This is a genomic window from Enteractinococcus coprophilus, assembly GCF_006716305.1.
Lineage (GTDB): Bacteria > Actinomycetota > Actinomycetes > Actinomycetales > Micrococcaceae > Yaniella > Yaniella coprophila.
This window is the reverse complement of sequence record NZ_VFOU01000001.1, coordinates 692060-749730: the sequence shown is the minus strand read 5'-3', so window position 1 is coordinate 749730 and position 57671 is coordinate 692060. Positions and strand designations below refer to the sequence as shown.

The following is a 57671-nucleotide window of genomic DNA, read 5'->3' as shown; positions in this document are numbered from 1 at the left end:
GGTTTTCTGAATCCGAAGGGAAGACACTGCAATAGTGATTGAGGTTAGCAGGAGATAGGTGCCTGATAAATTGACAAACTTCATCACGTCCTCAGAGAAGATGGTGATGAGGATACCAACCAAGGTCAGACTCACCATGGCAATATAAGGGGTTCCCGCTTTATTGAGCTTCGATAACGCCTGCGGCAGGATTCGGCTCCGGCTCAAACCAAACAGTTGTCGTCCAAGGGCTGCCATAACAGCGTTCAGAGTAGTCCAGCAAGCAGCAACTGCACCAAGCGCAACTACCCCACCAAACCAGTCTGGGAACACCATCGACGCAGCATAAACGATAGGTGCCTCAACGCCCAGCTCAGACGGTTGCACTAGCGCCACCGCTGCCACCGCTGCCACCGCCACACCTAGGTATAACACGGTGATCGTCACGAGTCCGACCATGATCATTCGTATGGCATTTCTACCGGGGTTCTTCATCTCCCCACTGAGTTCGATAACTACGTTCATACCAGCGAATGCGTAATACGTTGACACCGCTGCAGCAATGACCGGCCCCACACCTATCGGAAACATCGGGGTAAAGTGCGACCAATCGGCGTTAGCTAGCCCGCCCGTAGCAAACACGGCAATGATCAGGATCAGCACAGCAACCAGTATGTTCTGAATGCTCATTGCCGCCCTAAGGCCCAGGATATTTACCAGACCGGTGATAACAACGAGGCCAACGGCCACCGGCATGCTATTGAGCGATGGGTGGAAGACACCGAGATATTCGGCAGCAGTCAGTGCCATAATTGGGACCAGAAATATGTTGGCAATCCCAAAAACCCAAATATATAGGAACCCCCAGGTACCGTTCACAGTAGAAGCCGTTAACCGATAGTTCGCTGCGGTCACAGGCATAACCGATCCAATCTGGGCGAACATAACGGCAGCAAACAAGATTAAGATTGCGCCAATCAGGTAAGTGAGCCATACAGCTGGCCCGGCCGATGCCGCAAGAGCTCCAGGAACGATGAATACCGAAGCCCCGATAACTGTTCCGATCAACATTGCGGTGGCAGTGACAAACCCCATGGTCCTCTTAGGGACTGTATGAGTCGACATTGTGCTCTCCCTTGAAATCAATTAGTGCCATACATCACAGGTTATTGTACGGTGTACAATAACTATAGTCCAGTGGTTTCACGATGTTGCACACCAACCATCACGAGTTATTCAAGGAGCAAGATGCAAACAGAGATCGTGGCAGAGTACTGCGCGAAGCATCCTGAGTCGGCGAAATATTTTGAGCGCGCAAACAAGGTCATGCCTGGCGGCCAAACACGATCAGTCACTCACTTTGAACCATTCCCCGTCATATTGACTCATGGTAAGAATGGCCACGTTTTCGACGTTGACGGTCATGAATATATCGACGTCGTCAATAACTACACCTCATTGATTCATGGCCACACTTTTGCTCCTGTAGTTTCAGCCGTGAACGCACTATTGGAACATGGTGGGGTAGCTTTTCCTGCAGTACATCCCCATCAGATGCGATTAGCTGAGCAACTCGTTGCACGAATCCACAGCGCTGAGTTAGTTCGTTTTACAAACTCTGGCAGTGAGGCTTCTTCACTAGCTGCCAGGATCGCACGGCACGTCACTGGTCGGTTAGAAATTGTGATGGCACACGAGGGATACCACGGAGCCGTTCCTCCGTTCTCTGAAACCACGGAACCTAACGTTATGCGGGTACCATTCAATGATCCTATAGCTCTCGAAGCCGCGGTTTCAGAGCGAACTGCGGCCATCATACTGGAACCCTTTCAGGGTGCTGCAGGCGTTATCCCAGCAAGCCCAGGCTATTTGCAGCATGCTCAGCAACTTGCTGAACGCTATGGGGCGCTCTTCATCCTGGACGAAGTCCAATCCCTACGCAATAGCTACTACGGTGTTCAGCAAGATCTGGGAATCACGCCAGATCTAACCATCCTTGGCAAGATCATTGGTGGCGGTTACCCCATAGGGGCTGTTGTTGGAAAAGCTGAGCACCTACTTCAAACTTCACCTTATACCGCAGGTCATCTCGTCCACTCTGGAACGTTCAACGGCCACCTGACCTCATGTGTTGCGGGAGCCGCCACGCTAGAATACCTGGATGCTCAAACCATTCAATGTCTAAATGATCGTACCGGAAAACTGCGTGCTGAAATCCTCGAAGCTGCAGCAGATCATGGCATTCACATTCGCGTATCTATCGCGGGATCCATCATGAATGTGCATCCCGCGGAGAAGACTGCGCATGATGCCCTCTATGAAAATTTACATTTGTCACTGATTCTTGAAGGCGTTTATGCCGCACCACGAGGCATGTTGAATCTGTCAACAGCACTGGATCAAAGCCATCTAAATGCGATCGCTCAAGCGTATCGTTGCGCTTTCGAGCGAATTGCTACAGCCGACTAATTGAAACGCCGCAGACACAACCACATACTCCCGCTTCAGCAGCAAAGCACTAAGGAGCTATTCATGACCAGCCACGCCAATTCATTGCAAGATACAAGGTTCGCCTCCGACAGCACCACCCTCGCTAAAAATGCCATCACTTGGACGCCGTCAGATCCGAATAACACGAGCGTGGCTCAGTTCATTGCATCCGTAAATGCTCGCCACGGGTTGGGGTTGTCCTCCTACCAAGCGCTTCATCATTGGTCGATTTCTGAGATTTCGGCGTTCTGGGAAGAGATTGTGAATTTTTTCAACGTAGCTGGTGAAGGACTACATGCGCCTGCCATCGAAGACTTAAACATGCCGTATGCCCACTGGTATCCCCATGCTCGACTGAATTTCGCAGAGAATGTGCTGCGCATCGCGGAAGATCCGTCGATGAAAGAACGTATTGCCATCCAGCACGTGTACGAAGATAACACGGTAGAAAACATCACCTGGACAGAACTCAGAAGCCAAGTTCAGGCGTTAGCCGCAAGCCTGCAAGAGCGAGGCGTCAAGCAACACCACGTTGTGGCCGCTGTGCTACCAAATATTCCAGAAGCCATCATCGGCCTACTTGCTGCCGCTTCTCTTGGTGCAATTTGGTCAATCAATTCACCTGACATGTCTGTCAGTGCAACCCTTGATCGCATCACTCAGCTACAGCCCAAAGCCATCATCGGAACGTCTGGCTACACTTTCAAGGGCGAACACATCGACCTATCCGACTACATGCGTCAGGTATCAGAAGCTCTACCAGAAACTGATCTACGCATCATAATCCACGACAACAACACAACCGCCCTAATCGACGGTTTTGAACCCTTCGACGCACTGGTCAATACCGATAAGCGGCTAGCCCCTATCCGGCTATCGTTTGACCATCCCTTGTGGGTACTGTTCTCCTCCGGCACTACCGGAGCGCCGAAGGGTATCGTACATTCTCACGGTGGTATCACCCTTGAGGGATATAAAGGTATCGGGTTACAACAAGATATGGGACGTGGGGATACCTACTATGTTGCAGCCAACACCTCTTGGATGGTCTGGAATACTCTTGCCATGACCCTACTCGTCGGTTGTTCAGTTGTGACATATGCGGGTTCGCCGCGCATCGGCGGTGATGATCGCCAGTTTGAAATCCTGGCACTGAGCGGGGCCACCATGTTTGCTACCGGGGCAGCCTATCTCGCATTAGTCGAAAAATCGGGGCTCATACCAAACGAGAAGTACGATCTCTCCAAACTACGGCGCATCATGTCAACAGGATCTCCCCTCGCACCATCAACCTGGCGTTGGGTCCATGATGCTATCAAAGCTGATGTCCACCTTGGCTCGGACTCTGGAGGAACAGATATCTGTTCCGGACTTATCGGGTCCAATCCCCTCGACGCCGTCTATATCGGAGAAATCCAAGGGGCCTGTTTAGGTGTCGCCGCTGAAGTTTGGGACGAATCAGGCAACCGAGTCTATGACCAATTAGGTGAACTCGTTGTTACCGCCCCCATGCCATCCATGCCCATTTACTTTTGGAATGACCCAGAGGGACAACGCATGCACGGCGCCTATTTCGATACCTACCCCGGGATTTGGCGTCACGGGGATTGGGTTACCGAAACTTCCCGTGGGACGTTCATCGTCCAAGGCCGATCTGATGCGACACTCAATCGCCAAGGCGTGCGACTAGGAACAGCCGATATTTACGCTGCCATCGAGGAAATTCCTGAAATTCAACAGTCGCTGGTGCTTGGCGTTGAGTTTTCCGATGGCCAGTACTATATGCCGCTATTCGTTCAGCTCTTCCCAGAGCACAAACTAACCCCGGAACTCAGTGATAAAATCAATAATCAGATCCGGCGTAAAGCTACTCCTCGGCATGTACCCGATGAAATCATCCACGTTCCCGAGATACCTGTTTCCCATACAAATAAGCGGCTTGAGGTTCCCATCAAGCGCCTGTATTTAGGCATGGATCTCAAGAAATCCCTAAACATTGGTAGCGTAAGCAATCCTGATGCGTTGCAATGGTTTGTCGATCATGCGCAAGAGATTCGTAGCCGATACACATAGATTTCGTCGTGAATCCTCCTCATAGGAGATGCCACCTCTACGCAACGGAACTACAGTGACCAACTTCCCGTCTGACTGACATGATTAGTCAAAGCTCAAGGTAACCCTTAGAGAACATCACTATCATAGAAAGATAACTTCGAAATAGCATAACTTCATGTAAGGGTGTCGCTGCCCATCGATCACTGTGCAGGATAAAAGCTCCCAGAAGCCCACGGCGTAGAGGAGGCCCTGCTGCGCGATGCCACTCGAACCGGGTGTTCCGACCACTAGCATTACCCTGGTCCAGGCTGATCTGAAACACTTCAGAGCCTACTGAAAACGACGGCACTCATAGATGCATAGACGAGCATCTTTAGAGTCACGTTCCCGACCTCCACCCGTGGAACTACATACAGTCCTAACACGTGCCGGGGTCATATTATGCCCGCACTTATATCTTTATCAGTGGCAACTATGCGGTTTTTCCTCACTGTCGTCGAACCCGAGTCAAAAGAACAGCACTACACTCACTGGCAGCAAGCCACAGCAATGAACTGGAGGGATACATGGCGGGTGGATCAACGCAGCGTGGGCGTAGCGTCACTTCAAAAGTCTTAGCGATACTATCGGCCTTCGAGCATTCGCGCGGTTCTATGAGCCTTACGGAAATTGCCGGACAGGCGGATCTCCCGCTTTCTACCGCTCACCGTCTGGTCGGTGAGCTCATCGATGAAGGCATGTTGGCGCGCGGGCCCCACGGGAAAATCCAGTTGGGTCTGAAACTTTGGAGTATTGCCCAAAATACTGGCCGCCAGCTCCGCGACACGGCGCGCCCTTTTGTGCAAGACATGTACTCCTTGACGGGTCATACCAGCCAGCTTGCCATCCGGGACGGCGCCTCGTGTCTGTACATTGATCGAGTCTACGGTCCGCGGCGTGTACCTCGTGCTTCGCGAGTTGGCGGCAAGTTACCGCTCCATGCCACTGCGGTAGGAAAGGTTATTCTTGCATTCTCTGAGCCGTGGGTTGCTGAAGCGTATCTCAGGCGCGACATGGAAGCATTCACTACCCGCACCAAGACTAATCCCCAACTCCTAGCGACCGAGCTGGAAACGATCCGTCAAAACGGGTACGCCACAACCTTCGACGAAGTGCGCGTAGGCGCAAGCTCTATCGCTGTGCCGGTGTATCACACGGGTCGCCTCGGATGTGCCATCGGCATCGTTGTCTCCAGCGACGTGGCGGGTGAACTGCCGCGCCATCTACCGGTCTTATACGGCACCTCGAAACGTATTGAAGAAGCCACGGCACATATCCCGCTCGAGACGCTCCTGGGAGCATTCATTCGCGACAGCCCCGACGAAATCTAGAAGTCACGACAACGCCATTCACCTGATTGAACCGGTCCCGATCCGAGTTCCGAGGCGGGCGACAGTCGGAAAACTGTCACCCACCTTCGTGGCTACTGCTGTGGTCTCAGGGTTGTGCACCGTCAGGTCGACCGCAGCAGCGCTCCGAAAGAACTCGGTTCAAAAGCTTCGCAGTGTTTCTATTTCTTCTGTTAGGCGTGGTTTGAGACGTTGAAGCTGGGTGATGTGTCGTGGTTCAAGTTCCTCGATGTTCGAGGCTCCCAGGAGAGCCATGGTCCGAGTAATTTCACTTTGCAATATCTCGATCACTCGGTCGACGCCTTCCCGGCCGCCAGCCATCAAACCATAGAGGTATGCCCGCCCAACCAGTGTGAATTTGGCGCCTAACGCTAACGATGCCACAATGTCGGCTCCATTCATGATGCCGGTGTCAACCATAATTGTGGCGTCCTGTCCGACTTCACGGACAACGTCGGGCAGCAGGTGGAAAGGTACCGGGGCACGGTCTAGTTGACGCCCGCCGTGATTCGACAGCACGATGCCGTCGACGCCATGATCGATTAGTTGGACCGCGTCGGAGACAGTCTGGACGCCTTTCACCACGAGTTTGCCGGGCCACAGTTCCCGTATGATGCGTAGGTCTTCGAATGAAATCGTGGGATCCATTGCTGAATTCAGCAATTCACCTACTGTGCCACCAGTCGAGGATAAGGATGCGAATTCCAGCTTCGGGGTGGTCAAGAAATCAAACCACCACCAGGGTCGGGGAATAGCATTAAGGATGGTGCCCACGCTCAACTGGGGAGGGATTGAAAAACCATTGCGGGTATCACGCAAACGATACCCTGCCACTGGAACATCCACCGTGAACATCAGCGTATCGAATCCTGCAGCTGCTGCACGTTTAACTAATTCGTATGAGATCTCGCGTTGGCGCATCACATACAGCTGGAACCAGTTCCGGCCCGTTGGGTTGGCCGCCTTGACGTCTTCTATCGAGGTGGTCCCCAGAGTTGAGAGCGTGAAGGGGATACCTGCATCCCCAGCAGCCGAAGCACCTGCGACTTCGCCTTCAGTTTGCATAAGGCGCGTAAAGCCAGTCGGAGCGATCCCGAAGGGCATCGCGGATGTCCCACCCAAAATTTGGGTGGTTGTATCCACAGATTCGGCCGGGCGTAGGATATCTGGATGAAACTCAATATCCTCAAACGCCTGGCGCGAGCGCTGCATGGAAATCTCCGCTTCCGCTGCTCCATCGGCGTAGTCAAAAGCGGACGCTGGCGTCCGACGTTTGGCAATCCGACGTAAATCGTAGGTAGTCAGTGCACCTGCTAATCGACGTTTCTTGCCGTTGGGTTCGAATTTCTTGAATTTCATGAGCTCTAAAAGCTCGATGGGGTTTGGGAGTTGCCGTTTGACCAACACATTGCCTTTCATCGGGCGACGCTAGCTAGCTGCGACGTCGGCGGTTTTCACTTCATGTTGAGGGGTGTCAATATGCGCTACCTGTTTGATGAACATCGATGCAATGATCGAGATTATGCAGCACAATGTGACGTATAGAGCGATAGGCCACCATTGGCCGCCGCTCATTTCAAACAGGGAAGCCGCAATAATTGGAGCAGTACCGCCAAAGATTGCGGCACCGAGCTGATATCCAAGGGTCGCACCGGTATAACGGATTTCAGGAGCAAAATTTTCTGCAATCAACGTACCTAAGATAGCGTTGACGCTGCCCCACAAAAAGCTGAACCCTAATATGGTTGCGACATAGATGGCCCATGTCTGTCCAGTATTTAGGATCAGATAGTAAGGCACGATCAATACAATAGTTGCCACTGAGGACCAGCGATACAGTTTTTCACGAGAAAAACTATCTGAAATTCGCCCGAAGATAGGCATCCAGATCGTCGCTATGAGTGCGGCTGCGGCTACGGCAAGCAGCACGGTGTTATTCCGAGCTCCAAGGAAATCTGTTGCATAGGCCACCACATAGGTCCCAAAGATGTAGAACGGGCCGGTCTCTGCAGCTTTTGCGCCGATAGATACCAGGACCGCTCCCCAGTGTTTTGTGACGACTTCTTTAATCGGCAGCTTGAGCTGAGTGCCTTGTTCACGGATTCGCTTGAATTCTGGGGTTTCATCTAGACCATTTCGGATAAACAACCCGATACCTATGAGCACGATACTGCCAACGAAGGGCACTCTCCATCCCCAAGCCAGGAACTGCTCTTCGGGGAGAGTGGTCAGCAATGCAATGACCGCAGCGGCCAAGAGCATGCCCAAGCTGATACCCATCTGTGGCACCGCGCCATAGAGTCCACGGCGATTTTTTGGAGCGTATTCGTAGGCAAGCAGTAGAGCTCCGCCCCATTCCCCGCCGATTGCAAGACCTTGCAGGATTCGACACAGGATCAGCAGTAACGGCGCGGCAATGCCAATGGTTTCATAAGTTGGCAGTAGGCCAATGGCTACTGTGCCACCTCCCATCAGCACGAGCGTAATAAACAGGGTCTTCTTACGCCCGATTCGATCACCAATATGGGAGAAGAGGATCCCGCCTAGGGGCCTAAAGAAGAATGTAAGTGAGAAGGAAACGTACGCCAGGATAGTGGATATAAACGCATCATCGTTGGGGAAATACAGTTTATTGAAGACTAGCGCGGCCACCGTACCGTAGACCAAAAAGTCAAACCATTCGATAACACTTCCACTCAGACTGCCAAGAAGTACACGATAGTTGAGACGTGGTGGAGCCGGCTTTGAGGCGGGAAGGCTCGTTGCCATAACGTTCTCCTTGCTTACATACTGAACAGCCTGAGACGGCTGCAATGACCTTGTGTGGCCTGACCATGTGGTCCGACCACAGTTCAGTGTAAGATAGAACACAACAATCCGTCAACGGAAATTTCGAACTTAAATTTCTTGAGCCTCGGACCGCGCCCCTGCAGTCTCGAGATAGTAGCCGCGAATGTGCGCTTGCAACCGCTCAACAGCCTCTTCGTTGTTACCCGCCCGCAGACTGTCATAAATACCGCGATGCTCTTGCCGCAATCGCGCTGCGGTCTTCGACCAGTCCGGAAGCGCTTCGGCCCGCTCAAGAGTGTGATCAGCGATCGATATCCGCATGGCATCCATCAGCGTGCTGATCAACGGGTTGCCAGCGGAACGAGAAAGCACCACATGAAACTCTGCATCCAAAGGCAAAAACTCTTCAACCGACAAGCTCGGGTCATCCATGAGTTCAAGCAGGCGCTGCGCATCCTGCCACTGCCCTGCTTCAGGATCAGAGTTTTCAGCAGCCCACCCCTCTAGCAAAAGTCGCATTTCATAGACATGATGATGCTCGACTTGCTTGGTGGCTAACTGCAAATTGAGTGCCAGCGTCATTGCCTGTTCAGGAACTGCGGTAATAATGGTCCCGGACCGAGGCCCCGATCCCGTAGAAGTGCGTATCGTCCCCAGTGCCTCAAGGACGCGCAGGGCCTCACGAATAGAACTGCGCGAGACTTCTAAAATCTCGGCAAGCCGTCGCTCACCCGGCAGATGATCACCGATATGCAATCTACCGCTCGCCAGTCCGTCAGTAACCCATGCCATAACAACTTCGTGTGCTTTCATTCCTCTCATTATCGCATCACGACTCCAACTCAAATCTAGGATCGACCTCGGTGACTTCCGAAACTTCCGACCGTTGGAAGTAGCGCCGAAATCTTGTGATTGCGCAAGCGGGTTGCCGCATTCATTTGCGACAACCCGGACGAAATCCAGGAGTCACGCTCAAGTCTTCAACAAATGACTTCCACTGGATGGAAGTCTCAGCGGGACTCTTCACGGTGAGGTGGCCCACACTAGATGGAAATCACCGTAATGCACATCACAACGATGGCTTGCGAGGATTTCTGTCAAAGGAGATTGGTCGATGTCTCGCACTCAGTCACTCAGCGGATGCCCCATCGCACATACCGCTTCGGCTCCAGCGGATCACCACGGCTACGAACCGTTCAATCAATACGATCCATTTCCGGCTTATGCGCAGTTGCGACAAGAGCAACCCGTGATGTTCGATGAGCGCACGAACCTCTACGTCGTCTCCGCCTACCACGACGTCTAAGCCGGACCTCCCACCAGGCCCGACAACGATAGCGTGCGATTCCGGGTCGAGGACTTCGACCCAGTCAAGTTCGGAGCTAACGAAAAGCTCATCTTCGGCCCGAGCCAGGAATGCTGCTGCCTCTTCGCGCCACGCCGGACTGCGAGCATGCAGCTCTGCTTCGTGAATGTGCCATGACAATATGTAACACATGTGAACACCCCTGCCGCAGGTGAAACCTATCCTTCCCGCAGAATGTCCCTGTGTCTACCAACACCGCATCATCCATCACGACGGAAGGGATAGTAGGGCCTCGCTCGAGCTCTTTCATCCTCTCGCCCGACCACGCCGAGCCGCAATAGTCGGCAGGAACACCCAATCTCAAAGCATTCCTTCTTGGGCACCCAGTGAAATGCCCCGCAGTTGGGCTGACAGCACCAGCTACGGGGCATTTTGATCTGACAGTCTTGGGGTATATGCCGATATACCTATCGTGGCTACAGCACCGGCATTACCTCAATACTGCCTTGCTCATGATTAGTGCAGCTTGGCCTCGGTGAAGTCCGCTTGCCATGCCGCATCATCCTCCAGAAGCTCCACTGATAACCCGGCAGGCGGCGTCGCATAAACTGCTGTCGGCTCGGTATCATTACTCTGCTGGGCGGCGGCCTGTGAACGTGCTTGTGCGGAACGCAGGCCAGCGGCGATGCGCTTGCGGAAGACCACGATGAGTACAACCGCAATAACCAGGACCACCACGAGGATGCCCAGCGTAATGAGACCAGTCAGCGTTGGCCCAGAAGCGACCACCAAATACTCGGTTTGTTCGGCATTCAAATCAGCATTGACGCCACTACTGGCGTCCTGATCTGCCGAATGCATGAAGGGTAACTGAAGGTTTTGCTCCGGTGTCACTCCGAGAGCTTCAACGCCAAAGGAGCTAGTGACCACTCGATAGTTTGGCCAGATCCCGTCAAAACCATCTAGGGTAACGGCTGAGCCGGGTAGGAACTCGTCCAGGGTGGCGTTGAGTTCCGCCGGCTCGGCCGCATCTAAGGTCGCGATAAAGACAGTGGCATCATCCTGTGCCTCGGTCTCTACACTGCCGGTCCCTTCCGGTGGGGTAAAGATGGACTGCAAGTCCTCGCCGAATGCCTCTACCTGGCTGTTACCGACGGTGAACCGGTAGGTTTGGCCAACGGTGCCGGAAAGACCGACTTCAGTGTCGATCTCGACCTGATCGATACGCACTGCGCGTTCGTAACTGATCGTAAAGGTCGTGCCATCGACTGTTTCATCCACCGGGATCAGGTCGTCACTGCCCCAGTCGAGCGAGATGTAGGGAATGTCGCTACACACTGCCGGACAGCTAAAGCCAGTACCGGTCAAGGTGGTTAGCAACGTGCCTTCCTCGGTGTTGGCTGATTCTTCGACCTGAATCTCTAAGTCATCCATCTCAAGCAGACCGGACAACTGCTCTTGCAGTGAGGCCGACTCGTCGAGGGCCACGATCCAAGACCCCTCGCTGCTCTCCTCGACCTGCCCGACACCGGTGTCTTCGAGGTATTGTTGTGCCAGCTCATCGGCCGCATCGTCTGCATCATAGGATGATGTCAGATCGACTGTTGCACCCGAATCGGTGATCGTGACGTTGACACTGCTGAAGCGGTTATCGGTGCCCTCACTGATCGAGAACGGTTCACTGGATTCATACTCTTCTTCGCCGATGACCACACGGCTTTCGGTACCGGTAGAGCTGATAATACTGGCGGCGTCTTCTTCAGCAACTACGCCTTCCTCCACCAATGCGTAACTGGTCCATTCCAGTAATTCGGCGCCCGTGAAGTTCTCTTCCAGGACGACCCCATCAAGTAGAGGGCCATCACTTTGTTCGAAAGCAACTTCTACAGTCTTGGAATCGAAGTCACCCAGAGTGTCATCACTCTCGGCGCCTTCTTGTTCAACCGCCAAATCTATAAGGGCTTGAGCTTTAGACCGATAATCTGCCAGATCGGAAAATTCCAGTTCAAAAGTGGCCAGGTAACTCTCAGAGGCTTCGCCGGCGTCTTCTTCTCCGGCATCCGTTGCCGGTGTGATGCCCTCGAAGCTGAGCTGTTCAGGTAGTTGAGCATTCAGCGCGGCTTCGGCGGCTTCGATCCCACCGTCCAGATACTCCAGGTCTTCTTCGACGACTGTCGCAACCAGCGTCCGGGTGCCCGACTCATCCTCAGAAATACTCAGCTCGGAACTGACTTCAGCCCCACACGCAGCCAGGACAAACAAAGCTGATAGGAGCAGGGCGGTCAGCCGGAACCGGCGGGCCGGACGAGGCGCAGTCACAGGGATGTCTCGGCGGCTCATAGCAGCCCACCCAGTGAATTCGTCGCGATGTCTCCCATGATCAGCGTAACCAGGACGTAGATAATGGCTACAGCGATCATCCAAATTGCAGTCGCTATCACGTGGGCGCGAAGCGGGGAATTTGCAAACCCAGTGGTGCGATTCAGGCCGATGTAGATGAGCAGCTCGGACAATAAGGTAAAGACCGTCCACAAGAAGGCGCCAATAACGCCCACAATCATGACCCACGAACGCCCGGGGATCAATACCAGCAATAGCATAAGCGCCATGATGGGTAAGTGCAGACTGTATGCGGTAGCCAGCACGCTCATCGATTCACGGAATGCTTGCGGTTTGCCGCCCAACTGGAACGTCAGGTGCAATGCCACAGCGCGTAGTGCCATCACGATAGCTACTACGACGATGCTTGCGAAGACGATGGTGAACCAGGCTCCGGCAGTCATACCGAAATATACCGATCCCCCACCAAATGCCGACGCGAATGAGCTCATCGCGGCACCTGACATGCGGGCCAGGGTGGTAGCTAGTAGTAAACCGATCAGCACGGCACCGATGCCCAGCGTCACGACCCATAGCAGCGGTGAACGTCGTGCCACTTGAAATGCTTCGAGTGTCTGGTTCTTTGCAAGACGAGAAATGATGCCGACCTGGTCATTAAGCCCCAGCACGAAGTTATTCGGCCCAGCCTTCTGCTGTGGCATATGGGACCCATACCCGGGATCGTCCTGCGGTGGTGGTGGCACAGTCTCGGTAGATTGATGGTGAGATGACACGTTGTGGTAATCAGGCGTTGGATTACTCATGATGCTCCTCAAACAAGGTGAGTGATGAAAGACCGGCTCGGAACACATAAAGCGCCGATCACATCCACCTATACCAGGTATCTTCGAGGAGGTTGAGGGGCCACGGGCCGATACTCAAAGGTTCAACCGACTTGTTACCAATAATCTTCATGCCCATCCTGGAGAAATAGCTTCATGCAACACAAGCACTCCGTGCGTGCGCCGACGGATAGTGCTCACACAATCCATCTCGAAATATGGATATGACCAGATCGAGATCCGCCACAACACCGAACGCGGCAAATTCAGCGTCCTCTACTACCGCGACGGCCAAATCATCGCCGCCGACTGCGCGAATGCACCCCTGGACTTCATGGCCGTCAGACAGGCCCTATCCAAGGGCAAGAACATCGACGCCGATGCTGCAGCCGACGTTCCCACCATGCTGAAAACACTGATCGCCTAACCACACCAGCAGCGACAGCACACCTGCAGAAGAAAGACTTCCACCATGACACTTCAAGAACTGACTGCGGCGTTCGCCGACGAATACGCCCAGCGGCCCATCCCCGCCGACGGGCCCATCGACACCAGCCCAATTGATACCACCCCCGACACCGACGAATACGATGCCATCTGGCAACAAGTCATCGCCGAAACCCGGGCCCGCGGCAACGACTTCCACCTGCCCCTATCTGTGGCTTACGCCCGCCGCCTGTGCGACGCCTACCCGCAGGCCGACCGGGAACTCGTGCTCGTAGCAACCCTGCTGCACGACACCGGCTGGGCCCACGTCGATGAAGACCGCATCATCTCCGAGGGCTTCCGCGGTGACTGGCGAAAATCCGACATCCGCTTCGAACACGAACTCCAAGGCTGCGAGGTCGCCAAACGCGTCCTGCCCGGCCTCGGCTACTCCGAGGAGTTCATCGCAAAAGTCACGGCCATCATCGACGGCCACGACACCCGCCAAGAAGCCCACAGCATCGAAGACGCCCTGATGCGCGACGCCGATCGCGCCTGGCGCTTCGACCGCGTCGGGATTGCCCTGGCCTCCGGATGGTTCGGCCAAACCCCCGACTACTACACCGACCGACTCGAACACGAAATCATCCCGGAGCTCATTACCGAAGCAGCCATCGCCATGGCCCATGCTGATCTGAAACGCTCCCGAGACCTACTGAAAACGGCGGTGCTCCGATGACCACGCAAACCACACCAAAGCTCACCCGCGACACCCTTGAGATCCCCTACCGACACGTCACCACGCACTTTATCGACGGTGCCTGGCGCGAAAGCCAAGGACAAGACACCATCGAGGTCACCGACCCGGCAACCAACACCGTCTGGGGTTCGGTACCCGTGGGAAATGAGGACGACGTCAACGCAGCGGTAGACGCCGCACACGCAGCCTTCACCACCGGACCGTGGTCGAAGACCACCCCAACCGAGCGCGCCGAAATCATGCTGCGCATCGCCGACGAAATCGAGACACGCGCCACAGGGCTCTCACTGACCAATACCTTAGAAAACGGCTCCCCGGTCGCCGAGACGTCCGGTGCCGCAGCTAATGCGGCCAGCATCTTCCGCTACTTCGCAACTCTTGTCCCAGAGCTCGAAGCCGACGACGTACGCCCCTTCCCCAACGGTCAAGGCGAGTCCCTGGTGCGCAAGGATCCCATCGGTGTCTGTGCTCTCATTGCACCGTGGAACTTCCCGATCAACCTGATGGTCACCAAACTAGCACCTGCCCTGCTGGCCGGGTGCACCGTCGTGATGAAACCCGCCTCTCCTACCCCGCTATCCTTCCGCATCATCGTCGACGCGGTCACCGCGGCCAGGGTTCCTGCTGGCGTGGTCAACTACGTCACCGGTCCAGGACGCATGGGCGATCTGATGGTTCGCCACCCGAAGGTCGCCAAGGTTGCCTTCACCGGTTCCACCCCGGTCGGACGTCACATTGCTGCTGCCTGCGGTGAACTCCTGCGCCCCGTCACCCTCGAACTGGGTGGCAAATCCAGCGCGATCGTGATGGAGGATGCTGACTTAGATGAGATGTCGGCCAAGCTCATCCGATCCTGCATGCGCAACACCGGACAGACCTGTTACATCTCTACTCGCATCCTCGCTCCAGCATCGCGCTACGACAAAGTCGTGGACATGGTCACCGAAACGATTGCAGCCGCACCACAGGGCGACCCCCTGGATCCGGCCACCGTCTTCGGGCCATCCGCCAACCTGTCACAGTACAAGTCTGTGCTGGAACACCTGGAATCTGCGAAGGCAGAAGGTGCCCGCGTCACCACAGGGGGCAAGCCAGCCCAGCTCCACGACAAACTGGCAGAGGGACTATTCATCCAACCGACCGTGCTTGCTGATGTCACACCCGAGATGCGTGTAGCGCGCGAGGAGATCTTCGGACCGGTCATCACTATTCTGAAATACACCGACCCCCACGACGCCATCAGCCTGGCGAACAACACCGAGTTCGGGCTTGGTGGCATCGTCTTCGGAAGCGATCAAGAACAGACCCTAGAAGTCGCCGAAGCGATGAACACCGGCAGCGTGGGAATGAACTTCTTCGCCTCAAACCATGCAGCGCCCTTCGGCGGCCGCAACGATTCCGGCCTCGGTGTCGAATACGGACCAGAAGGTCTTGCTGCCTACCTGTCCTACAAGTCCATCCACCGAGGATTAAAATGACCGTAGCGGCGGCATCGAGCTACCCTGCGCCAGGCGACAAGCCATGGCGGGCTACGAGGAAGCCGTGCCATAAGTAGTCAACGCAAGCGAATCACCAACGCAATCTGTATCTCAGTTATTGAGAAGGTCGCCCAGGCTATCATGAACCTCCGGAATGAAGAGGGCAGCACACCACTAATAAACCTCGCGTTGCGTATGTGCTTTACAACCGTCGTATTTTTCAGCATTCGACTGGTTGGAAGCCATAGCACGGTTCTAATGCGTGTACTTCGCACGCGCATGTGTCGATTGCTCATACAGCAACTGCTGAGAAAGACACTAAGTTGTGGTTCGAATCAGCTGGCAAGGCTTCGACCGCTTCGACTAGAAAGCATCGTCTAAGCCGAATTTCACTAAGTCGTCTAATCGTGTTGATGGTGAATGGCGTGCTACCCCCACTATTAGTTGACGGCAGGTTCAAGTCGATCACTAAACGTGCGTATCAGCATCTGTTGGTTTCTAAGTTGGGGATTACCGTGGCCGCATTGACGCCGTGTTTGGCTCGCTGACGACTAAAGCGGAGCAGCCTTGGTTACTACAAGGGCGTTCTTGACGGTCTCCGTGGTCCTGTGATGATCTAGGGGTTGCAGCGTTTCTTCAAGGCCAAGGGTTTCTATGTCGGTTGTATTGACTACCGGTAACTGCTGCTTCGGCAGGCGGCTGTGTCGATTATGCGATTGCGGATATTCTGGTGCATTTCTTCTTGGCGTTGGAGTCGATTAGTGGCCCGTTGGGAGTGATGATTGCGGTCGGGTTGGGGATCATTTTCGGTTACTGGTGCCACCGAAAGAGGACGAAGAGCCGGATGCTGTCAATGAGGCAGTTCTTCCCGTTGAGTAGCTAGGAAGAAAATACCCCCGCTGCCGTCGTGTGACAGTGGCGGGGGTAACTATTTTTGCTTTAAGGGTTCTTGTCTGCCACCTAAAGCAACTGCCATAAGGCACGCGGTGATGGAGAATCTTCGCTATATCACAAGATATGGTGAGTTAATTGGCAAGGATCTCTTCTCTGTCTTCCCACCCTGCAATGGAGTTTATGAGCAAAACAGTCAGTACCGTCCCGGTAATCATAAGTGCGGCTGAAACACTAGCGACAATTACCATCAGTTGAAAGTTCTCCATGCCACTAGTGAAGGCACAGGCCAGACATGAAAGAACTGTAAGTGAATATACAGTCAGAAACATCCAATGTGCCAGTCGTCCGTGTTTCTTTATAAGGGCTCTCACGCCAGGCGTGCTAGCGAGTAAGAAAGTAAAACCGGCTAACGACAAACCGGATATGATCCCGCCAATGGTTGCCACATTGGTAAGAACGGATTGCATTTGCTCGTGCTTTTCAGCATCTATAAATACCGTCAAAAGACATTTGAATGCCCACGCTAGTCCGAGTGTGATGACAGTAAAAACAACGACTATCCCAATCGGTCCACCAGATTTGGGGCCTTTGCTGCTCATCAGCCGCCCTCTCCAACGTGGGAAACTACCGGTGTTTCCTCAGTTCCTCGAAGTCTAATATATAAGACTCTATAATCTCACGACCAGCATTCACAGCTGAGATAGAAGTAAGAACGCCGTTCTTATGGCTCAGATCTACTCGTCGCTTTCGAGTAATTCTATGTTGAAAGAGATCGATTTCAGAGGTGGGTAAATCTGGCTGCTCATCGTCTTTAGTGTATTTAATCTTTGCTGAGGACAGATTAGTTAGCTTGTCATCACTGACGAAAGTGGATCCGAACCAGTCATACAACCTCTCTGTGTCTGCTTCCCATTGATCGCGGCTGCCCTTTTTTATTGGTTTGATCTTGATGGTGACATCAAATGATCCCTCAAGCTGCGGTCCGCCACCTAATAGTTCACGCCACACTGAAGAATCAGTACCGCGAACTGCTCCACCAATGCGAACAGAGCCAAGTTTGCTCGCAGATCTCAACGTGTTGCGAGTTTCTTCATCGAGTACGGCGGCAGCTTCGAATTGCAAGTTTGGTTGAGGAAGCTCGTCTTTATCCCTCATCAAACGATTCAGCCACGACGCCACGTATTTGGGGCGGATCGCAGTGTTGTCTTCCATAATCATGCCAAAAATATTCCCAAATGGAATAAACCATATGAATGTAACAGTGGCAGGATGACCATCTTCGTCATAGGCCATGGGGCTCAAGTCCCCATCTTTGCTGCGTTGGTTGGGCACAAAATCCTTATCTTTGCTAAGAGCAAGAATAAAAAGGGTTTCGTCATGCCATGTTTGTTGGAGATCGGAAACTTCAGAGGGTTCAAGAAATCGTTCCCAGTCACGCTTAATATCGAGAGTATACGCCCGACCATGGATCTGTGTTTCAAAAATCCTATATGTGTGAAGCTTCCTACCCATAGCCCTGAATACAGAATTCCAGTCAATATCTGGCTGGATCTTTGTATTGTTAGGCGTCTTCACAAGTTGATAGTAAGAAACTGTGCGGAACATTGGCTTCTTGTCAGCCATTATTCTTTATCCTCTTCATGTACCTTCTGATTTATTCTCCGGCGCATCAGAAACTCATCGGTCCTTCAACGCTAAAAGCATCAGTGTAACTGGGCTCGATAATACTGGTCCTGAGGACCGCCAGTTTTCATATAGCACCTTTGTGAGTGGCGCGAGTTTCAGATCTGTGTGCCAGGCTACATCAAAAACTCCAAAGCCCCGTTATTGTCTCATCCTTGTGTGCCTTGAGACTAAGTATCTAACTCTGCTTTTCCAGCCTATTGAGCGCCCTAGCTAATAGTGGCATCACTTGTCGCACTTCGTCTTGAGCAGCGTTTGTAACTTTAGAGTCACTATCCGGCCGATTCCATGCCGCCAGCACCGCTTCAACGGGCGATAAGTGATCAAGCTGCCCAATCCAGTCTGCTTGCTCGCGGCTTTCTTTTAGAATACGTGCCCTGAGGCTGTGTCTGCCTGGATTTTCAACGCCTAGCTTTTGCAAGACATCCCGAATCGTGGGCCCGCTGGTTCCAAGTTCTTGGGCTATATTGATCATGGGGGCGCCAGCTTGCCACATCTCTAGGGCGCGCTCGCCATAGCGCTCAACGGCTGGCCGTCGTTTTGGGAGTGCAATTTCCTCGAGGTTGCCGTCACGGCGACCTTTTTCATAGTGATACCCGCACAGTCCCCTAGTCTGTGCTTCCTCGCCGCACCCGTCTATGAGACACAAGTCCTTTGCCATGCGACAAGACTACTAGGGTTGTTAGTGTGACCGGCGTGTAGTATGAGGCCCATAAAATTGAAAAGGGCCACGCTTCACGTCCTGCATACCGGGGAGAACCAAACGTGAGGTCTATATTGGTCGAGAGCAGCACCGTGGATAGTAAAGCCACGCTTGGATTAGTAACTATGCGCACGTGGTGTGTCGGGGACGAAGGCAGAACGCATTGTCGCTGAGACGTAAGTTATCCATCTTGATGACGGGGCTGAGACTCTCTACAGCTTCACCTCGAACATCGAACCTGGGGACGAACCAAACGAAGGAGAAGAAGCAAATTGAACATCACGTTCAAACCCCTGCGGCAACTCCTCATTGAGCCTGACATGACCAAAGAATATCAACGCTTTGCTACCGAGCTATCGACTGCAACCATCGCGAAGGTGGGCAAAGAAGGCAACGTAACCACCGAGGTGCTCGCCCGCATCTGCGAAGCACTTGACTGCAGATTAGAACAGATTGCTCTAGCTCTAGCAACGGTTTCGAATAACGACGGAGACCGCAATGAACGACAGTCATGACGCTCAGCCTGCGCAGTTTGATTTTGGCCTCGCCAACGCAGCTCAACGTCAAGCGATTACAGCGACCAGGGGACCTGTGCTGATCACTGCTGGTCCGGGAACGGGTAAGACTTTCACGCTAGTGCAGAGGATCATTTACCTCATCGACCAGGAAGGTGTAGGGCCTGACGAAATCTTTGTTGCCACCTTCACGGAAAAGGCAGCGAAAGAGCTCGTCACGCGTATCTCTAATGAGTTGGCTGCTCGTAGCATGACTGTCAATGTCTCCGAGATGTATGTGGGCACCTTCCACTCGCTGTGCTTGCGTTTCTTGAAGGAGCACACTGAGCACACAAGGTTAAAGCAGGGTTTCCGCGTCCTTGACGGCTTCGACCAGATCTACACGATCTATCAGAACTACCACTTCTTCGATCAGATTGATGGAATCGACACAGTCTTACCCAATGCGGGCAAGTGGCGTAAAGCTGAAGAGATTGCGCGCATCGTCAATGCGCTGAACGAAGAGCTGGTCTCGCCTGAATCACTCGAATCTGACAACAGGGCAGAGTCCCAGGTCGTTGGCCGGGTATTCCGCACATATCTGCACACCTTGAGCGAGGAGAACCTGCTCGACTTTCCGTCGATCCAAGTTGAAGCACACCGCCTCCTGAACGATAGCCCCGAGGTTCTGGCCTCTTATACCTCTAAGATCCAGTACCTCATGGTCGATGAGTACCAAGACACCAACTACATTCAGGAACAGCTTGTCTTTCTCCTCGGTGGAGCCAGCCAGAATATTTGTGTCGTTGGAGACGACGACCAGGGCTTGTACCGATTCCGTGGCGCAACGATCCGAAACATCCTCGAATTCCCCAAAAAGTTCTCGGAGGACACATGTCAGGTCATCTCACTGGTAGAAAACTACCGTTCTCATCCTGACATCGTCGAGTTCTACAACACGTGGATGGACACCACGGCAGGAAAGAAGTTTAAGTTCTCCTGGGATTCCTACCGCTACGATAAACAAATCGTCGCCGCAGGTGGCCAAAGAACCCTCTCTCCCGCTGTAATCAAGGTCGCTGGCGACGACGATACTGAGCACTGGCACCAACAAGTGCTCACTTTTATCACAGAGCTGCGTGACAGCGGAAAATTGACCGACTACAACCAGTTGGCGTTCTTGTTTTCGTCTGTCAAACACCCCCGAGTCACAGCGCTGGCCAAGTTCTTAGAAGACAACGGCATCGCCGTCTACTCTCCGCGATCAGGGATGTTCTTCGACCGATTCGAAATCACACTGGCCCTGGGGTGCTTGTTTCTCATGTTCCCCAACCTCGTCGGCGACTTCGAAGAAGGTAAGTACTTCTGGCTCAAAGACGATTTCACCCAGTACTTCATCACCTGCATCGTCACCGCCAACGACTACCTCAACGACCCAGAAAACAGCGAGCTCCGTCACTTTGTCCAACGACACGGCCGCAGCCACCTCGGTCTACAGCACCCCACCGACTACACCTTCGCCGGGTTGCTCTACCAGATGTTCGCTCTGCCACCTTTCGCGCAGATCTTGAGCACCGATCTCGACAGCGGCGTGGTCGACCTGCGCCCAACACGGAACCTGGCACAGCTGACCCAGATCGTCGGCAAGTTCGAACACCTCCACGGTATTAACCTGCTCTCGCCAACGAAGAATCGCCGAGGACTGCGCTACATCGACTCGAACGCTGAAAAGCTCGTCATGACCTACCTGCGGCTGCTTTATGAAGGTGGCATCACGGAGTACGAAGACGACTCGGAATACGCTCCCTCCGGATGCGTGTCGTTCCTGACGATCCACCAGTCCAAAGGCATGGAGTTCCCGATTGTTCTCGTTGACTCGCTCAAGAACGTGCCTCGTAAACAAGCAGCGAACGTGCTCGACAACATTGCTGAACGTCACTATCACCGCCCCCCGTTCGAACCAGAAGACCGCATTAAGTTCTTTGACTTCTGGCGCTTGTACTATACAGCCTTCTCACGAGCCCAGAACCTCCTCGTGCTCACCTGCAACGAGGAGAGATCCACACCCTCGCGTTACTTCAAAGATGTCTATGACCCGGTGCCGGACTGGCGGGACGAATCAGTTGATTACAGTGAGTTCAATTTCGAAGAGGTTAAAGACGTCAACATCAAACGAGCGTTTTCATTCACCTCCCACATCACGGTGTACGAGACCTGTTCCTTGCAGTACAAGTTCTTCAAAGAGCTGGAGTTTCAGCCCGTGCGCGTCAGTGCACAGTTCTTCGGCCGCCTTGTCCATCAGACAATCGAGGACATACATAAGGCGGCCATCAAAGGTGCAGAAGACACCATCACAGTTGAGAACGTACAGACCTGGTTCGACGCGAACTACACCCACCTTGCACGCGCCGAGAAGATGCATCTCGCTGACCCAACGAAGAAAGCCGCGCTTGAGCAGGTTTTGCGGTACGTCAAACGGCAGGACGGCGAGTGGTCTGCGATCAAACAAGCAGAAGTCGATGTCTCACTCGTCAAGCCGGACTACATCCTGGACGGTACAATCGACCTTATCCGCGGTGAGGATGGGACCGTGGAAATCATCGACTTCAAAGCTACCCGAAAGCCAGACATGATTGCTGACTCAGAGGTATTGGAGCGCTACCGCAGACAGCTGCACGTCTACGCTCACTTGGTGGAGGAACGCACTGGAGAAAAGGTGTCGAAGATGCACCTATACTACACCGGTGAGACCGACGGGATCCCCACTATCACATGGCCCTACACCCAAACAGCGGTCGATGCGACCGTCCAGGTCTTTGACGATGTCGTTCACAAGATCCTCGACAAGAACTTCACCACTCGCGCACACTCCCTAAAGACCTGCGAAGAATGCGACTTCAAGAACTACTGCGACAGGACGCGGTAACCAAACTTAACTGACGAAAGGCACTACATGATCGAGCAGCAAGAATTCCAGTTCGATACCCGCCCGACCATCAAAGGATTCCCCGAACTGCGATGGACCGGCAAGCGTCCCTACCGTTCTACCGTCTACTACCCAGCACAACTGCGCGAGTCCTACGGAAGCCCGGCAGAAGGCGGTGAACACGACGGATGGATGAACAAGATCTACTGGGGCGACAACCTACAAGTCATGAGTCACCTTTTGCGCGACTACCGAGGACAAGTCGACCTCATATACATCGACCCACCCTTCGACTCCAAGGCCGACTACAAGAAGAAAATCAGCCTGCGTGGTCAGAACGTCACCAACGACTCCACCTCTTTCGAAGAAAAGCAATACAGCGACATCTGGACCAACGACGAGTACCTCCAGTTCATGTACGAACGACTCATCCTCTGTCGAGAGCTCCTCGCCGACACCGGATCTATATATCTCCACTGTGACTGGCGCAAGGGAGCTCACCTTAAGCTCCTAATGGACGAGGTATTTGGTCCGAGCAATTTTCAAAACGAAATAATCTGGCGATACTCAGGGTGGAATCGTCGCAACGGCACCTATTTCAACCGCCGACACGACACTATCTACTACTATTCAAAAACCTCGAGTCCCTTCTTCTCTCCGTACAAGCTCCCGTGGGAATCGCCAGAGCAGTATGCCCGAGAGAGAAGACAAGCACTCCATACTGATGAGGAAGGACGCCTTTATATTATGGACAATGCCGGTGGTGGCAACCGGATTAAAAGACTCGTGGAAGACGCCCTACCTGAAGGCCGGAACATTGACGATGTTTGGCTAATTGGCAAAGTGAATAATTCCGCTCATGAGGGGACTGGGTACCCCACCCAAAAGCCAGAAGATTTGGTCGGAAGGATTGTGGAATCTTCCTCTCCCCTGGGAGGCTTGGTATTCGATTGCTTTGCTGGTTCCGGAACGACGCAGTCTGTGGCGATGAAGCTGGGCCGCCGTTTCATCGGCGCTGACATTAACCTTGGAGCGATGCAGACGACGACCAAGCGGCTCATCAACGTCGGTGAGGAGTTGAGTAGGGAGCAGAGGCAACTTGACCTGCTGGAAGAGGTTTCGAGTGATCCGAAGTTCACGGGGTTCGAGGTGTACAACGTCAACAACTACGATTTCTTCAGAAACCCGGTGGAAGCGAAGCAACTTCTAATGCAGGCTTTGGAAGTCCAGCCGTTCCCACAGGCGGATGTGTTTGACGGCGAGTTGGACGGTCGGATGGTTAAGATCATGCCGGTCAATCGGATCGCGACGAAGGCGGACTTGGCTGAGTTGTTAGCAAACCTGCCATATAAGACGTATGAGAAGCGCAAGGAGGAGAACCCCGGAAAGGCTGTTGAGCGGATTACGTTGGTGTGTATGGGACACGAGCCTGACTTGCGGGCTTCCCTTGAACAAGAGCTTGACGAATACAATGTGGAGGTCGATGTAGTTGATATCCTGCGCGATCGTGCTGACCTTCAGCTCAAGCGTGAGGCTGAAGCCGAAGTGGTGTGCGAGGGTGGCAAGCTGGTGATTCGACAGTTCTATCCGTTAAATCTGATGCAGAAGCTCTCGCTGCAGAAGGACGTGATCACCGACTGGCGTGAGCTCGTTGACTCGATCACGATTGATTTCAACTTCGACGGAGTGGTCATGCAACCAGCGGTGACTGACGTCCCTGATAAGAAAGAGCTGGTCTCTGGCATCTATGACATCCCCGAGGACGCGGGCACGATCAAGGTGAAAATCACCGATGTGCTCGCGGAGATCCTCGAAGTAGAGGTGTCATAAGTCATGGTAGTCAAGTTCGAAGAGTCGTTCTCGTTCTACAACGAGCTATGGCTGTTCTATACCCAGAACCGAGGCAAAATCCGCTCTCGGTATAACGACCTGACGCGCAAGTTCCTCGCCTATAACGACCCCTCAGAGAACCCGAGAGCGTTCTTACGTCTTCCGCAGTTCGAGGCACTCGAAATTTACGTGTTCTTCAAAGAATTCTTGGACAACCGCCAGGTCGCTCAGGTGTTTGACGAGTGGCGTAACCGTGAAGGAGTGTTCTCGGAACGCTCCTATTACACGCGCCACAAGACTCAAGCCATGCTGATGGACGATTTCACCGAGAAACAGACCGATGCGTTATTCAAGAAAATGAAGAAGTTCCAGGAGGACTACCCGAACTATATCTACGCGCTGACCATGGGTTTGGGGAAGACCATACTCATGGCGACGTGCATTTTCTACGAGTTCCTGCTCGCTAACAAGTATCCCAAGGACAAGCGCTTCGTCCACAATGCGCTGGTCTTCGCGCCGGATAAGACCGTGCTGGAATCGTTGCGGGAGATCGTCACTTTCGACAAGACCAAAGTGGTTCCACCCGAGTACGCACGTGTGTTGGACGCCAACATCAAGTTCGCGTTCCTTGATGACCCAGGTGTAACCCTCAACGTGTTGGATGACTCCGCGTTCAACATCGTGATCTCCAATACCCAGAAGATCGTGGTGAAGAAGAAGCACACTCAAGACTCAGCTGCCGCAAAACTCTTTAACCTGTCTTCGAATTCCCTTCTTTCGGGACTCTATGGCACGGACGCCAACGACGGCGAAGAGGATGTCGTGGATGACGAGACGCTAATGGAAAACCAGAGGTTCCAAAAGCTCACCCGACTACGCCAGCTCGGGGTCTACGTTGATGAGGCCCACCATCTTTTCGGGGCAAGGTTGGAGAAGAACCTCCGCTCCAAAACCGCCACGAAAACGAGCCTGCGTCACACTATCAACTTGCTCGCGAGCAGAACCGACGTCGTGGCGTGCTTCAACTACACCGGCACTCCTTATGTGAACCGGCAGCCGCTACCTGAGGTCGTCTACGGATACGGCCTGGCAGAGTCCATCCGGAACGACTTCCTTAAAGATGCCAAGCCTCAGGGCTTCGAGAATGTAAAGAACGAAGAGTTCTTGCGTACTGCGATCACGCAGTTCTGGCAGAAATACCAGGGCCAGACTTTCGAAGACCTGAACCCCAAGCTCGCAATCTTCGCTGCCACTGTCGAAGAAGCAACCGAAGAAGTACGTCCGGTAGTGGAAAACGTACTCGCAGATCTTGGCGTGGATTCTTCAAAGATCCTCGTCAATGTGGGAGACGCGAAGGTTACCAAAGACGAAGATATCCGCAACTTCAACAATCTTGACGTTCCTGGCAGCGTCGGCAACGAGAAGCAATTCATTATCCTCGTCGGCAAAGGCCGCGAGGGCTGGAACTGTCGTTCGCTGTTCGGCGTCGCGATGTACCGATCGCCGAAGTCAAAGATTTTCGTACTTCAGGCCACCATGCGCTGCTTGCGGAAGATCACTGACGAACAACAAACCGCCTTGGTATTCTTGTCCAAGGAGAATTTCGACATCCTCGATGCCGAATTAGAGAAGAACTTCAATATGGACCTCGACGGCCTTACCAGGAAAGATCCTAAACCGAAGCGCACCTATCAGGTACGTGTCCTCCCACCGGAGCGGACCATCACACTGAAGCGCATCTGGCGCGAATACCAACTCATTGAGAAGGACTACCAGAAACCGCTGAACTTCGAGTTGACCGACGACGCAGCCTTAGAGGAGAAATACCAGGCGCTAGTCTACGAGAAGTCGCGCATCACCTCAGCTACCAAAGTCAAGGAACGCAACATCGACGACTTGCGAGAGATGGATACCTATTCGCTATACACCTTGACCGCAGAAGTCTCGCGCTACCTCAATCGATCACCACTACTAATACACCGAATCCTGAACGAGTCTGAGGACGGCGCCGAGCGCATCGTCGAGGTCGTCAACAGGTACAACGACGTCATCCATGACAAGATCATCCCCACGATCTTCCACGCCTTCTACGATCTCACCAGCGCTGTGCGTAGTGAAGACAAGGAACTGGTGCTCCTCCGCCAACCTGCCAACGCAGGGTACTACGAGTTCCGCGCCGATGAGAACCTCGTCGTCGAGTACAACGATGACAGACTCACCGACAATCAGCGAGCCAAGAGTTTCCATGCAGATACCTACTGCTTCGACTCGAATCCCGAGATGGAAATGTTTTGGCAGTACGTCGAGTCTGAGCAGGTCAAAGAGGTGTACTTCACCGGCATGTTCACTGCCCGCCAAGGCGACCTCGGCATCCAATACTACGACCCAGCATCCAAGCGAATACGTCTCTACTATCCAGATTTCGTGGCACAGATGGAAGACGACTCCTGGCAGCTTGTCGAGGTGAAGGGCGATCACCAGATCGATGATGAACTCGTGCTTGCAAAGGCACGAGCCGCCGAGGAGATGGCTGTCGAATCGGGGGTCGAGTATGTAATGTACACGGGCTCACGAATTATGAAGGCTAACGTCCTCAACAAACCGAGCACTGAGGACTGTGACGACGTACTGATCTAGTGAAAAGGAGTTCGGCCACGACAGCGCGATGCATCATCGTGGCCGAGCACCTCGAGCAAACCTGGCGACGGAGCCTCGATACCTTTTGACACTGTTACCCTTCGTGCAGGGACGGGTGCAAGCAGTGCTTATGTCTGCCCAGAGCTGGCTGTTCAGCGCTCGGGGATGATCCACTTTTAGGTGCGCAGTGCACAGCGACATGTGATCCCGCAGCCTCTACGCGGCCAGGGTGTACTACGCACACAACGTGGCCGCGTATCGACTACGGCAACTAACGTTTCGAGACAATCGCTTGGAAAGGCTCCTCATTCAGAGGATATGGTTCCGTGAGCGTGTCACCGCAGGTATGCTGAATTTGGAGAAATTAATATTGTGGAGGAGTATATGATGCGCTTCAAGTTGTAGGTCGACCGGTTCAGCTCCTGATCGTAGAAGCCGATACGGACATCTCATTATCTAGTATCTTCGCGAACTGCAGTACTAACGTTCCAGAACCACAGGCCGTGTCATACACCTCATTCACATTGGCGCGTCTTACCTACTACCGGCAGAAGCGCCAGGAGGAAACCTCCTGCGGGGTGAAATACTCACCACCAGATTTCCCAGCATCAGCAGCATAAAATCCCACGGGGTATTTACAAGCATCACCGAACATGTCGATATTACTGTCATCGAAGGAATGGTAACAACAACCATGGTGCTCGCTCGACCCACTTGCGCATAAACAAACTATTAACGCAAAAGTGAACGCCCCCTGCGCACGAGACCCAACTCTTCAAAATCTTTCCATAACCACTCAATAGCGATATGCGACGCAGGCCGCCGCTTATCCATCTCCTCCGCTACGCTGCTTGACCAAGATAAACCTGCAATAGGCTCCCTGTTCTCACTCATGAGCCGGGAACGTATCTGTTGCACCATTTGGGAATAATCTAGCCCCTCCGAGCTGTCATGACGTTCAACCATTACAGCTCGCCCTGACGGAGACCATAAAGAATCCGCACCCCCAGGCGCAAGATCAGCAAGTAACGATAGGGGGACTCTAGTTACTTCGATAAAAGGCCGGTTAGTAACCGCCCTTTCCGGCTCAAACACCACCTCTAGAACTACTCCAAACGGTACCAGCACCGAGCTAGACAAAGACCACCCTAAGGATTTAAAGGTGTGGTTAATGGCTTCTTCATAAGCGAGACAAGCACGTTCGAAAACTAGAACTTCAAATTCCATGAACTGCTTTTTAGATTCAAATTTAAAGAGGTACCCACCTAATGAGTCATGTCCTGCATAACCGGGAAGGCCCGACGTAACATATCCAGATGCCTGCTGATCTAACCATTCAATGAATTCTGAGATTTCGAACCGCGCATACGGTCTCGAACGATTAATAGCGATGGAGTCTGCTTGAGCATCTTCTAGTCTTTCTAACAACTTCTGCGCTTTAAGCTTGGCTTTGTCCGCACTCAGCCTTCGCCCAAACATCAATAGAGGCGGCTCATCTACTATTCGGTCTGCTAAATCGTATCGATGCTCTTCTATCCACACTCCATCATCAGATCCTAAGTAGGGACTATGCAATAGAAGATTTTCAACCTCCCTAGCCATCATCCGCCACAGCATTATCCAGGGCCAAGCATCTCCAGCTGCAAGACCGCCCCGAATCACTAGGAGGGGGCTGTCTACAGTGCGGCTAGGGTGAGTTCCGGATGCTATCTCATATACATGGTCACGTGCAGAACCAGATGGTCTAAATTCAAATCTGACTGAATGTTCGGAGAGAGCGACCCCTAAACTTACGGGCCGCTCCATCACGGGGAGTGCTAACCTGACAGACATATCTCCGAAACTGTTGCACCACGTGCGATAAACACGCAAGAAGCGTTCCCCTGTAGTTATCGGATCGAGCCGATCGTCCCCTTTCTTCCGCCAGTCGTGATTCGTTCCAAAAGCCGTTTTTAATATCCACGAAACTACACCAGGATTTTGGATGACCCAGGTAGATAACAACTCGTCGATTGCTTGAGACGAATGCGCACAACGGATGGCGAGAGGCATGACCCAACGCCAGCGCATAAATACACTGGAGTTTATGAGGATTTGTTTTACTAACTCTTCATCTAAAAGTAGCGATTGAGCAGCAAACCACTGCTCGAATATCGGCAAAGAAAAACGTATCTGTCCATCATGAGTTTCTGTAGTAAGGCGACTTAAATTAGCAATCTGTTGCTCGCTAAATGACAGCGTGGACTCGTCACTCATGGTAAGTGAAACTGAAAGTTTCCGCAGCACTGTAAAAATCTTGTCTGAGGTTACAGAATGTCTTTCAATACCTTGTTGTAGGCTTTCCTCCACAATACGTCGTATGAGCTCTATCTCATTCGGAACAGCAATGTCTTCCGCTAACACTTTTCCAGCTGAGAGAGCGAAAAATGGGCGCCGAACCGAAGCCTGTAAACTCGAGGACCAGGTCCTGATGCTCACACGGGCGCCGCCTAGTTCTTGCACCAAAGCTAATGCCGTCTCTAGAGATAAGAGGGGCATTAGTACTACTTCAGTTTCGATTGAACTCTCGGGAAAAAGACCGGCACGTGCCGTCATGAGCACCCGTAAGTGGGGATATGTTCTTACTAGTATTCGTGCCTCATCTAAGATTTGGTACGCCCGTGCAGGATCGGTCTCATCCAAACCATCTACCACCATAGACGCCCCGGATCCTTCGCGCCATACGGAACTATATTGCGCTTCTATCACTTCTTCAATGGCACGATCACGTAAATGAGATGCGTGTAACCAGATTGGAAGAGCACCTTCTTCATCAGAGTATGCTTTAATCTCCTGTCGATGCCAGATTTCTGCGCATTCTGACTTGCCCGAACCGAAATCTCCAACAAGGACCTTCACTGAGCTCACAGGTACATCCGGTACCTGGATGCTTTCAAAGAAAGAGCCTAAAGCATTTTCATCTACGTTAAACGCTTGCAACCGGACTGCTCGACGTGCTTTTGAGCGATAGTTCAGAATCCGGGCGTAATCACTTCGACTTAAGGACGGGCCTGGTCCTGCAATTTCAAGAAGCAACTGTCTTACATTCAAGCTTCGTTGCTGTGCCCAAGCTTCACTTAGCTCAGATCTTTCCCGATCGCGCAGTGCACCTGCAATTGCCGGAAAAGTCACCTCTACCAGGCGTAGGGCATGCGAAAGATGTTCATCATTCTCATCCCAACCCTTTCCGTGCCTGATTAGCATCTCGTTGAGCTGCTTCGCTAAGGAGCTACAAGCTTCTTCTACCGGGGTCTGAAGTGCTTCTAATGTTAAGGTCTTAAGCCATCGTCGATAGGCTTTACCAGAAAATTTAACCGGGATTCTTTTCCGCACCCTCAACCACACAGACCAACGGAAGGACCAGCTCTGAGTAAGCTTCTGTATAGCTGCTGCGGTTAAGATACCGAAAAGGCGCGATCCGGCAGCCACCACCGGAGCTTCGAACCCACTCATTCAATCCCTGCTTCAGTCGATCTCGTTACAGAACAATGCGGTATCGTCTACACAATCTTAACGAAAAAGTACGTCCCAGTCAGTGACTGGGACGTACTTTTTCGACGATGACCTTTAGAGTGGAGGCAAGGGTGTGTAGTGTCACAACATCGTAGACAAGATTTAGTCTGGGTGAACCCTTGTGGTCGTTGACCGGCGAGTCGGGACCTCCTTGACAGTTTGGCCTAGTAATCGACAGTTTGGCCTAGTAATCGTGGACCAGTGAGTGGCGACATCGTTGTCGGTGATGACTGCTCGTGCAGTGTACCCTCCGAGGCCCTGTCCATGCTCAAGCGTCCCAGGAGAGATGTCCACTGCCACTCAGAACGACCAGAATCTGCGCTTTGATTCTCCCACGGCCCACTGCTGCAGCAACGGTTACATTCGGTTCAGCAGCTGTACCGAGCAGGTTCATAAAGTCCACAAGCTCGCTTGCTTAGAATCGGGTGAGCCCATGAAAAACTCCAGCAACGACAAAAGCTCTGGAAAATGAATTCCAGAGCTTTTATCATCCATGTCGCGCCTTATCTTTCAACAATGTCGCGACCCAAGATATCGGTGGAGGCAAGGGGACTCGAACCCCTAACCCCCTGCTTGCAAAGCAGGTGCGCTACCAATTGCGCCATGCCCCCGAGGACTTATTCGATTATATCCGTTGCTGCTGCCCAAATATCTTGAGCTTCTTTACGATCAGCAACGATCTTATAAGTTACACCTGCAGCAGCGATCATGGCAAGTCCTAGAAGAACTTTTTTCATGCCTACTCCTTACTGGTGTAGTGGGCGTACCAAGACTTGAACTTGGGACCTCATCGTTATCAGCGATGCGCTCTAACCGCCTGAGCTATACGCCCTCATTTCGGAACAGGTCAGTGACCCGAACCGAAATATAACCTTACACCCGAATTTCAAAAAAGCAAAATCGGAAGGGTATGTTTCTTAGTCGTCTGTAAGGGTAAGACCAACTCCACCGACCAAAGAGGCACACACGTTGTATAACAGCGCTGCCAGTGAGGCTGCGATGGTGATTAAGACAACGTTGAGGACCGCGATGATCGTCGTCATCGACGCGACCTGACCCAGGGTGAAGAGCTCTTGGATCTGCGTACCGCCGCCCTCTGTGCCAAGGATGGTGCCGAGCAGAGCGTTGATGTCATCGAAGATGCCGGTGAGGTCCATGGTGGTCCACAGGAAAATCCCTGCGACCACGGTGACGATCCCGAGACCTACGGACAGTAGGAAGGAGATCTTAAAGACGGACCAGGCGTCAACTTTGGCGATGACGAGCTTGGCGCGGCGTGCTTTGGCTTTTGGTGCCGGACGAACGAGGCCTTTACCGGCGCCAGCTTTAGCTTTTGGCTTGCCTTTGCTCGCCGGCTTACTGCCACCCTTGGTGGTTTTGGCGGCTTGAGTCTTACTCAAACTATGCTCCTTCGTCGTTCCGGTCAGTATCCGAGGATACCTGATCTTGGACGGTGGATTCATCTGTTGTGGTGCCCTCGGTTTCATCGCCTTGATCGGCGTCGTCGTCGAGGTCATCGATTTCGTAGTTCAGGGTTGCACCAACGATGCGGTCGTTCTTGCCTGGTGAGGCGAAGATGACGCCCATAGTGTCGCGTCCACGGATTGGGACTTGTTCAACGGCTGAGCGTACGACGTTCCCGGATTCCATGATGACCAGCACTTCGGTATCGTCCTTGACGACTTCACCACCGACCAGTTCGCCACGTGCTTCTGGCAGATTGGCGACCTTAATGCCGTAGCCACCGCGGTTTTGGGTTCGGTACTCGTCGACGGACGTGCGCTTAGCGAAACCGCCATCGGTGATCGTAAAGACGTAGGCGTCGTCTTCGATGACCGCCATGGTCAGCAATTTGTCGTCTTCGCGGAATTTCATGCCGCGTACACCGGCGGTGGCGCGACCCATCGGGCGCAAAGCTTCGTCGGTGGCGGTGAAACGCAGCGATTGGCCCTTGCGGGAGATCAGGATCAGGTCATCGGTCTCGTCAATGAGTTTGGCGGCCACGACTTCATCGTCCTCGTTGAGGTTGATCGCGATCAGACCGGCTTGGCGTGGGCTGTCGTAGTCGGCCAGTCGGGATTTTTTGACCATACCCGACTTGGTGGCCAACACCAGGTACGGGGCGTCCTCGTATGTTTCCAGGGTCAGAACCTGCGCGATGTGTTCATCGGGCTGGAAGGCCAGCACGTTGGCGACGTGTTGGCCGCGGGCATCCCTGCCGGCCTCTTGGAGCTCATAGCCTTTGATCCGGTAGACGCGACCAAAGTTCGTGAAGAACAGCAACCAGTTATGCGTTGAGGTCGTGAAGAAGTGTTCGACGACGTCTTCGTCGCGCAGGGCCGCGCCGCGCACACCTTTGCCGCCGCGGTTCTGGGCGCGGTAGTTGTCGACCTTGGTGCGCTTGACGTACCCGGAGCGGGTGATCGTGACGACGACTTCTTCTTCTGGGATGAGGTCTTCGATCGACATGTCGCCGTCGTAGCCGTAGAGGATCTCGGTGCGACGCTCATCGCCGTGGCGCTCGACAATGCCGGCGAGTTCTTCGGAGATGACTTCGCGCTGACGAATCGGCGATTCCAGGATCGCGATGTATTCGGCGATCTTGGCTTGCAGCTCGTCGTATTCGTCCTGGATGTTCTGACGTTCCAGGGCGGCCAGCTGGCGCAGCTGCATCAGCAGGATCGCGCGGGCTTGTTCGTCGTCGATGGTCAGCAGGGTCTTGAGCTCTTCGCGGGCCACATCGGCCGAGGCCGATGCGCGAATGGTCGAGATGACCTCGTCGAGCATGTCGAGGGCTTTGAGCAGGCCCTGGAGGATGTGCGCGCGTTCTTCGGCCTTGCGTTTACGGTACGCGGTCCGGCGGACGATGACTTCGACCTGGTGTTTGACCCAGTAGTGCACGAAGCCGTCGAGGCTCAGGGTGCGTGGCACGCCGTCGACCAGGGCCAACATGTTGGCCGAGAAGTTTTCCTGCAGTGCGGTGTGCTTATACAGGTTATTCAGTACGACCTTCGGCACGGCGTCGCGCTTGAGAATAATAATGAGGCGCTGGCCGGTGCGGCCGGAGGTTTCGTCTCGGACATCGGCGATGCCGGACAGTTTGCCCTCGTTGATCAGCTCGGCGATGCGCCGGGCGAGGTTGTCCGGGTTGGCCATGTAGGGCAGTTCGGTGATAACCAGGCACGTGCGGTTCTGGATCTCTTCAACGTTGACCACAGCGCGCATGGTGATCGAGCCGCGACCGGTGCGATAGGCCTGTTCGATCCCGGCGTGGCCGAGGATGGTGGCGCCGGATGGGAAGTCTGGGCCCTTGATGCGCTTCAGTAGGGCTTCCAGGAGTTCTTCGCGGCTGGCCTCGGGGTTGTCCAGGTACCACTGGACGCCCTCGGCGACTTCGCGCAGGTTATGCGGTGGGATCTGGGTGGCCATACCGACGGCAATACCGGTGGACCCGTTGACTAAGAGGTTGGGGTAGCGGGCGGGCAGCACGGTGGGTTCTTGCTGTTTGCCGTCGTAGTTGTCCTGGAAGTCGACGGTGTCTTCGTCGATGTCGCGGACCATTTCCATGGCCAGCGGCGCCATTTTGGTTTCGGTGTAACGCTGGGCGGCTGCACCATCGTTACCGGGAGAACCAAAGTTTCCTTGACCTAGGGCCAGCGGGTAGCGCATGACCCAGTCTTGGACGAGGCGAACCAGGGTGTCATAGATAGCACTGTCACCGTGGGGGTGGTAGTTCCCCATGACTTCGCCGACCACGCGGGCGGATTTATTGAAGGAGCGCTCTGGGCGGTAGCCGCCGTCGTACATTGCGTAGATCACGCGGCGGTGGACGGGTTTCAGGCCGTCGCGTACGTCGGGTAGGGCGCGTCCCACGATTACGGCCATCGCGTAGTCGAGGTAGGACCGTTTCATTTCGGTCTGGAGATCAATCTGGTCGACGCCGGACCGCTGTTCTGGCTGGTCAGTCATTGGGGTTTGCTCGTCACTCACGGGCTAGTCATCTCTCCGGGTTGTTCGTCAAAAAAGTTGTGCGGCTGTGCGGGCGGCAGGTTAGATGTCCAAGAAGCGCACGTCTTTAGCGTTCTGCTGGATGAAGTTGCGTCGGGATTCGACGTCTTCGCCCATCAGCATCGAAAACACTTGGTCGGCGGCTGCGGCGTCGTCCATGGTCACCTGGAGCAGGGTGCGATGCTCTGGATCCATGGTGGTTTCCCACAGTTCTTGATAGTTCATTTCGCCCAGACCCTTATAGCGCTGGATCGCGTTGTCTTTGGGTAGGCGCCAGCCTTTTTCTTCACCGCGGGCCAGGGCCTCATCGCGCTGTTCGTCGGTGAACACGTGTTCGTCCTGGTGGTTGGACCATTTGATTTTGTACAGCGGTGGCTGGGCCAGGTAGACGTAGCCGTGCTCGATCAGTGGGCGCATGTAGCGGAACAACAGGGTCAGCAGCAGCGTGGTGATGTGCTGGCCGTCGACGTCGGCGTCGGCCATGAGCACGATCTTGTGGTAGCGGGCCTTGGTGATGTCGAATTCTTCGCCGATGCCGGTACCGAACGCGGTGATCATGGCTTGGACTTCAGCGTTCCCCAGGGCGCGGTCGAGGCGGGCGCGTTCGACGTTGAGGATCTTTCCGCGTAACGGCAGGATCGCTTGGGTGCGAGGGTCGCGACCCTGTTTGGCCGAGCCACCGGCCGAGTCACCTTCAACAATGTAAATTTCGGATTCTTCCGGGTCTTTCGACGAGCAGTCGCTCAATTTGCCGGGCATGCCGAAGGATTCCAGCGGCGATTTGCGCCGGGCGTTCTCGCGAGCCTTGCGTGCGGCCATACGGGCGTGTGCGGCCTGCTGGGCTTTGCGGATGATGTCGCGTGCCGGGCCGGGGTGGGCTTCGAGCCAGTCGCCAAGCTGTTCGGTCATGGCCGAGTACACATACCCGCGGGCTTCGGAGTTGCCGAGTTTGGTCTTGGTCTGGCCTTCGAATTGTGGTTCGGCCAGTTTGACCGAAATGACGGCGGTCAGGCCTTCGCGAATGTCGTCACCGGTGAGGTTTTCGTCTTTATCGCGCAGGATTTGTTTCTCGCGCGCGTACCGGTTGACCAGTGAGGTCAGCGAGCCGCGGAAGCCTTCTTCGTGCGTTCCACCCTCGTGGGTATTAATCGTGTTCGCATAGGTGTGCACCGACTCGGAGTAGGCCGTTGTCCACTGCATAGCGACCTCGATGGCCATGCCCATGTCGGTGTCTTCTTTTTCAAACGCAATAACGTCTTCGTGGATGAGCTCGGCGCGTTTGGTTTTATTCAGGTAGGTCACATAGTCCAGCAGACCGTGTTCATACATGTAATCAACTCGACGCACGGTTGATTCTGGTGGCGTATCCGGACCCTCGTGGCCTTCGGCCTGTAGGTCTTCTTCAGCCTCGGCCAGGGTTTCGGCATCGGATTCACCGGCAATTTCATCGGCGTATTCTACGGTTTCGACGGCGTTGTCACGCTCATCGGTCAGCGTGATGCGCAGACCCTTGTTCAGGAACGCCATCTGTTGGAAGCGAGCGCGCAGGGTTTCAAAATCGAACACCGTGGTCTCAAAGATTTCTGGGTCCGGGTAGAACGTGACGCTGGTACCGGTGCGATCAGTTTCCCCACCCTGCTGCAGGGCATTGTCGAGCACTCCCCCGTTCTTAAAGGAGATGCTCCAAATGTAACCCTGCCGGTGAATTTCGACGTCCACGCGCTCGGACAGCGCATTGACCACCGAAACACCCACGCCGTGCAGACCACCCGAGACGGCATAGCCGCCGCCACCGAATTTCCCGCCGGCGTGCAGTACGGTCATGACCACTTCAACGGTGGGTTTATTTTCCGTCGGGTGCATATCGACCGGAATACCACGCCCGTTGTCTTCTACCCGCACGCCACCGTCTTTAGTTAGGGTGACGTGGATGGTATCTGCGTGCCCGGCCAGGGCCTCATCGACCGAGTTATCAACGACTTCATATACCAGGTGGTGGAGTCCACGTTCGGAAGTGGAGCCAATGTACATCCCCGGGCGCTTGCGGACCGCTTCGAGGCCCTCCAGCACGGTGATGTCGCCTGCTTCATAGGAATGCTCCACGCGTTGCAGTTCAGAAGGCTGCACCTCTGTAGGCATAGCTGGATTGTCAGTTAAATTTTCAACCACGGGCCGTATTGCTCCTGTGCAGATCTAAATCAGAAAGTCTATAACGTCCCTATTCTACGACATTGTGTGTGATTTCGCCCAAATTTCAGGGGTGCTGTCGGCTAAAACCTCGCTCAGAACGCCCAAAATTGCCTTGAGAGCGTCATCGCAGGCCTAATTATGACCCCGGTATCATCTGTCGTCTCACAAATCGCTCTACAGCCCCTTAGGACGTCGCAAGATTAACGCCAGCGTCCTCGGCCGCGCCGACCGTAGCCACCACTCGCCGGGCCCTTGATTTCCAGCTTGGTGATGACACCAGGCCCGAGCCGCTCATCAAATTTGTGCATCAACTGCGGGGTGAGTAACCGCAACTGCGTCGCCCACGCCGTCGACGATGCCCGCAACACCAACGTGGCGTTTTCAAAACTTTCGACCTTGGCGTTTTGGGCAATCTGTTCGCCCACAATCGAAGACCAGTCGGCTAACACCGAGCCCACCGCGACCGGTTCTTTCCACCCGCGCTGGGCAATGAATTTGGAAAACACATCCCCGATCGGCTGCGGTCCCGACGTCTTCACCGGCACATCATGCGCAGCGCGTTTTTTCTTCCGACGTCGGTGGTGCTGGCCAACCATCCCGGGACGAAACCCGGCCTCGGCCGCCGCTTGCCGTACTCGTTGCAGCGCTGCTGCGGCCGCATCGATGTGGTCGTGTTCTTCTTCTCGCTCGTGCTCAGTCATCATCACCTTTCTCCTCGAGTGACACCGAGCCTTCGGCGTCCTCGAATTGATTGGCTTCGATGACTTTCAGCGTTTCCAGATCCGTCAGGTGCTCGCCGGGTGATGAGAGACCGTCACGCATCTGCACCGGGATATGGGTTGCGTTAAGGCCCTCTGGGATATCTGCGGTGACTGCCGCGGTAATGATGAGCTGTTCGGCATCCCGGGTCATCTCGACTAATCGACTGCGGCGCGCAGCATCCAGTTCGGCAAAGACGTCGTCGAGAATGAGCACCGGTTTGGCTCTGGGGTCTGGATCATCTTCTATCAGCACTCGGTAGGACGCCAAACGCAGTGCCAGCGCTAGCGACCAGATCTCCCCGTGCGAGGCGAAGCCCTTGGCCGGCGCTGGACCCAAGGTGATGACCAGGTCATCGCGGTGCGGCCCGACCAGGGTGACCCCGCGGTCGCGTTCGGAACGATAGGAGTTTTCTAATTCCGCTAAGACGGCTTGGTAGAGATCAGCTTCATTGGGCACTTCGGCATGCTGACCGGTGGCCAGTGGCACGGTGGATTGATACGCAAATCCGGCGGGCTTATTGCCGTTGGACAGTTCCGCATAGGCCGTCGACGTCGGTGCTGCCAAGAGGCGTAGGGCGTGTAGCCGGCCGTTGATGAGTCTGGCGGCAGCCCGTGACAAGTGTTCATTCCACACCGCCAGAGTGGTTTCGTGTTCCTCGGTCCAGGATCCTGGTTTGCGTCCGGATTTCAATAACGCGTTGCGTTGGCGGAGCACCCGGTCAAAGTCTCGTCGAGCATCGCCGAGGGCCGGGCGCATCTGGACGATGAGGTCATCCATGAAGCGACGTCGAATATCGGGTTGGCCAACGACTAATTCGATGTCTTCAGGGGCAAAGAGGACGGCTTTGAAAATGCCATAGGCCTCCCGAGCTGGTCGGGGTGCCCCGCGGTTGATGGCCACCCGGTTGGATTTTCCGGGGTTGAGCTCATATTCGATCGAGATGGTCTGTTCGCCACGGTGGATCCGGCCTCGCGCGAGCGCTTGTGTTGCACCGATGCGCACGAGAGGGTGGTCATGGGAAACTCGGTGTGAGTGTTGGACCGCCAGGTAGTTGATGGCTTCGGCGATATTGGTTTTCCCGACCCCGTTAGCACCGATCAGAATATTGGGGCCGGGTTTGAACTCAATTTCGGCTTGTTCGTATGAACGATAGTTGGTCAGCGAAAGATGCGACAGGTACACGGTTAGTTTGGAATGCGGATCGGCATGACCAAGTACCGGTAGTCGTCATTCTGCGGGCCTTCGAGTTCTTTTTTACCCGTCAGGAGTGCCGGTTTTGGTGCGCTGGTGAATGCGAAACGGGTGTAGCCACCGCCGATGACGTTCAGGCCGTCCGAGAGGTACGAGGGGTTGAAGGCTACGGTAATGTCTTCGCCGTCCAACTGCACTGGTACAGATTCAGTTGCTGAGGCGTCGTCGCCCTGCCCGGCTGACAGTGAGACTTCACCATCGGTAAAGGACATCAGCAAGGATGTGTTGCGCTCAGCAACCAGCGCGACACGTTTGACAGCTTCCACGAGCTGCCCGGTATCAACAGTTGCATAAATATTTGATTCTTCTGGGAAAAGCGAACGAATCTTCGGATATTCGCCATCAACCAGCAAGCTGGTGGTCCGGCGTCCACCGGAGGAGAAGCCAATTAGTTCTGTTGAATCCTCTTCAGACGAGAGGCGAAATTCAATTTCTCCACCGCCACCGAGAGAGCGGGCCACTTCGGTCAGGGTGCGAGATTTCACCAGCACCGAGGTCGAGATCGATGGATCATGCGGCGTCCAGGTGATTTCTTTCATGGCCAGACGATAGCGGTCAGTTGCTAGGAAGGTGATGGTGTCACCTTCAATTTCGATTTTGACTGCAGTCAAAATCGGGAGCGTGTCGTCTTTGGAAGCAGCGGCGGTGACCTGCGCAATGGCTTCTGAAAATACTGAGCCGTTGATGGTGCCGGCGACTTCTGGCATGGCCGGCAGTGCCGGATATTCTTCAACCGGCATGGTGGCCAGGGTAAATGTGGAATTCTGACAGGTCACGATGACGCGAGATTCAGCTAATTCGATGGTGACCGGAGCGTTCGGCAGCGATTTGACGATGTCGCTGAGCATGCGGCCTTCGACCAGGATCTGGCCTTCGGTATCAATATGAGCTTCAACATCAAGTTGGGCCGAGGTTTCGTAGTCAAAGCTTGCGATCGAAACGAGATTATCTTCAGCGGTGATGAGCAAACCACGCAGAACCGGAACGGGTGGTCGAGGTGACAGAGAACGTGCGGTCCAAGTGACAGCGTCAGTTAGAACATCCCGTCCGATTGTGAACTTCACGAAGAGTCTGCCTTCCCGTTGAGTGCTTGCAATGCAAATTGCCGTTGATAATACGTTGGCACCTGAATTTATAGAGGTGCGCTAGTTAGCTTAGCGCGCTTTAGGGACGCATGCGACACAAGTGGTGTCTTTCGGGGTTATTTGGTGCAAACGAGAAAACCTCTTTTTCAGTGAGTCGAGTTCAAAATGGTCAGCCCATCGTTATTTAGAGGTGTTTAAAGGAATAGGGGTAATAGTAGGTGGTGTGGATACTGTGGAAAAGCCTGTGCATCCGCACCCCTATAACGAATTTGCTGTGGAGATTAAAGTGCAGGGCGCTCGATTCGCTTGTGGGCAAGCTGTGCAGGACCAAACTCGTTACATCGTTGTAATTCCACCGATTAATAGAGTTATCCGCAACTCTATTCCACTTATCCCTTAAGAATCCACAGGCTTATCCACAACGTGGATAATGGAGTTAATCTTCAGTGTGGATAAGTCTGTGGAAACCTGTGGATTACCGTGGACCCCGGTTTACTGCGGAGCGCTGTTTCAGCAAGCACGAGCGGAAATAGGGGTACTGGGGGTATGTGGACTAGCCCTCAACCTTAACTTGAAGGTATCCGGGTTTAACCGCCTGTTAAACCCTTATTGTCTGATTCAACAACGAGTGCGTAATATCTCTAGATATTCCGTGCGCGCTGCTTAATCTTGTTGGTCAGCTCGGTGACCTGGTTGTATATCGCATGACGTTGGCTCATCAAATCTCGAATCTTTCGATCTGCGTGCATCACGGTGGTGTGGTCGCGTCCGCCGAACTCTGCGCCAATGCGCGGTAGTGACATTTCGGTGAGCTCACGCAAAAGATACATCGCAATTTGGCGTGCGGTCACCAGAGTGCGTGTACGAGATTTGGATTGGAGATCGGCGATAGAGAAACCGAAGTAATTGGCGGTCTCATCCATAATCAGATCCGACGTAATTTCTTGAGCGTCGTCGTCGGTGATCAGATCCTTGAGAATGTACTGGGCCTGATCGAGGTTGATGGGCTCATTATTCAACGAGGCATAAGCAGTCACACGGGTGAGGGCGCCTTCAAGTTCGCGAATATTCGTATCGATGCGCGAGGCAATATATTCCAATGCATCGGCGGGAACAGTGATCCCTTCTGCATCGGCCTTTTTTGCCAAGATCGCGATACGAGTCTCAAGATCAGGCGGCTGAATATCGGTGGTCAGTCCCCATTCGAAGCGAGAACGCAGGCGCTCTTCGAATCCAGATAACTGCTTGGGCGGCAAGTCCGAGGTGATGACGACTTGTTTGTTGTTGTTATACAGCGCGTTGAACGTGTGGAAGAACTCTTCGACCGTGGCTTCTTTATTCGCCATGAACTGGATGTCATCAATGAGCAGAATGTCAACGTTGCGATAGATCTGCTTGAAGGATGCGCCTTCGTCGTGACGAATCGAGTTAATGAAGTCATTGGTGAATTCTTCTGAATTGACGTAACGCACGCGAAGTCCAGGGAAGAGTTCTTGAGCGTAATGCCCGATAGCGTGTAATAGGTGAGTTTTGCCGAGTCCAGATTCTCCGTAGATAAACAGCGGGTTATATGACTTGGCGGGAGATTCGGCTACGGCATAGGCGGCGGCGTGTGCGAAACGGTTAGACGAACCGGTAATGAAGTTGTCGAAATGGTAATGCTCATTCAGGCGTGACCGTTCACCTGAACTTGGCGAAATATTTTGTTGCAATCCACCACTGGGAGTGGCGGCGGGATTGGTCCTCGAGGAAAAAAGCTCATCTAACAGGGGCTCATCGGACTGAAATCTATCGGCTCTATCGTGGGCAGCCTCGGAGATATTCACAACATTGTCCACAGGGGCGGGCTCGGGTGTGGATCGCAGTGGAGAACTCGGAATCTCGGGTGCAAAAGCATGCATATTCGTGTCAATGGAGTAAGCGCAATTGATCTCTGTCCCAAAGATTTGAGTGAGTGCTCGTGCAAGATGTTCTTGCAGCTGGTTCTCTAGAATGTCCCGAGTCATCTCATTTGGAACGGCTAATAGCAGGGTGTTCGCGATGAGTCCCTGCGGCCGAGCCAGATCTAAAAACCCCATTTGACTAGGTCCGATGTCACCTGAGGCGCGGACAGTATCAACAACTCGCTGCCACGAGTTGATAATCGATTCACTGACACCCATCTTTTAAACCCCACCTCATCGGTCCCGCACTGACTCTGAGTTCCTCTCGTCATCACCGCACTATTTACGCATCACTTATAGACCATATATTTCGGACTGCAGCCGCATGTTCCCGCAGTTCCGAATATGAGCCTTCCCCAACCCTAGCCTTAATTTCCACAGGCAAGAGATAGTTATGCACAGCTTATACACAGTAAGCGTATTCGGGTAATCGAACGTGAGTGCGGATTTGACCTAAGCGGTCACTGTTCTTAGACTAGGGAAGTCTTACGCGGGGCGAAGCGTGCCCATTTTGTGGCTGCGACCGGTAGGACATTAACAAATAATGAACGAATATCGCCGAAGTTTTTGGGCAAACGCAGTTTGAAACGTACTTCCCAAGCACGCTTCCGCGTTTGAATGAGTGTGGAGAATAACAGTGTCTAAGCGGACTTTTCAGCCGAATAACCGCCGCCGTGCCCGTAAGCATGGTTTCCGTTCCCGTATGCGTACCCGCGCCGGTCGTGCAGTTCTATCGGCACGTCGCACCAAGGGTCGCGCACGCCTGAGCGCATAAAGAAGCTCGGTGCCGGTGGCCCAGGAGCTTGATTGAGTGCTACCGAAACACCAACGCATACGCACTGCAGCACAATTTTTTGAGACACAACGTTCCGGTTCCCGTTTCGGCAATCGGAACGTTGTTGTATCTGCAAATATTCGATTCAGTGCTGACGACGCGCCTCGAGCAGGCTTCATTGTGTCTAAAGCTGTAGGCAATGCGGTGACTCGAAACAGCGTCAAACGTCGATTGCGTGCCATTGTCACCGAGCTTTTTAATCGCGACCTTGGGGTTGATCTTCCAGGCGGTTCAGTTGATCTAGTCGTCAGGGCTTTACCGGCCTCGGCGCAGCTTGATTTCGACGAACTTCAAGAGTCGACAACCCACGCGGTTCATGGGGCACTCAGAAAGTTTATGCGTCGTGGTCAATAACGATAAGCACTCGGAATTTTCCACTGGAGCGCAGCCTTCTCCATTTATTGTGAAAGAAGGCGCGACGCAATGGGGCTTCATCCGAGCGTTGCCCTCGACCCTGGTTGGTTGGCTTCTTCGAGCCTATCGAAGAGTGATCTCTCCGACCTATGGGGACGTCTGTAAATTCTTTCCGACGTGTTCCGCCTACGGCCTAGAAGCGGTTTATACGCACGGTGCCATTAAGGGTAGCCTTATGGCAGGACTACGCGTGCTGCGTTGTCATCCTTGGCAAGATGGTGGCATTGATCCGGTTCCCCCAGGAAAGCGGATTTGGCCGGATGGCAAGCAACCATTCATTATTGAACTGAATCACCCGGTGATTCCACCGGACGATGACGCCACCGAAGAGGAAAAATAAGACTATGGGATTTTTTGACACGATTCTTCTCCCCTTCACATGGGCGGTCTCGTGGGTACTGAGCATGTTCCACACGGTGCTCGGTGCTCTCGGGATGGACTCCGATTCCGGGTGGACTTGGACCCTAGCGCTTGTACTGTTGGTCGTGCTTATCCGTACGCTGTTGATCCCGGTGTTCGTCAAACAGATCAAATCGCAACGTGCCATGCAAGAGCTGCAGCCTGAGATTAAAAAGCTGCAAGAGAAATATAAGAATAAAAAGGATCAACTCTCTCGCCAGGCGATGGCGATGGAGCAGCAACAACTATTCAAGGACCGCGGGACCAGTCCGTTTGCAGCCTGTCTGCCCATGCTGGTTCAGATGCCGTTCTTCTTTGCGCTCTACCGCGTCCTCGTGAATGCCTCGGGCGCCGCGCAGGACAACGAGTCCATCGGGGCACTGTCTGCCGAAGAGATTCATTCGTTTTCGAACTCTACGTTCGCCGGCGCTCAGATGTCCGACGTACTTGGTGAAAACCTCGGCGCCAACTTTGATCTGAACGTCGTCATCGTCGCCGTTGTGCTCATCATCTTGATGGTCGTCTCCATGTTCTACATGCAGAAGACCCTCATGGGTAAAAACATGTCCGAAGCTGCCCAGACCGGACAGTTCGCACAAACCCAAAAAATCATGCTGTACGCCCTCCCGCTAGTCTTTGCGATTGGTGGTTTCAACTTCCCAATCGGTGTTCTGATCTACTGGACTGCAACCAACTTCTGGGCTACCGGACAGCAGCTATTCATTATCCGTCGTAACCCGACCCCCGGCTCGATTGCTGAACGAGAACTCAATGAACGTCGCGCTGCCAAAGGCCTGCCACCTGTTGGGAAAGCCGCTGAGGAAGCAAGAGAACGGGCTGAGGCAAAAGCGGAGAGACCAAAGGGTCAGCGCCAGCAACCTGTGAGAAAACCGAGGAAGAAACGATGAACGAAGAACAAAACAATGACGCTGAAGACGTGACCGACGAAGAAGAATTTGAGGTCGCGGATATCGAAGCGGAAGGCGACCACGCCGCCGATTACATCGAGGAATTGCTCGATATCGCAGACCTTGATGGTGACATCGATATCGAGGTGCGCAACAATCGGACCTATCTGTCAGTGCTGGCGCCCGAAGACGACGAGGGCATCCAAGGCCTCGTTGGCGAGGACGGCAAGACACTCGAAGCACTGCAGGAACTCACTCGCCTGGCTGTGCTTTCGTCCACCGGCCAGCGGTCGCGTCTGATCCTCGATATTGCAGGTCATCGGGTCAAACGTGCTGACGCGCTGCGCGAGCTCGCTCGTGAAGCGATCACCAAGGTCGAGTCCGAGGGTGGCACCCAGCACATGAAACCCATGAGCCCGTACGAACGTAAACTCGTGCATGACGTCGTCGCTGAAGCTGGCCTGTATTCTGAATCTGAAGGTGAAGGTCCACGCCGTCACGTTGTGATTAGCGCCGGAGAATAGTCTTGTCTGAGAAACAACCTGTCCCCATGAGCGACCCTGCCGAAGCCCAGTTGGATCGACAGGAAGCCTGGATCGTCGATGCCACGGAAGTGCTCTACGGGGACCGCACAGAGGTCGCTGAACGTTTCGTCGAGCATCTGGTCACCACGGGTATAGAGTGGGGCCTGCTCGGTCCACGGGAGATCCCTCGAATGTGGGATCGGCACGTTCTGAACTGCGCTGCCGTTCAAGAACTCCTCCCCCGCGGTGCTGTCGTTGCCGATGTGGGCTCCGGGGCGGGCCTTCCCGGCTTAGCCCTGGCTATCGCTCGTCCGGATGTGCAATTCGTATTGATCGAGCCGTTAGAGCGCCGCGTGGACTGGTTGGACATGGTCGTGGAAGACCTCGGTCTCGACAATGTTGACGTTATCCGAGCTCGTTCAGAGCAAGTCTTCGATACAGTGGACGTAGATATCGTGACCGCCCGTGCGGTGTCGGCGATGAAATCTCTGGTGCCAATCACTGTGCCGTTACTCCACGGGCAAGGAGAACTGCTTGCCATCAAAGGCCAAAGTGCCGCAGCGGAGATTGAAAAGGCTGAGAAAGTTTTACGGAAGTTCAAAACAAAAAAATCTGAAGTCCTCACTGTAGGCGAGGAACTGTTAGAAGTTCCCACTACCGTGGCACGACTTACGTATGGTTCGTAACCAGCACGTACAATATACTTCAAATTTAAAGTAATGGAGGCTGGCTTGGTCGATCAAGATAACGTTTCACGTGGATTGGAAGAGACGTCTTCCATCGTTGCATCCACGCCTCTTGCTCGCCAATTGGAGTCTGAAAATAGACGTCGTGAAAGGCTCAAGACCAAGCGTATGCCCAAACCGGATAAGACCCGTATCATCACGATCTCCAACCAAAAGGGTGGAGTAGGGAAAACGACCACCACTGTAAACCTGGCAACCGCGATGGCGCGAGCGGGTATGAACGTCTTGGTCGTGGATATGGACCCTCAGGGCAATGCGTCCACGGCTCTAAATATTCCACACCCGCAGGGTACACCTTCGATATACAACGTGCTCATTGAGGATTGGGATCTCAAGGACGTCATTTACGAAAACCCGGAGACTGACAACCTTTACGTAGCGCCCTCAACGATTGACCTTGCCGGTGCTGAGATTGAGCTCGTATCATTGGTGGCCCGGGAGCAACGACTCACGCGCGCCTTGAAGCGGTACTTCGAACACCGCGAGGCCAATGCGATGCCGCGTATTGATTATATTTTTATTGACTGCCCTCCGAGCTTGGGACTCCTGACTGTCAACGCATTTGTGGCCGCTAATGAGGTGCTCATCCCGATACAGACCGAGTACTATGCGCTCGAAGGGCTCTCACAGCTGGTTAAAAACATCGATATGATCCAGCAGCACCTGAACCCGAACCTCCACGTGTCGACGATCCTATTGACCATGTATGACTCCCGCACGAACCTCGCAGTCCAGGTTGCCGAAGAAGTCCGTGAGTTCTTTCCGGAACAGGTGCTCAAATCCATCATCCCGCGTAACGTGCGAATCTCGGAGGCTCCGTCATATCAGCAAAGTGTGCTGACTTATGATCCGAGTTCTACGGGTGCGCTCAGTTACCGCGAAGCGGCCATGGAAATCGCCGAACGCGGCACTAAAAAATAGACCACGCCTAAACTCAGCACTATGCATGAAAATTGCTGACTTGGTGCTTCTCTGAGCCCCTAGTTCGTCTGGGCTCCCTCGATGCGGCCCGTAATCCGTAGTGTTTCACGTGAAACACCTCTAAAACGTCGGCGCACCACCTGCTGGTCTGCCGACGATCAAAGCTTTCGGGTGTCAGCATCACAGAGTTCGGTAGCTCCACTAGTTCAGAGTACTTTCGAAGCCCTCACGGATCCTGAAGTCATACGAGAATGCTCTGCACTGGTGCTGGCATAATGCTTTAGCGCAAGCGGCACTCCCCTATTAGCTTTCCCGTAGTGCAGGGACGTAGCCGATGCGGTGCCAGCTGGATTGATAGACTTTGCGGCACGGAATAGAGGTCTGAGTCCAACCGTGGCGAAAGCAAAGAATGTGTACCCGTCAACTAAGGCGTCAATATTCATTATGCTTGCTCGCAGCGTTCATAAGGCGTTCCAGGTTTCACGATGTATTCCATTCACCGGGCGAGCATCCTCTCATTAGGTGAACATCTTCGGACGTGAAGCAGAGTAGCGCATGCGAGGAAGCCACTCTCCGTTGACAGATTAGAATAATTCTTTGGCAACACTTGTCCGTCCACAACAAGAGCCTGCCTGAGAGCAAAGGTTTCGTGTCTTATTGGGTTAAAGGTTCCACGCAGCCACGGAGCCTGCAAAAGCTGTGGACCAAGGTCATTGATAGTAATGTCCTTGCGGGGTAAGTCGAGTTGCTCATTATTCAGAAAACTTCTGGTACCGAATACGTATCTGAGTTGATTCCTATAATGCTGATCTATGAGGAATCACCAGCAGTCGGTGCTCGATGTTACCCCATGGTAATGCCGAGATATCTCCCCGGGTTATACCAGTCGTTTTTGACCAAAGGAGATTTCGAGATGAGTGAGATTCCGATTGACAGTGGACGCGGAGAGTCGCGGACCCCTGCTTGGAGAGTGTAGCGCTTGGTCCGCTCTGCGCATCTCCCCTCCCCCTGGTGCATGGCCACTGACGAGGCTAAGCGGTTCATACCCATGTGCATGGTGATGAGTGGTCGCAGACAAATGTTCTCTTCGTTGTGGAGAGAATCGAAGGATCGCGATAATTTCCGTAGATCTACATTTCCCTCGGGCAGCAGTCCAAGATGCCTTTGATGCAACTGCGATTACTTCAATCAGTACGTCTTGGTCAGCTAGCAGTCTTCTCTTTTCTTGTGTTGGCTGGTGGCTTGAGAACCGGTCTCGGTCCTCTGGTGGATGCAACGATGGCTGAGTCGGAGCGTTGAGCTATTGCAAGTTAGTAAATAGGGCGGTTGCAGCTCAAGATAAGGGGTTGAAGTGTTGCACCGTCGAGTCTTAATGGGGTCCTCAGGGATTGGGAACTTCGCACAACCTGGGCTGTTGCTTGCACTATGCGTAGAAATAATTAGCTGTCTCAAGGCGGTGTTTCACGTGAAACTAATCTCGCGTAGGTTGGCACAATCCTGCCGACAGTGTCAGCTATGTTGTCTTCCACTGTGAACTGCACGGGACCTTCAGTTCGCGCAGAGACGTCGGCCTTAGGTTAGGCCCGCACCAGTAAAGCGGCATGTGTGCGCTCTTTTACTCTCCCAAAGGTAGAATTCCGTCTACGCTCACGACGCTGTAATGCGGTCTTAGAGATATGTTAAGCCGATATCTGTGTTCGTCGGTACAGGATTTCCTATGCCTCGAGTTCCTGGACGACGGGCTGAGGATTAACGCAGCTACCGAATGCTTCTAGAATCCCACCGGCGGCTGCCTGGAAATGATCACGCAGTATTGACGTTGAGGGCTCTTGCTCAACCCTCTCCCCCGACTCGGGCGTTGATTTAATAGGTTTTGTTTCTGCAAAAAATGACGGTCATCGACTGAAATTTTATCCGCCGGTGGGGCTCGCAATGGATCGACTAGTACCTTGGGTACCTTACGCTCTCGGGCAGGTTCGCTCGGTCCGTTACCTGGGTCCTCTGGAAGGAGACCGTGGAACAAGCCACTGTGCTACCGGTGCGACACTCGGTTACGGCTGGCGAAGCGAGATCCCGCCAGGCTTTTTTGGTACTCATAGTGATCAGAAGCAACATCGAATGCGCACTAACGGCGACCTTCATTGACCCAGCGACACCCGCTTAAACTGCAGGTGCGGCAATGCTTGAGTCATCAGTGTCTTAGCGTCGCGTCTTCGATGACCCCTTTCGAATGATGCAGTTGTGGATCTGATCGTTGAGGACCCACATGCCCCCGGAGCTTTAGTCAGATCCGCGCAGTGCATGCTGCCCACTCATGGTTTATAGGGTAATCGACGATGACTAACCAATGGATCCTATCACCGGCCCGAGGATTGCACTCGGCCATGGCCGGAGGTCTGTTAGCGGGCCCAGTCGCAAGTAGTCTCAGGTCAGCGGTGAAGGTCGGGCGTATCGACGATGTTCAAACAGGTGACTGACACTAAGCCGAAGCTTATTTCTGGGGCTTGCATCGTTCGTGGACTACCTGCGTCCACATGCTGAGGTGACCTCATCTTTACTGCGAAAGCGTCACTCCCACCGAAGGCTTCGTCATGTCACAGATCTACACCTAGATAGGTTCGAGACTACTTCGCCACTGCCTGCAGTCTTCGTCAGCGTTCTCAAGGCGGCGCCTCCTTGTTCGTAGGGCATCATTTGCACCGCATTAGGGCGAGATTTACTTAGATAGGGTAGGCCGGATAAGCCGGGGTGGTCTTTATTTGGAGCCAACATCTAGCTCGTTTCACGTGAAACGAGCTCTTACCCCCGCACATCTCAGCGTTCACTTTGCCTATCTCTGGTCGCATGGACTGAGCGGTCGAGGTTTAAAGGATGACAGGACGTTATGGGAAGGCGACGAGTAGCACTCGGTCTCCGCGGCCACACATGTATGTTTCACGTGAAACCGGTGACAGGACCACTTCCGTTGATCCGACGGTTACCCAGATGCGCGGATGCTTATGAGCGCAAAAGTCGACGCAGCGTTTCACGTGAAACGCTGAGTCCGAGGCCAGCCAGTAAAGCACGCGTGTGGCTTCCAGTATGTCTGGACCGGAGTGCGAGTCACGCCGTGCTTTCTGCTCAGAGGGACGAGTGGTCAGCCCCTCACTTATCGCGTCACTGTGTTTCACTGTAGCTCGCCCCTATCTGATCCTCACGGGCCGTTCATCTGGACTCCAAGGCTGGTACATTGAGTGTCAGCCTTGGCTGGAAATAGGTGCATTTAGGTGGCCGTAACTGGCCAGGAAGTGTATTCCGGTGGCATAAACTCCGTTGTTTCACGTGAAACAACGGAGGGGTTGCGTGAGAGCAGCTACACTTATCATTGTTCATGCGAGTGTGCGAGGAGGACGGGAGGAGCTTCATGACACAACAGCCCAACAAGAATCGTCGGGGGTTAGGGCGAGGTCTAGGTGCCCTTATACAAGATACGTCGGTCACGGATGAGGAATCTGCTGAAGAAGTGGCAGATAAAACACCTACTACAACATCCGGTGATACTTCGGTTGCTGCCACTGCACCAACAAAAGATCAGTCATCAAAGAACGTTGGATCGCGTTATTTGGACTCAATGAAGCCGGCACGCGAAAAGCGGAGACCTGCTGATCTGTTTTTCGGTGATGACCCGAGCCCCAGTCGCCAGCCTGCACGCAACAAGGCGAACCGGGCCTCCATGCCGAATCCAATTTTAGAACGTCCCACTCTCCCAGCGTTCGATGAACCGTCAGTTGCTGAGCCGGAGTCGCACGACGAAAGCCTGCTGCGCGAGATTGCCCTTGATGACGTTCAGCCGAATCCTCGCCAACCTCGTGAGGAATTTGATGAAGAGGCAATGGGTGAGCTCGTGGCCTCTATCACCGAAGTTGGGGTGCTGCAGCCCGTGGTCGTCAGGCCCACGAGTACTGAGGGGCAGTATGAGCTCATCATGGGCGAGCGTCGGTGGCGAGCAAGTAGACGCGCGGGAAAAAAGACCATTCCGGCAATCGTGCGGGACACCGCTGATGAAGATCTGCTGCGTGAAGCGCTACTCGAAAACATTCACCGCAGTGAGCTCAACGCACTCGAAGAAGCCGCAGCTTACCAGCAACTCATGCAAGACTTTGGCTGGTCTCAAGACGTTCTAGCCAAGCGCGTCGGTAGGTCTCGACCCCACATTTCCAACACTTTGCGGCTTATGAACTTGCCTCCTGCCATCCAACGCCAGGTGGCTGCTGGTGTTCTCTCAGCAGGTCATGCTCGCGCTATTCTCGGGGTGTCTGATCAAGCGGTCATGATTCAGCTCGCGCAGCGCGTCATTAATGAGGGTCTGTCAGTACGGTCTACGGAAGAATTAGCCAACCTCATGGCGAAGAATTCTGAAGATGCATCGAAGGTTCCTACCTCAGCTCGACGGAATGCACGGCAGTTCGACGAATTAGCATCCTCGCTAACCGACTTGCTGGACACTTCCGTGAAAATCACATTAGGAGCCAAGAAGGGTCGCATTGCGATTGATTTTGCTTCAGTCGACGACCTGAATCGGATCATGAAGGTTATTAGTCCTGAGGATCCTGCCTAACTGCTGATCTTCCAGAACTTCACGGCATAATGACTTTCATTATGCCGTGAAGTTTTTTAACACACCCCTCCCCTGGCAAGCGGGTCTCCGGTCAGTTGCTATGCAAGAACGGAGAAGCTTGCAGGCCGCTCTGTTGACGACTCACTGAATACTAGCTTTGCCGCATCCCCAATAAGAGGGCTCAATGATGTTGGGGACAGAAAAAGGGTGATGGTCTCGAAGAGACCATCACCCTTGAAGCGAGTGCTGTTCGTTCCTAGTTCAGGAAGTCAGCGAATTCTTTTTCGAGCACGTGCAGTGGCTTTGCGCCGATTGAGGTGGCTGCCTTCTCGCCGTCCTTGAAGACGAATACAGCCGGGATGCTCGTGATTCCGTACTGCGCTGCGATCCCGGGGTTGTCGTCGACATTTACTTTCGCGACGGTCACTTTCTCCGAGTACTTCTCGCCCATTTCTTCAAGAACGGGTGACAGTTGGCGGCAAGGGCCGCACCATTCTGCCCAAAAGTCAACGATGACCGGTTTGTCCGAGTCGATGACTTTCTCTTGGAAATCCTGATCTGTTACATCAATGGTCGACATTAAATTCCTTCCGATAGGAGCTGGGGGCTTTTAACAGCTGCTGGGTTAGCGCCGAGGTAGTCTTCGACATCAATGGCGGCTTTAGCGCCCATGCCGGCAGCCGTGATGGCCTGACGGTACTTACCGTCGACGACATCGCCTGCGGCAAAGACACCGGGGATGTTCGTTGCGGTTGATGGTTCTTGGACGACGATGGTCCCATCCTCGTCATTGATCTTTAGGACATCTTTGACGAGATCCGTGCGTGGGTCCGAACCGATAGCGATGAAGACGCCGTTAACATCGAGAGTATTGACGTCACCGCTTTCAAGGTTCCGTATATCAACTGATTGAACTTTATCTTCACCGTTGATGGTTTCGACGGTCGAGTTCCAGATGAATTCAATCTTCTCATTGGCCAGCGCACGATCGGCCATGATCTGCGAGGCGCGCAGTTCATCACGGCGGTGGATGACGTAGACCTTCGAGGCGAACTTGGTGAGGAACAGGGCTTCCTCCATGGCGGAGTCTCCCCCACCGACCACAGCAAGTGGCATATCGCGGAAGAAGAACCCGTCACAGGTCGCACACCAGGAGACACCTTTACCGGTGAGTGCGCTCTCACCTTCGATACCGAGTTCGCGATACTGCGAACCGGTCGCAATGATGACCGCGCGAGCGTAATGCTTGGTTCCGTCCCCCAGTGTGATGCGTTTTGGCTCTGCTTTGAGGTCAACCTCGACGACGTCTTCATACTGGACGTCGGTGCCGAACTTACGAGCTTGGGCTTCCAAGTGGCTCATGAGCTCCGGTCCCATAATGCCGTCGGGGAAGCCTGGGAAGTTCTCCACGTCGGTGGTGTTCATCAGCTCGCCACCGGCTTGCACGGAGCTGGTGAACATGACCGGTTCCAGGTTCGCTCGGGAAGCGTAGATGGCCGCGGTGTAACCGGCAGGGCCAGATCCAATGATCACAACGTCATGTACGTCGGCGGTGAGGTTCTCTGCCAAGGGTAGGTCCTTTGCTCGTGTTAACAGGTGTGCGGGCGCAACGAATAGGGCCCACTGCGTGTAGTTCTTCCATAGACAACGCACGGCACACCGCAGAATATTCCCTGAGTGTGGCTACGCTTCGCTGTCAGGTTAGTTGACGTCAATCTCGGCGATTCGCAGGCCGAAGGGACGGTCAGGCGAATTCGTGTTTGACAGCGTGGGGAGCTCGGTGAAGTTAATGATCACGTAGCGCGCTTCGATGGGTTCGCCATCAGAGTCATGCGCATCGACTGTGTATTCCGGCCCGGTGAAGGAACCATCGGTGATAAGCACTCCCCCGTTCGGGTCCGGCTCGTTGGCCACCGAGACGGTGAAGGCACCCCCTGAACCTTGGTTCTGGGCGATAGTGATTTCCGAAATGGGCGCTTTTTCTTCCAGCTCGACCACCAGGGCGAGGTTGGAGGCAAAGCCACCGAACTGCGGGGTGGTGAACGTCAGAGTCTGCCAAGCGGTGGCCTGGTTGCCGTCGACGATGGCCGGTAGGTCGGCGTCGTACTCATTGGTCAATCCGGGTGCATCCGGCACGATGCGCTCTACCGAGGCGGGAACGGGAGCCGGGCCGGTGGAATCTTCCTCGGCCTCTTCGTCAGCTGGGGCTTCCTCTTCGTTCTCAGCGGGTGCCTCAGCGGTTGGTTCGGTGGCCACCGGTGGTTCGTCTTCGGGGCTGCCAAGCACGCGGAAGCCGATCACCACGGCGGCGATCAGGATGGCGACCAGGGCGACGCCGGCGATCCAGCGGCCTACGGCTGAGCGTGGTTTCTCATCGGTGTACTCAATGGCGTAGCCGTCATCGGCGGCAGGCTCTTCTGGGGCGGCCGGCGGAATGATCGGGGTGGCCTGTTGGCGCGGCTTCTTTTTGGTTGGCTCGGGTGCAACCACCGGAGGCGGAACCGGCGTGAGAGCGTGGTCTTGTTCCTCGGTGGCCGGTTTGAAGACTTCAGTACGCTGCTCATCGGCTGGAGCTTGGAAGACTTCAGTACGCTGCTCATCGGCCGGTGCTGCGAAGACCTCGGTGCGCTGGTCTTCTTCAGGGGCGGTGCGCCGGTCGTCTTGTTGGGTGTCGGTCCGCGCGTTGGAATTGCGGTTGCCAGCGGCGGCTGCACCCGCAGCGGTTCCAGCTGCTGCCGCTGCACCGGCTGCTGTGGCCCCGGTGGAGCCTTTGCCAGGAGTCTGACCGGGGGTAACGGGCACTTCGTCGGTCTCTTCGTGGAGCCAGGAATCGATCCGGTCGGAGAGTTTGTTGATGAACTCGGGGCGCTTGGCGTCGTCGTCATCTTCTGCGAGCTCTTCTTGGAGTTCGCGGTAGTACTCGGCGTCGTCGTCATAGGTTTGCGGGGTGGCCTGGCGTGATTCACCAAACAACTCGGTGCCCAGGTGCTCGGTGAAAAACGGTTCGACGTAGACGTCACCGGAAGTCAACAGGGCCAGGAAATCTTCGACATCCGCATTGCCCGGAGCGACCAGGTAGGTGCGGTTATCGGACAGGCCGAGGTCCAGGATCTGGATCGAACTGGTGCGTTCACCAGTCGCCAGTTGACGGGCCGATTGCGCTGCTTGGGAGGCGTTTTCGCGAGAGGCAACCAGGATGAGGACTTCACGGTTTAAAACTTGATCTAACCCGGTGAGGACCTGGTCTTGCTGGGCGGATGCCATGACGCGCCCGGTGATCTCGTAGCGACCTCCGAGCACGGTGCCTTCGTCGATAGTGGCCACCAAGACCTCCCTAAGATTGTCGGCGGATGTTCAAGATTGTTCTCTAGTTTAGGTGATCTCACAGGTGCTGTGACCATCTGACAGCGCGGCGTCACACTAGCCGGTGCGACCTATTTAGTGATACGGCGCAGCCGGTTCGTGATGGGGGCGGTGAACTCGTTGAGCTCGGTGACTTCGAAGATGCGGCAGGCCACCAGATAGACGACGATCATGACGGTCCCGACGATGGCGCAAGCCAGTGCTGCGGAGGGGATCGAGCTCATGGCCCAGCCGCCGGTGTAGCCACCCATCGGGTAGAGCAGCGCGGCGCCGAAGATGCCGGCGACGATTGCGGCCCAGCCGGTGCGGATATAGGTCGCGACGACGGCTGTGGTGCCGTAATCGCCGAAGTGGCGTTTGACCAGGATGTGAGTCAGGACCAGTTGGAAGACGTGGACGAGCGTGAAGATCAGGGCGATCAGATGGGCCAGCGAGTCCATGGGGACCAGCGGGGCGATGCCGTAGGCCAACGACAGTGACACCGCGGCGGCGCCGACTTGTACGATCATCGGGATGAGCGCGTTTTCGGCCGCGTAGAACACGCGCAGCAAGTAGAAGTGTGCCGAGCGCAGCGGCATGCCCAGGGCCAACAGGAGCAGGATTTGGGCGATCGCGTGGGCCGAAACGATGGCGGTTTCGGCCGTGGAGGCAAAGAGTCGGGCAACGGTTGGGGCGAGCACGATGATCCCGGCGACCGAGATCATCATCGGCACCGCAAACGTGCGCAGCCCGGAACCGGTGGTGCGTTTGACGGTGGCCATGTCGTTGTCGTGCACCGCGCGCGACAGGTGATTGAACAATACCGTGGCGATGGACAACACGAACACCGAGTGCGGTAGCACGGTGATGAGCTGGCCAATGTTCAGTGCCTGCAGACCGGGGATCGCGGCTTGTTCAAACGGGTCATCGAGCGCCGTTCTAGCCTCGGTTGCGCCGGTGACCAGGCGGTTGATCATCAGGTTCGAGATGTTGCCAACCGTCATGGTCACGATCGTGAATCCGGCCAGGCGACCCGTGTGGCGTAGGCCCATGCCCTTCCACCCGAATTTGGGACGCAGCCCGAGCCCTAAGCGTTTGAGCGGCCACAACAACACGACGGCCTGAATGATAATGCCCAGAGTGTGACCGCCTGCCAAAATGAGCGTGTGCGTCGTCGTCCAGTCAGAAAATTGTTGGCTGTCAGGCATGACCACGTAGGGCCCGAACATGAAAATGTAGAACAGGATGAACCCGATGGCCACGACGTTATTTGCCACCGGGGCCCACATGTAGGCACCGAAGCGACCGTGAGCATTGAGCACCTGACCGATGACGGCGTACATGCCGTAGAAGAAGATTTGCGGCAGCGTCCAGAAGGCAAACGCGGTGCCCAGGGCGAGTTTCGCATCCGACCAACCCATGGTCAGGCCTTGGATGACGGGCGCGGCCAACAGGGTCAGGGCGATGGTGAACGCCCCGATGATGATCGCGGCCAGGGTGATCAGCCGCGAAGTGTAGTCGGCGCCACGGTCGGGTTTTTTGGCCTGTTTGATGATCTGCGGGACCAGTACGACGTTGAACACGCCACCGGCCAGCAGCATATAGATCACATTGGGGATCGTGTTGGCGGTTTCGAACACGTCGGCGACCAGCGCGGTCGAGCCGATGGCCACGGCCAACAGCGAGGTGCGGACGAAGCCCAGCACGCGCGAGACGATGGTTCCGGCGGCCATAATGGCCGAGGCTTTGGCACCGGCGGAGCGGCTGCGGGAGGCGTCTTTTGGGTCGTCGTGGGGCTGTGTGGTCTGCTGGGTTTCGGTCATGTGTTTGGTGTTTGGCGTTTCTTGAACAGTGCGGCCGAAGGTTTCGGGATCTTCGGGCGCTCATCGGGCTCGGATACTGGATCCGATGCGGAGTCTTGGGGCAGATTATCAGCAGAGTCTTGGGACTCACTGGGTGCTGCGGACTCGTTCGATTCTAACGCCAAACGCTCAGTGCCATGATCCGAGTCGTGGGTTTCACACTGAGCTTCCGGTTGGGGTTCGAGCTGTTGTGCCTGTTGCACCAGTTGTGGGGCGCGGGCCAGTTTCTGGGCCAGCTCATAGGGCGTCGGCGGCTTTCTCACCGACTCGTCGTCGGTGCGAAATTGCACCGGAATCAGCCCGGAGGGTAATCTGCGGGTCATCGGCACCACACGGCGCGGTCGGATGGTCGCCGGCGGGGGCGAGATATCAAAGAACTCGGCCATCAGCTCGCGGGCCAACTCCACGATGCGTCGCTCATTGACGAAGGTCAGCCGCCCGGTCAGGCGATCAACATCGACCCAGGCGACGTCGACGGCCTCTTGATCCGGGTCGTTTTCAATAGTCAGCTCGCCTCCGGTGGCCCGCAATAAGAAGTGGTGCACAGTTTTGTGGATGCGTCGCCCCGGGACGGTGAACGTATATTCAATATGTCCTAAATGGGTCAGGATGTCGCCTGAGATCCCGGTTTCTTCGGCAACCTCACGCATGGCGGCCTCGTGGTGGTCCTCTTCGCCCTCGGGATGGCCCTTGGGGAGCACCCATTCGAGTCGTCCTCCACGGTTATACCGTGCAATAATGGCTACCTGGTGGATGCCACGGTGTTCACGCACGACCATGCCGCCGGCCGAAATCTCTCGTACGGTTGGTACTTGCCCACCAACGTCGAGCGGATCGCTCAGCAGCTGGCCCGACTGGGGGTCGCGACGGACCCGGTGCCGTGCAGACGCAGATGTGCCCCAGACATTGGGAGGGGTGCGATCAGCGGCACCGCGGGGGCGTTGGGACATATAATCCACTCTAGCCCGTCGCACCACGTGAGGCATGCCCCACATGCAACACACCGTGGTCCAACAGCAAAACTTTATGACCAGCAAACCCGAACGAAGCCGTTGAAACTCCATGTCACAGCACTCTGAAACCACCTACGCGACCGTGCCCTTACCGGCCGGTTTCCCCGCCGACGTCGCAATGCCCAGATTCGTCATTGACCTCGGGCAGCGCTTCGCCGACGCCGGATACGAACTCGCCCTGGTGGGTGGGCCGGTGCGCGACATGTTCTTGGGCTCGGACGTCACCGACCTGGATTTCACCACGGATGCCAAACCCGCGGCGATTCAACAGATCCTGACCGGTTGGGCGCACGCCCAGTGGGACATCGGAGCGGCGTTT

Annotated in this window: 43 protein-coding genes, 2 tRNA genes and 1 pseudogene (2 of these 46 running past the window's edge); 20 read left to right on the top strand and 26 right to left on the bottom strand. The window is 54.5% G+C overall.

Annotated features, from left to right (window positions below):
• Nucleotides 1–1074 carry the 5' portion of an APC family permease gene (locus FB556_RS03425; RefSeq protein WP_170200344.1) on the bottom strand. The gene continues 318 nt to the left of window position 1, outside the view, so 1074 of the gene's 1392 nt are visible here — the first part of the coding sequence; it begins with the start codon at nt 1072–1074; the stop codon falls past the left edge of the window.
• Between the two features lie 81 nt (nt 1075–1155).
• Between FB556_RS03425 and FB556_RS03420 the strand changes: the two genes are divergently transcribed.
• From FB556_RS03420 to FB556_RS03410, 3 genes are all read left to right on the top strand, one after another.
• Complete coding sequence (locus FB556_RS03420; protein WP_141864740.1) at nt 1156–2448, top strand: aspartate aminotransferase family protein; 1293 nt, start codon at nt 1156–1158, stop codon at nt 2446–2448.
• Between the two features lie 63 nt (nt 2449–2511).
• Nucleotides 2512–4542, top strand: coding sequence for an acetoacetate--CoA ligase (locus tag FB556_RS03415; RefSeq protein ID WP_141864738.1), 2031 nt, complete (start codon nt 2512–2514; stop codon nt 4540–4542).
• 548 nt (nt 4543–5090) lie between these two features.
• Nucleotides 5091–5894, top strand: coding sequence for an IclR family transcriptional regulator (locus FB556_RS03410; RefSeq protein ID WP_141864736.1), 804 nt, complete (start codon nt 5091–5093; stop codon nt 5892–5894).
• Between the two features lie 159 nt (nt 5895–6053).
• Here the strand turns inward: FB556_RS03410 and FB556_RS03405 are convergent, their stop codons facing one another.
• The 3 genes from FB556_RS03405 to FB556_RS03395 all read right to left on the bottom strand — a co-directional run bounded on the left by FB556_RS03405 (nt 6054) and on the right by FB556_RS03395 (nt 9515).
• Entirely contained in the window at nt 6054–7331 is a 1278-nt protein-coding gene (locus tag FB556_RS03405) for an alpha-hydroxy acid oxidase (protein ID WP_281280458.1), read from the bottom strand.
• A 9-nt stretch (nt 7332–7340) separates the two neighbouring features.
• A complete protein-coding gene (locus tag FB556_RS03400) occupies nt 7341–8681 on the bottom strand; it encodes an MFS transporter (protein WP_141864734.1) in 1341 nt (446 codons plus the stop codon).
• A 129-nt stretch (nt 8682–8810) separates the two neighbouring features.
• A complete protein-coding gene (locus FB556_RS03395) occupies nt 8811–9515 on the bottom strand; it encodes a FadR/GntR family transcriptional regulator (protein WP_141864732.1) in 705 nt (234 codons plus the stop codon).
• Between the two features lie 301 nt (nt 9516–9816).
• Between FB556_RS03395 and FB556_RS03390 the strand changes: the two genes are divergently transcribed.
• On the top strand, nt 9817–10008 hold the full coding sequence (locus FB556_RS03390) for a hypothetical protein (RefSeq protein WP_141864731.1): 192 nt from the start codon (nt 9817–9819) through the stop codon (nt 10006–10008).
• A gap of 516 nt (nt 10009–10524) precedes the next feature.
• Here FB556_RS03390 and FB556_RS03385 read toward each other — a convergent pair.
• Together FB556_RS03385 and FB556_RS03380 are read right to left on the bottom strand one after the other, a co-directional pair.
• The gene (locus FB556_RS03385; protein ID WP_141864729.1) at nt 10525–12348 is read right to left on the bottom strand and encodes a hypothetical protein; all 1824 of its coding nucleotides are present in this window, start codon (nt 12346–12348) and stop codon (nt 10525–10527) included.
• Nucleotides 12345–13151 carry a hypothetical protein gene (locus FB556_RS03380; RefSeq protein WP_141864727.1) on the bottom strand — a complete coding sequence of 269 codons (807 nt, stop codon included), beginning with the start codon at nt 13149–13151 and terminating at the stop codon, nt 12345–12347. Before FB556_RS03380 ends, FB556_RS03385 begins: the two co-directional genes overlap by 4 nt.
• Before the next feature lie 211 nt (nt 13152–13362).
• Between FB556_RS03380 and FB556_RS13625 the strand changes: the two genes are divergently transcribed.
• Genes FB556_RS13625 through FB556_RS03365 form a run of 3 tightly spaced genes read left to right on the top strand, consistent with a single transcriptional unit; the run spans nt 13363 to nt 15833 of the window.
• On the top strand, nt 13363–13596 hold the full coding sequence (locus FB556_RS13625) for an oxidoreductase C-terminal domain-containing protein (protein ID WP_246057182.1): 234 nt from the start codon (nt 13363–13365) through the stop codon (nt 13594–13596).
• Nucleotides 13597–13641: 45 nt separating this feature from the next.
• Nucleotides 13642–14334, top strand: a complete 693-nt coding sequence (locus FB556_RS03370) for an HD domain-containing protein (protein WP_141864723.1) — start codon at nt 13642–13644, stop codon at nt 14332–14334.
• The gene (locus FB556_RS03365) at nt 14331–15833 is read left to right on the top strand and encodes an aldehyde dehydrogenase family protein (RefSeq protein WP_141864721.1); all 1503 of its coding nucleotides are present in this window, start codon (nt 14331–14333) and stop codon (nt 15831–15833) included. Before FB556_RS03370 ends, FB556_RS03365 begins: the two co-directional genes overlap by 4 nt.
• 1025 nt (nt 15834–16858) lie before the next feature.
• On the opposite strand, the gene FB556_RS03360 is transcribed toward FB556_RS03365, so the two are convergent.
• From FB556_RS03360 to FB556_RS03350, 3 genes are all read right to left on the bottom strand, one after another.
• Nucleotides 16859–17326: a hypothetical protein gene (locus FB556_RS03360; RefSeq protein WP_141864719.1), complete on the bottom strand. Its 468-nt coding sequence runs from the start codon at nt 17324–17326 to the stop codon at nt 16859–16861.
• A 25-nt stretch (nt 17327–17351) separates the two neighbouring features.
• On the bottom strand, nt 17352–18350 hold the full coding sequence (locus tag FB556_RS03355) for a hypothetical protein (protein ID WP_141864717.1): 999 nt from the start codon (nt 18348–18350) through the stop codon (nt 17352–17354).
• Nucleotides 18351–18588: 238 nt separating this feature from the next.
• The gene (locus tag FB556_RS03350) at nt 18589–19071 is read right to left on the bottom strand and encodes a hypothetical protein (RefSeq protein WP_141864715.1); all 483 of its coding nucleotides are present in this window, start codon (nt 19069–19071) and stop codon (nt 18589–18591) included.
• A gap of 314 nt (nt 19072–19385) precedes the next feature.
• Here FB556_RS03350 and FB556_RS03345 point away from each other — a divergent pair, with 314 nt between their 5' ends.
• Genes FB556_RS03345 through FB556_RS03330 form a run of 4 tightly spaced genes read left to right on the top strand, consistent with a single transcriptional unit; the run spans nt 19386 to nt 27000 of the window.
• On the top strand, nt 19386–19628 hold the full coding sequence (locus tag FB556_RS03345) for a helix-turn-helix domain-containing protein (protein WP_141864713.1): 243 nt from the start codon (nt 19386–19388) through the stop codon (nt 19626–19628).
• Nucleotides 19612–22533: an ATP-dependent helicase gene (locus FB556_RS03340; protein ID WP_141864711.1), complete on the top strand. Its 2922-nt coding sequence runs from the start codon at nt 19612–19614 to the stop codon at nt 22531–22533. Before FB556_RS03345 ends, FB556_RS03340 begins: the two co-directional genes overlap by 17 nt.
• Nucleotides 22534–22560: 27 nt before the next feature.
• Nucleotides 22561–24363, top strand: coding sequence for a site-specific DNA-methyltransferase (locus FB556_RS03335; protein ID WP_141864709.1), 1803 nt, complete (start codon nt 22561–22563; stop codon nt 24361–24363).
• A gap of 3 nt (nt 24364–24366) precedes the next feature.
• Nucleotides 24367–27000 (top strand): TnsA endonuclease N-terminal domain-containing protein, encoded by a 2634-nt coding sequence (locus FB556_RS03330; protein WP_141864707.1) that lies wholly within the window; start codon nt 24367–24369, stop codon nt 26998–27000.
• 541 nt (nt 27001–27541) lie between these two features.
• On the opposite strand, the gene FB556_RS13855 is transcribed toward FB556_RS03330, so the two are convergent.
• The 12 genes from FB556_RS13855 to dnaA form a co-directional block, all read right to left on the bottom strand.
• The gene (locus FB556_RS13855) at nt 27542–27655 is read right to left on the bottom strand and encodes an N-6 DNA methylase (protein ID WP_141864705.1); all 114 of its coding nucleotides are present in this window, start codon (nt 27653–27655) and stop codon (nt 27542–27544) included.
• 77 nt (nt 27656–27732) lie between these two features.
• A complete protein-coding gene (locus tag FB556_RS03320; RefSeq protein WP_141864703.1) occupies nt 27733–30372 on the bottom strand; it encodes an NACHT domain-containing protein in 2640 nt (879 codons plus the stop codon).
• Nucleotides 30373–31090: 718 nt separating this feature from the next.
• Nucleotides 31091–31163 (bottom strand) — tRNA-Ala (locus tag FB556_RS03315).
• Between the two features lie 6 nt (nt 31164–31169).
• On the bottom strand, nt 31170–31289 hold the full coding sequence (locus tag FB556_RS13525) for a DLW-39 family protein (RefSeq protein WP_211343964.1): 120 nt from the start codon (nt 31287–31289) through the stop codon (nt 31170–31172).
• Between the two features lie 21 nt (nt 31290–31310).
• Nucleotides 31311–31384 (bottom strand) — tRNA-Ile (locus tag FB556_RS03310).
• An 85-nt stretch (nt 31385–31469) separates the two neighbouring features.
• Nucleotides 31470–31952: a DUF3566 domain-containing protein gene (locus FB556_RS03305; protein ID WP_246057181.1), complete on the bottom strand. Its 483-nt coding sequence runs from the start codon at nt 31950–31952 to the stop codon at nt 31470–31472.
• A gap of 1 nt (nt 31953) precedes the next feature.
• Nucleotides 31954–34521: a DNA gyrase subunit A gene (gene gyrA / locus FB556_RS03300; RefSeq protein ID WP_141864699.1), complete on the bottom strand. Its 2568-nt coding sequence runs from the start codon at nt 34519–34521 to the stop codon at nt 31954–31956.
• A gap of 81 nt (nt 34522–34602) precedes the next feature.
• A complete protein-coding gene (gyrB, locus tag FB556_RS03295) occupies nt 34603–36699 on the bottom strand; it encodes a DNA topoisomerase (ATP-hydrolyzing) subunit B (RefSeq protein WP_141864697.1) in 2097 nt (698 codons plus the stop codon).
• 251 nt (nt 36700–36950) lie between these two features.
• Entirely contained in the window at nt 36951–37454 is a 504-nt protein-coding gene (locus FB556_RS03290; protein ID WP_141864695.1) for a DciA family protein, read from the bottom strand.
• Nucleotides 37444–38694 carry a DNA replication/repair protein RecF gene (gene recF, locus FB556_RS03285; protein ID WP_141864693.1) on the bottom strand — a complete coding sequence of 417 codons (1251 nt, stop codon included), beginning with the start codon at nt 38692–38694 and terminating at the stop codon, nt 37444–37446. The genes FB556_RS03290 and recF overlap by 11 nt, the downstream gene beginning before the upstream one ends.
• A gap of 2 nt (nt 38695–38696) precedes the next feature.
• A complete protein-coding gene (dnaN, locus tag FB556_RS03280; protein WP_141864691.1) occupies nt 38697–39827 on the bottom strand; it encodes a DNA polymerase III subunit beta in 1131 nt (376 codons plus the stop codon).
• 662 nt (nt 39828–40489) lie between these two features.
• Nucleotides 40490–42010, bottom strand: coding sequence for a chromosomal replication initiator protein DnaA (gene dnaA, locus FB556_RS03275; protein ID WP_141864690.1), 1521 nt, complete (start codon nt 42008–42010; stop codon nt 40490–40492).
• Nucleotides 42011–42428: 418 nt separating this feature from the next.
• On the opposite strand from dnaA, the gene rpmH reads away from it, so the two are divergent.
• The 8 genes from rpmH (at nt 42429) to FB556_RS03235 (ending at nt 51135) form a co-directional block, all read left to right on the top strand.
• Nucleotides 42429–42566, top strand: a complete 138-nt coding sequence (gene rpmH, locus FB556_RS03270; RefSeq protein WP_141864688.1) for a 50S ribosomal protein L34 — start codon at nt 42429–42431, stop codon at nt 42564–42566.
• 36 nt (nt 42567–42602) lie between these two features.
• On the top strand, nt 42603–42980 hold the full coding sequence (rnpA, locus tag FB556_RS03265; protein WP_141864686.1) for a ribonuclease P protein component: 378 nt from the start codon (nt 42603–42605) through the stop codon (nt 42978–42980).
• Nucleotides 42970–43380 carry a membrane protein insertion efficiency factor YidD gene (yidD, locus tag FB556_RS03260; RefSeq protein ID WP_246057180.1) on the top strand — a complete coding sequence of 137 codons (411 nt, stop codon included), beginning with the start codon at nt 42970–42972 and terminating at the stop codon, nt 43378–43380. The genes rnpA and yidD overlap by 11 nt, the downstream gene beginning before the upstream one ends.
• Nucleotides 43381–43384: 4 nt before the next feature.
• The gene (gene yidC / locus FB556_RS03255; protein ID WP_141864683.1) at nt 43385–44347 is read left to right on the top strand and encodes a membrane protein insertase YidC; all 963 of its coding nucleotides are present in this window, start codon (nt 43385–43387) and stop codon (nt 44345–44347) included.
• Nucleotides 44344–44871: a Jag family protein gene (locus FB556_RS03250; RefSeq protein ID WP_141864681.1), complete on the top strand. Its 528-nt coding sequence runs from the start codon at nt 44344–44346 to the stop codon at nt 44869–44871. The genes yidC and FB556_RS03250 overlap by 4 nt, the downstream gene beginning before the upstream one ends.
• Before the next feature lie 26 nt (nt 44872–44897).
• Nucleotides 44898–45557 carry a 16S rRNA (guanine(527)-N(7))-methyltransferase RsmG gene (rsmG, locus tag FB556_RS03245; RefSeq protein WP_141864679.1) on the top strand — a complete coding sequence of 220 codons (660 nt, stop codon included), beginning with the start codon at nt 44898–44900 and terminating at the stop codon, nt 45555–45557.
• A gap of 33 nt (nt 45558–45590) precedes the next feature.
• The gene (locus FB556_RS03240; protein WP_141864677.1) at nt 45591–46538 is read left to right on the top strand and encodes a ParA family protein; all 948 of its coding nucleotides are present in this window, start codon (nt 45591–45593) and stop codon (nt 46536–46538) included.
• A 3403-nt stretch (nt 46539–49941) separates the two neighbouring features.
• Nucleotides 49942–51135 carry a ParB/RepB/Spo0J family partition protein gene (locus tag FB556_RS03235; protein ID WP_141864675.1) on the top strand — a complete coding sequence of 398 codons (1194 nt, stop codon included), beginning with the start codon at nt 49942–49944 and terminating at the stop codon, nt 51133–51135.
• 256 nt (nt 51136–51391) lie between these two features.
• Here the strand turns inward: FB556_RS03235 and trxA are convergent, their stop codons facing one another.
• The 5 genes and pseudogenes from trxA to FB556_RS13620 all read right to left on the bottom strand — a co-directional run.
• Complete coding sequence (gene trxA, locus FB556_RS03230) at nt 51392–51715, bottom strand: thioredoxin (protein WP_141864673.1); 324 nt, start codon at nt 51713–51715, stop codon at nt 51392–51394.
• A complete protein-coding gene (trxB, locus tag FB556_RS03225; protein ID WP_246057179.1) occupies nt 51715–52704 on the bottom strand; it encodes a thioredoxin-disulfide reductase in 990 nt (329 codons plus the stop codon). Before trxB ends, trxA begins: the two co-directional genes overlap by 1 nt.
• 132 nt (nt 52705–52836) lie before the next feature.
• Nucleotides 52837–54459, bottom strand: coding sequence for a hypothetical protein (locus tag FB556_RS03220; protein ID WP_141864672.1), 1623 nt, complete (start codon nt 54457–54459; stop codon nt 52837–52839).
• Nucleotides 54460–54569: 110 nt separating this feature from the next.
• The gene (murJ, locus tag FB556_RS03215) at nt 54570–56300 is read right to left on the bottom strand and encodes a murein biosynthesis integral membrane protein MurJ (RefSeq protein WP_246057178.1); all 1731 of its coding nucleotides are present in this window, start codon (nt 56298–56300) and stop codon (nt 54570–54572) included.
• A 422-nt stretch (nt 56301–56722) separates the two neighbouring features.
• Nucleotides 56723–57289, bottom strand: a pseudogene (locus FB556_RS13620) (NUDIX hydrolase); the annotation flags it as partial.
• Nucleotides 57290–57401: 112 nt separating this feature from the next.
• On the opposite strand from FB556_RS13620, the gene FB556_RS03205 reads away from it, so the two are divergent.
• On the top strand, nt 57402–57671 hold the 5' portion of the coding sequence (locus FB556_RS03205; RefSeq protein WP_379985062.1) for a CCA tRNA nucleotidyltransferase. The gene runs 1188 nt beyond the window's last position; the window shows 270 of its 1458 coding nt (coding positions 1–270); its start codon is at nt 57402–57404; its stop codon lies off the right edge, out of view.

What these genes read in the sequence shown, in the direction of transcription:
- FB556_RS03415 (WP_141864738.1), top strand. Translation starts at nt 2,512, where the DNA reads ATGACCAGCCACGCCAATTCATTGCAAGATACAAGGTTCGCCTCCGAC.
- FB556_RS03410 (WP_141864736.1), top strand. Translation starts at nt 5,091, where the DNA reads ATGGCGGGTGGATCAACGCAGCGTGGGCGTAGCGTCACTTCAAAAGTC.
- FB556_RS03405 (WP_281280458.1), bottom strand. Translation starts at nt 7,331, where the DNA reads ATGAAAGGCAATGTGTTGGTCAAACGGCAACTCCCAAACCCCATCGAG.
- FB556_RS03400 (WP_141864734.1), bottom strand. Translation starts at nt 8,681, where the DNA reads ATGGCAACGAGCCTTCCCGCCTCAAAGCCGGCTCCACCACGTCTCAAC.
- FB556_RS03395 (WP_141864732.1), bottom strand. Translation starts at nt 9,515, where the DNA reads ATGAAAGCACACGAAGTTGTTATGGCATGGGTTACTGACGGACTGGCG.
- FB556_RS03390 (WP_141864731.1), top strand. Translation starts at nt 9,817, where the DNA reads ATGTCTCGCACTCAGTCACTCAGCGGATGCCCCATCGCACATACCGCT.
- FB556_RS03385 (WP_141864729.1), bottom strand. Translation starts at nt 12,348, where the DNA reads ATGAGCCGCCGAGACATCCCTGTGACTGCGCCTCGTCCGGCCCGCCGG.
- FB556_RS03380 (WP_141864727.1), bottom strand. Translation starts at nt 13,151, where the DNA reads ATGAGTAATCCAACGCCTGATTACCACAACGTGTCATCTCACCATCAA.
- FB556_RS03370 (WP_141864723.1), top strand. Translation starts at nt 13,642, where the DNA reads ATGACACTTCAAGAACTGACTGCGGCGTTCGCCGACGAATACGCCCAG.
- FB556_RS03365 (WP_141864721.1), top strand. Translation starts at nt 14,331, where the DNA reads ATGACCACGCAAACCACACCAAAGCTCACCCGCGACACCCTTGAGATC.
- FB556_RS03360 (WP_141864719.1), bottom strand. Translation starts at nt 17,326, where the DNA reads ATGAGCAGCAAAGGCCCCAAATCTGGTGGACCGATTGGGATAGTCGTT.
- FB556_RS03355 (WP_141864717.1), bottom strand. Translation starts at nt 18,350, where the DNA reads ATGGCTGACAAGAAGCCAATGTTCCGCACAGTTTCTTACTATCAACTT.
- FB556_RS03350 (WP_141864715.1), bottom strand. Translation starts at nt 19,071, where the DNA reads ATGGCAAAGGACTTGTGTCTCATAGACGGGTGCGGCGAGGAAGCACAG.
- FB556_RS03340 (WP_141864711.1), top strand. Translation starts at nt 19,612, where the DNA reads ATGAACGACAGTCATGACGCTCAGCCTGCGCAGTTTGATTTTGGCCTC.
- FB556_RS03335 (WP_141864709.1), top strand. Translation starts at nt 22,561, where the DNA reads ATGATCGAGCAGCAAGAATTCCAGTTCGATACCCGCCCGACCATCAAA.
- FB556_RS03330 (WP_141864707.1), top strand. Translation starts at nt 24,367, where the DNA reads ATGGTAGTCAAGTTCGAAGAGTCGTTCTCGTTCTACAACGAGCTATGG.
- FB556_RS13855 (WP_141864705.1), bottom strand. Translation starts at nt 27,655, where the DNA reads ATGTTCGGTGATGCTTGTAAATACCCCGTGGGATTTTATGCTGCTGAT.
- FB556_RS13525 (WP_211343964.1), bottom strand. Translation starts at nt 31,289, where the DNA reads ATGAAAAAAGTTCTTCTAGGACTTGCCATGATCGCTGCTGCAGGTGTA.
- gyrA (WP_141864699.1), bottom strand. Translation starts at nt 34,521, where the DNA reads ATGACTGACCAGCCAGAACAGCGGTCCGGCGTCGACCAGATTGATCTC.
- gyrB (WP_141864697.1), bottom strand. Translation starts at nt 36,699, where the DNA reads ATGCCTACAGAGGTGCAGCCTTCTGAACTGCAACGCGTGGAGCATTCC.
- FB556_RS03290 (WP_141864695.1), bottom strand. Translation starts at nt 37,454, where the DNA reads ATGATGACTGAGCACGAGCGAGAAGAAGAACACGACCACATCGATGCG.
- dnaA (WP_141864690.1), bottom strand. Translation starts at nt 42,010, where the DNA reads ATGGGTGTCAGTGAATCGATTATCAACTCGTGGCAGCGAGTTGTTGAT.
- yidC (WP_141864683.1), top strand. Translation starts at nt 43,385, where the DNA reads ATGGGATTTTTTGACACGATTCTTCTCCCCTTCACATGGGCGGTCTCG.
- FB556_RS03250 (WP_141864681.1), top strand. Translation starts at nt 44,344, where the DNA reads ATGAACGAAGAACAAAACAATGACGCTGAAGACGTGACCGACGAAGAA.
- rsmG (WP_141864679.1), top strand. Translation starts at nt 44,898, where the DNA reads ATGAGCGACCCTGCCGAAGCCCAGTTGGATCGACAGGAAGCCTGGATC.
- FB556_RS03240 (WP_141864677.1), top strand. Translation starts at nt 45,591, where the DNA reads ATGGAGGCTGGCTTGGTCGATCAAGATAACGTTTCACGTGGATTGGAA.
- FB556_RS03235 (WP_141864675.1), top strand. Translation starts at nt 49,942, where the DNA reads ATGACACAACAGCCCAACAAGAATCGTCGGGGGTTAGGGCGAGGTCTA.
- trxA (WP_141864673.1), bottom strand. Translation starts at nt 51,715, where the DNA reads ATGTCGACCATTGATGTAACAGATCAGGATTTCCAAGAGAAAGTCATC.
- murJ (WP_246057178.1), bottom strand. Translation starts at nt 56,300, where the DNA reads ATGACCGAAACCCAGCAGACCACACAGCCCCACGACGACCCAAAAGAC.